The following is a 57,671-nucleotide window of genomic DNA, read 5'->3' on the forward strand; positions in this document are numbered from 1 at the left end:
CCAATTCTCCGACTTCTTTTTCAATTTTTGCGGAGCAGTTCGGACAGTCCAAGCCTTTTAATAAAAATATTCGTTTCATAATGACCTCCTTGTAATTTGTTTAGTTGCTCAATTGCTCAACTATAATGCTAAAAATATTATTTCTGCCATAGATGCTCAAATCCCTTATCAATAATCTCTTTCACATGATCATCTGCCAGAGAGTAGTAAACTATCTGCGCTTCTCTACGGAATTTTACCAAATTCGCAAGACGCAATGCCTTTAACTGGTGTGAGATTGCGGATTTCGTTACCCCCAGTAGCACAGCAAGATCACATACACACATCTCACTCTGTTCCAGAGCGTGTAAGATTTGTACTCTGGTACCATCTCCAAATAGCTTAAATAAAGATGCCAACTGGATATAATCATCTTTGGGTTGCATCTTGGATTTCACATCATTCACAATATCCTCATGAATCACATCACAATTACAAATATAAGACGGTTTAGACATACACTTACCTCGTATAATCGGAGTTGAATAGTTGTTCAACTATGATTATATTCATTTTTTGTTCTATGTCAATAAGATTAGTAAATATCTTCTTGGATTTTTGTTTTTAACTGCTTAATACTTTTGTACCGCATCAAAGAATGTGTAGATGAGTTTGAATATAAATTCAAGGACTCCGAAACAGGAAAAATTAAAAAGTTCAAGATAACAGAAAAAAGGATTGTTACTTTTAATCCCAGACTAGCCAAGAAGCAGATATATGAGATTAACTTCTCTTTTTTCTTTTCGTAAAGATTCCTCAAAGTATCTTCCTTTTTCTGATATCTATAAATGAGCAAAGTTCGTGATTTTGCAGAAAAAAAAGATACCTCGATTCCGGATGTTATATTGAAAGCGACCAAAAACTCCACAATGGCAAACAGGGCTTTGCCCTAACAAAAAAAGGCTTCACACCACGACCACCGCCGCAATGCAAAGCCTCATCACTCACTATTATATTCTTGTCACAAAATCCAGCGAGATCCACCCATTCCGCTCTTTCTCATACGCTTTCAGCAGCCCCCACTTTGATGCTCCGACACCGTCAGCCTCAGCAACAATAGTAAAACAGCCAACACCCGTATATTTTCCAACCTTCTCCTGATCCGTTCCCGGCTTCTTCCGGATATTCAGATCCGAAATCTCCACACGAACCAGATACGGACGAAACACCTCTTCCTGCTTCTTATCCACGGAACTGTACACTGCCTTTCCATTCTCATCAAACACCGAAAATCCCGGATGCTCGTCTGCACATTTCTTTGCATTGTCCAGCACCTGAAATGCTCCTGCCTGACTTCTAGCATCCTTCCAGTCTTTTCTCACCCGGTACCAGACCTTTTTCTCCACCTTCACGCCATCAAACCGTGTCAGCCCATACTTCTCAATGATGGCACAGATCTTCTGTACATAAAAACTGTCCGTTGCATAGCCGCCATCCTTAATGATCCGGACAGCCTTCCGGTAATCCTTCTCCCCGGCCAGTCCCGCATATCTCTTTTTCTTCCCATTCATTGCGCCCAGCAGATAAGCAGAATGATCCGCAATAGACTGCTCCACACAGACATACTTCCGGAAATCCGCAGTCACCGTGTACAGCTTTCCGGTTCCATCATCCTCCTGCGTCTTCTTCCGGTACTTATTGGTTCCATCCCAGATACTTCCATTCCAAGTATTCCCAGACAACACGCACTTCATCCCAAAACAGTTATTTGCCTTCTGCGCCAGTTCCGTCCTGCCATAACCCGATTCCAGAATAAACTGCGCCGCAGACACCGAAGCCAGAATCCCACTGGTTTTCATATCCTCTGCACACAGCACTCCAATCCGCTCCGCTGCCTTCTCATCGGAAATCCCCAGAAACACAGAAGCCTGCGTCCCTTCAGCTTTCCCAGACATAGCAGCCTTCACAGCTTTCCTGAATCCATCCATCGTATAAGGCAGTCCCAGACCTTTCCACAGATGCTCCGGATCTCCATGATTTGTAGCAATTCCCCTTGCGTGTCCCTCTCTATGGGAAATCACCACACCATCTGCCAGCGGATCCAGACCAAACTTCTTACAAAGCATGGCAAACAATTCCACCGCTACTTCATACGTCCGCACTGCCGATGCCCTTGCCTTCGCCAGATCGGAGCAGGTAAAACCAGATCCGCTTGTGTACCGGATGCAGGCAGGCTCACACATCTCCACACCAATATGCGTATTATTTCCACTTCCCTTACTACCGGAGCCACAGTGCCATCCCCTGTGGTTCCATGGCAATGCCTGATACACCGTTCCATCATTTCCATCAATAAAACCATGCACACATGCACTTCCAAAAGAAGTGTGATTCCAGGAATCAAGAAAAACCTGTGCTCTCGGCTGCGGACATCCAACCGAGTGAAGCATCAGGCCTTTTACAGTAATTTTTCTCCCTGCAGTATAGCAGGGATTCTTAGTCAGAAAACTTTCAACCAGTCTCATTCCCCATCACTTCCTTTCCCTCTGTCATGCAGCTGTTCCAACACATCTTTCATCTTCTGCGGGATCGGCAGCCCCAGATGTCCTGCATTCTCCAGCAAGCTCACACCCTCATTGGAAATATAGAAAAAGATCACCGCTGTCCTCAGCACGGATCCGTTCCCGATCACAGCCACATCCAAAATATTCGCCATTCCCACCAGCAGAAAGATCAGCACCTTCCTGCAGATCCCCCGGAATCCCACCTCACTGGAAAGCGTATGGTCCGCAAAAGCACACATCACCCCGGTCAGATAATCGATCACCACAAAAGCGATCAGGGCATACAGAAGCCCGTCACAGCCTCCCATAAACCAGCCCAGCCATCCGCCTACAGCCATAAAAACCATCTGAATAAAGTTCCAAAATTCCTTCATGCCAGAATCCTCCTCCCATGAAAAAAGCAGCCTCCATTTCTGAGAACTGCCGTAAATAAGTTTTCTATCTCCATGCCTTGCGGCAGAAAGACCTACATTGTTTCCTCCGTCAGCGTATACGTGATCTTCATCGTTTTGTCCGTATTCTTCACCACCGCTGACGAAAGATTATTAATACTTGCCAGATAAGGCGTCAGAAGGTAAGCACACCTGTGCTCCTTCCCGTAACTGCCGCCCCACATAAACACAAAGTTCTTATACTGGAACAAAGGCGTTGCCATGGCTTCAAACCTTGCACTCCCCTGTGTTTTGATCACCCTGTCATCCGCCGTGATCTGGAAATCCCCTGCCACGATCATGTCACCGAGAAGCGTCATATACACCTCACAGGAACCAGCCTCCCCAAGGGATTTCAGTTTGGAAGTAAATCCCAGCGGGATCAGCGTCACATCCGCTGAATTTGCAACATTGATCTTATAAACTCCCTTCTTATCATAAGAAGGCACATACAGATACCCCTTCCTCACACAGCATTTTACATTCCGCTCCGGATAGGAACCGTCCTTTGCCCTTGTGCCCACTTCCGACAGCTTCGCCTTGGACAGTGTCCAGCTTCCCTCCGTAAAGGAATAATCCTTTTTGGAGATCCGGATCCACACCATCTTCGCATCCCCGGAAGCATTCGGCTCATTGGAAAATCCATACCAGTATCCGTCATGTCCGTCCATAAATTCCCCGTACTTCGTGTAATCCCCAAGGAACGTAAAACTTTCCGTTGTCAGTGTCTGTTCCTCCAGTACGGTATACGTGGTATCATCCAGCTTCTCATTCAGCCCGATGTTAAACACCGGGATCCGGATCTTCGTAATGGTCACACTGGAAGTCCCAAAGGTGATGGAATACAGCAGGTTCTTTTCAAAATCCAGTTCCACCGCCTCAAACAGTGTCATCTGCTTCGCCTTCGGGATATCCCCGATATCCACCTTTTTCAGAAGCAGGAACGTGCTGGCATCCCCTGCCGCACTGCCAAAAGCATTCTGCCCGCCCAGGGCACTGGTCAGTGCCACAGCTGCAATATTCCCGTTTCCCTGGCTGGGAGTGAACTCCCACGCAAACTTATATCCATTGTCCAGTTTCTTGCTCTCCGTCTGGTTCAGGCTTCCCCTCGCCACATTGGAACCGGAATTAACATTGTTGGAAGCATAAGCCACCGGCAGGTTCTTCCCCTGCTCGTAAATATGATCCGCCTTTTCTTCCAGCACTGTCGGAAACAGCAGGATCCCGCCGATCATGTTCGGGCAGATGGGAAGCAGCGTCCCGTTCCACAAAACAGAATTGTCATACTCCCCGCTGGCTTTCAGATAAATCCCCATGGGATTCAGCCCCAGAATATTGTTCACTGCCTCCGTGATCATGTTCGTCTCCTGAACTGTCTCCACCGCACCCGTATTCGTATCGGTCAGTTCAATGACCATTTCACCTTTCAACTTCATCACACACCCTCCATTTCTACCGGCCTGCAGAAACCGCTGATTCCCGCTCTCTCAGCAAAATACACTTCAAATCCTCTGTTCACCGTCTCCTTCATCTGCATGGACAGCGATTCCCGGAAACCATTCACATCCAGTCCTCCGCCAATGGCAAATCTCGTGGTATAATCTTCCACCTCAAGCTTTCCGTCCTAGGCTTCCCCTGCCGCCATTGCCTGTCCGCTGACAGAGGCAATGCAGTCTCCCACATCAACGGTCCCGCTGCCATTCTCCATCCAGAGATACACATTGAATGTATTCGTATAATTGGCAACAATCTTCTCAATGGGATAATACAGCGACAAAATATGTTTCCCTGAATGCCAGGTCTCCACCGGACAATGCTCCACGATCTCCTCGTTATTAAATTCAAAGACCACATGGCAGACCGCCTGTCCGTCTTCCTGCCACTTCACCGGCAGGCTCACATCCACAGAAACCTCCGAACCACTCCCGGTTCCGGATCCGGAATCCGAGCCACCAGCGACATCATCCGTACTCCCTGTATTCTCATCCCCGGAAGTATTTCCAACTTCATTCCCTGCCGCATCATTTTCAGAACTTCCTCATCCGATGTCTCCCCGGTTCCATCAGAACCACCCGTACCACTTCCAGTTCCACTGCCGCTTCCGCCCGGAAATGGAATCACCACAGTCCCGGAAGCCTCCGCAGACCGTTCCACCGGATCCGCAGCCACATCCACAACAACCTGTGCAAAAAACTGCATATGGTTTTCCTCAGAAGAAGCAAACTGGATACTGATCAGCTTCACCTTCGTCTGCCCGATCTCATGCGCGGAAGCATTGGTAAACATATGGATCCCGATCTTCCCGGTCTTCGCATTGTCTTCAATCTGATTCAGCAGTCCCGAAATATTCTTGTCATTTCTTGACTTTGCCTGAGCCAGCCTCGGGTTCTTCCCCACACATTTCAGGCTCTGCTTTCCCCCGATCTTCTGTCTGATGGAAGTGATGCAGGTGATCTGTCCCTCATCCGCCTGTCCTCCTGCAAATGTCAGCACATCCCCCGGATCCAGGGCAGGGTTCCCGATTGTATCCGAATCAAAAGGTACATAGTTGATCACTGACAGATCCGTCAATATATTCCTGCACAACATCTCTCTGGTCTCTGCCAGTCCAAACTGCAGAAGTGGGTTCACACCCAGATTCATGGTCAGCCCGTTATCCGGATCCAGAGCATAATACTCTGCAATCTGCGTCTGCTTGTTGGTGGAACTCACTGCCGTGTATCTGGTAATAAAATCCGAAAAACTGGAAGAAAAACGGTGTCTCTGCTCCACCTTCATCACAGGATCCTTCCCGTACTTTCTCAGTTCCAGTTTTCCCTCCCTGTTGATAATAAAGAAACCTCCCAGAACCTGTGCCACATAAAACAGCACGTCCCGGCAGGTCTCAATATCATTTTCAGTATAAACAGAAAGCGTCACCCCGCCATTCGGCATGGCATCAATCTCCGCCCTCTTATTCGCAAACTCCACTTTACACCGCTTACAGCACAAAGTAATAAAATCATAAGCAGTCCCCACAGTCTCAAATCCGTTGAAACTCTTATCAAACCGCAGCATAAAATCATACGCCTTCAGTTCCAGGCACTTCGCCAGACGGTTCGCCTCACTGACCTCAAAAACTCCCATCGGCACATCTTCCACCGAACCATCCGCCAGCACCAGATGAAACACCAGCGTCACCAGTGCATCCTCCAGCGTATACCTGTCAATATCACTCAGAAGTGTGATCCCCATCTCCGCAGCATACACCGTTCCCAGCTCAATCTCCGTACTCCCACAGCACTGCCTGGAAATATACCCGGAACCCTTCACAATCTCCTTTGCCCCGAACTCATACGTCATTCCGCCCTTGGTAACGATTGTACCCGTCCAGTAATATTTTCTTGTATTACTCCTGACTGCCCTCAGAAAAGCATCCGACACAGGATACATCCCGCCACCTCCGTTTCCGCACGAAAAAAAGCACCAGCCATTTCCATGACCAATGCTTATTTTTTACATTTCGTTTGATAATGGTAATTGTTGTTGTAATTTTCCGGTTAAGTCCATCATCTGGTAAATTGATGAATTATTAATTTTATATTTTTTAGTTTCACTTATATCAAATAACACATAATTTAAGCCTTCATTATCCAAAGAACTTTTAAAGCATAATCCATCAAACAATTTTTTTCCGTTGCTCGTCTTAATATGTTTAATGTATTCACTAATATATTGTGTTGCCAAGTATGCAGTATCACCACTGTAATTCGGACTTGAAAAATACTCCGACAAAACAGATAATATAATTGAACAATCCCACTCTTTTTGTGAACATCCCAGATCATACTGTGTTGTAAAATCAAACAAGTTTAAATCACTTTTTATCTCTATCTCAGCAATACTAACATATTGAGAAATCACTGGGCGTACTTCTAATGCCGCAGTTTTTTTATTGTCTGCAGCATATAGATAACTTATTCCTTTGGGATTAATTCTTCCAGCTCCAGCAATACCCTGTGGCGGAGCATCTGATTCCGTCTCATTATATCCCCACCATGCTTTTACACCATATTTATTTATTATTTTCTGTTCTTCAGTATCAAAAATATTTTTGATATTATTTTTCTGCACATATTCTGCCAGATTCATCAGCGCATAATTTCCATTATTTATGTCAAAATCAGGAATATGTACTGAAATGATTCTGTTAATATCATTCCTTAAAGAACTAAAATACTGCTGCTCATGATATTTATCTATCGTTCTCGCTCTAAATATTTTCGTGCCTTTTTCTAAAACTTTATGAGGAGCATCAACTAATTTATCAACTAATTTCAAAGCTTTCCCATCTGGAAAAAAACGGTTCTTCTCAGCTAATTCGTTTTCCAATTCCTCAATCCATTTTCTAACCTGCATCTCCTCTACCATCGATATTTTGTAAATTATCTTAATCCAAGGGTTATTTAACAGGTCATCCATATTCTAGCCTCCACTTCTTTTGTTTAACTATAAACATACTCTACGCAGGCGTCCCTACCTCGATCAGATTTCCATCCGGATCATAAAAACGGACTACCTTCTGTCCCCAACTGTGTGTCATAAGCCTGTTGACATAGTTTACTGACGGACACAGTCCTTCCAACCTTTCAACAAATGCCTCTATATCACGTTCTTCAAAATACAGTTCACAGGAATTATTCTGTGGAATAATCTCCTTTCCCAGAAAATCTTTCCATATCTTTTCATCCTGAAGCACAAGTCCTTCCGCCAGAATCATATTTCCGTTATTATCAAGCACCACCTCAAGGCCAAACAGATCATGATAAAATTGCCTTGACTTTTCAATATCTTTCACTACAATCAAAATATTTTTTAATCTCATTTTCCTCACCTGCAAGCCAGAATTGTCTTAATCATCACTTGTCAAATGCCATCCATTACTACTATGAACTGGATACCCGTATTCTTTACCAGCCCACTTTATTTTTCCGATGGCATTATCAAATTTATTCAACAGATTCCAGCAATAACTTCTATAATCCAAATCCAGATCTGGATTATTATAATCCTGTTGAACGTATTTTCTTGCTGTCTCAAGTTCCTTAAGACTAGCTTTATCAAACCATTTTGAACTGTATAAAGATCCTTTTTCTATTTGTTGTTTCAGTGTATTCCACACATCTGTTATTGCATCCTTATTCTTTAAACCTAATGCAGTTGTTAAGATAGCCGTTACACTAATTCCAGTTAAAAGAATCTGTGTTTTATGTTCTTTTATCCAAGCACTAAATTCCTTTTTACCAGTGATTTCTTCAATTTCAACAGTTCTTTTTTCTTTCTCCATAGTTTGTCCTCTCTGATATTTTTCCCAAAATTCAAAGTTATCTATTAAAAATCGGAGAAACCACCGGTTTGCCCTCTCTGTCAAGCAGCGGAGTCATTCCTCCTGCATTCGCAGCCGCATGAAACACATAGTTTACCCCAGTTTCCCTGTCAACCCATATTTCCATAACATTCATAGTTCCCTGTGAATAAATTCTTTCAAATCTGTCATTTTTCCCCATCAAAATATCCTCCTGATTTCGTTTTCATGACTTCATTATAACAGCTTCACGCTCCCCAGTCACCTCATATCTTTACATCTCCTTCAACATAAAACTCACCATCCACAGCCCCTTATAACTGGTATCCTTTTTCAGCTTCGCCTTATACCCTGTCACATACATCTCCGTCGTTTTCAGCCCTAGCGTCTCCGTATCAAAATACTGCACCGCAATCTTGTCTTTCTTCGCATACGTCGCCAGTTTCGCCAGCCACTTCGCCGTAACAGAAAACGACACCGGAATGCTCACAACCCCATGCCGCACCACATCCCTCTGTGTCGTCCCCGCCTCCGTCTCACCGCCAGAATCCGCTTCCACATCCTCCAGCTCCACCTCTTAAGAATCCGAAAGCGGCAGGTTCTCCCCGTCAAACACAAGATACTGAAAAAAAGCCATTCTATCTACCTCCGCTCCTCAGACTCATTCTCTGCTGTGCCGTCACGATCACCTCATCCAGCAGCTGGTTTTCCAGATAAACCGGAATCACCAGATCCCCCTGCTGTTCTTTTTGATCGCCCAGCACATCCTTCAGCGCTGCCACAATACCGGCTGTCAGATCCGCACCGCCGGACGTTCCCGTACCGGTCATCACACCACTTTCTGCCACAGCCATCTGCGGCGAAATCACCATATCCGCAGCCACACTGTTCACAGCCGCCTTTACCATGCCCCTGCTCTTCTCAATGCCCTCAGCCAGACCACTCATAAAGTCCGGCATCCAGCTCTCGAAATCCGTCAGTGGTCCTTCATCCGGCACAGAGAAATGCAGATGGGAACGGATCGTATTTGCCACATCCGTTACTGCATTGGCAACTGCACCAATACAGCTCCGGATTCCATTCACAATGCCATTGATGATATCTGCGCCCCAACGCCATCCGGCAGACGCAAGACCCGTAATATAATTCACTGCATTTCCCAGTCCGTCCCGAATCGTATTATAAATACCGGAAATCGTACTCCGGATTCCGGACCACATGGCATTAAAAGCACTGGAAACCGTATTCTTAATCCCGTTTACCACAGAAGAAATCGTATTCCTGATCCCATTCCACACGGAATTGACAGTACCCCTGATTCCATTCAGCACCGTAGAAATAATTGTCCGGATACCATTCCAGACAGTAGTGAGCACCGTCCGGATCGCATTCATCACCGTAGTAATGACTGTGCGGATCCCGTTCCATGCACTCTGCAAAAATGTCCGAATCCCGTTCACCACATTCGTAATAACAGACCTGATACCATTCCAGACAGAACCAAAAAATGCTGAAATCGCATTCCACACCGCCATAACCGTTGCCCGGATTCCATTCCACGCTCCCACAAGGAAAGTAGAAATTGCAGTGACAACCGTTGTGAACAGCGTCTTAATCCCAGCCCACAGACTGGAAAAGAAATCCCTGATGCCATTCCAGACAGCCACCGCCGTATTCCTGATCCCGTTCCATGCAGAAACCAGAAACTGGGAAACCGCCGTCCATACCTGGACAGCGACTTCCTTAATCTCATTCCACAGCCTAATCCAGAACTTCCGGAACTCCTCATTGGTATTCCAGAGATAAATAAACGCCGCCACTAAAGCTGCAATGGCAACGATCACAATAGCAATAGGGTTCGCCATCATCGTAGCACTCAGTGCTGCAAAAGCACCCTTCACCGCACTGATCGCACCGGCAAGCTTCGGTGCCCATGTCATAATCGTTCCAATGGCCGAAAGAGTCTTGCCTATGATGATCAGCACAGGTCCCAGAGCCGCAGCCAGAAGTGCAACGATCATGATCACACGTTTCACCCCGTCCGGCATGGCATTCAGCACATCCACCATCCCCTGCAGCCCGGAAACAATACTCCGCACCGCAGGCATCAGCAGATCCCCGAAAGAGATCGCCAGCTCCTGAAGCTGTGACTTCAGAATAGTCAGCTGTCCTTCCAGATTATCCTGCATGGTATCCGCCATGTTCTTTGCAGCATCCTTACAGTTATTCACTGCTCCGGACACCTTTTCAATATCCTCCGGAGCCGCATTCATCAGTGCAAGGAACCCTGACATTGCATTCTTTCCAACCAAAGCCTCCGCATTGTTCGCCTTCTCAGCTTCCGTCATTCCTGCAAAAGCTCCCCTGCATTCAGCCAGGATCGCAGACAGGCTCCTCATGGATCCGTCTGCATTCGTGGTAGCAATGGTCACATCCCCAATCGCCGCACCCGACAGCTTCACATCCCCGGTCAGGTTAGTCATGATGGAACGCATGGAAGTACCCGCCTGGGAAGCCTTGATACCTGCATTCCCCATCAGACCGATCGCTTCTGCCGTGTCCTCAACCGAGAATCCCAGTGCCCCCGCAACCGGCGCACAATACTTGAACGTCTCGCCCATCATGGACACATTCGTATTGGCATTACTGGAAGCAGCCGCCAGCACATCTGCAAAATGTCCCGAATCCGTTGCAGTCAGCCCAAAAGCCGTCAGCGCGTCCGTCACAATATCAGAAGTCGTTGCCAGATCTTCCCCTGATGCAGCAGCCAGATACATAACACCCTCAATACCGGACAGCATATCCTCCGTCTTCCATCCGGCCATAGCCATATAATTCATGGCATCCGCCGCCTCAGTCGCAGAGAACTTTGTCTTGGCCCCATCTCCCTGGCCTTATCCCGGAGGCTGTCAAAATCAGATCCCGTTGCCCCGGACACAGCCGCCACCCTGCTCATCGCAGAGTCAAAATCAGCGGCAGTTTTCACCGCCGCCGTTCCAAGCCCTGTCACCACTCCCGTCACAGGAAGCAGCTTCTGCCCAACAGAAGAAATCTTGTTTCCAACCGTCTGCAGCTTTTCACCGGTTGCCCCGATTTTCTGCAGGGCAGTCGCAGACTGGTTCGCCTGCTCTTCCAGACTCCGCAGTCTCTGTTCCGTCTCAATGATCTCCCTCTGCAGGGCATCATACTGGTCCTGGGAAATCGTTCCGTTCCGCAATGCCTCATCCGCCTGCTGCTGTGCAGTCTTCAAAGTCTCCAGCTTTTCCCTTGTTTCAGAAACCGCCTGTGCCAGCAGTCTGTGCTTCTGCGCGATCAGCTCCGTATTCCCCGGATCCAGCTTCAGAAGCTTCTCCACATCTTTCAGCTGGCTCTGCGTATTCCTAATTTCCGTATTAACCCCTTTCAGGGCAGTCTGCAATTTTGTGGTATCGCCGCCAATCTCGACAGTGATCCCCCTGATTCTGTTCCCTGCCATACGGCTCACCCCCTAAATCCCATAAAAAAAGGCACAAAAATACCCGGATCACTCCGGGCACAAAAAAAGCACCTGCCATCCCTGACAAATGCTTTCATTATCGTCTTCATTTTTTTATCAACAAAACTGGAAGTTTACAATTTCTTTATAGGATGCCTAATGACCGTTTTCCATTTTTCTGGGGCAACCTTTCTTGCATCAGACAGATATATTTCATGATGTAATCTTTCCATATTCATATCATTAACATATCCATTCTGCTCCAAATAAGCATCCATAAGTGCAACAGTTGCAGGTTCATCATCAAATGCCCCCAAGTGCATTATTTGAACACACAATCCCTCATCAATGGTCAAAAACTCTGCCGATGAACAGTCTATTTTTTTCTTTTTAGCTGCTGTTTCAACAGCCCATTCAAAATCTTTTTGATTCACAAAATCAGGCAGGCGGATAACTGAAATCCAATTAAATGAATCTTTATCTGCATAATTTACACCATGTATATTTTCCTGCCACCAGAATCCTTCAAGTGGTGGAACTACATATTCAAAAAATCCTGCAATTTTATAATCTGTCTTGTAACTCATTCTCAAAGTATATGCAACCGCATATAATACACTAATTGCCTGCTGATATGCCCCGCCTTCTTCGTTTGGATTACCCTTTCCTCTGACTGCAATATAATTTGCTTTTGGGACTGTTACAATCGCTGGTTTATTTTTAGGCATATAAAACTCTTTATATTCTTTCTTAAAATCAAAAGCCATAACTACCTCCTTAAACTTAAGTTGTTACTTTCTGCATAGCGTGTTTCCCAAAATGATAATCACCACGACATCAACCACAATGATTCCCACTGCAATATATATAAAAAATGCAGAAAGAAAGTTTTCAAACAAACCCATAATTAATATAAGAATTGCTATAATAGACATTCCAATTCCCGTTGTTCTGCATAACTTTTTTTCATCATACTTTTCCTTTTCTTCTTTTGAAGCCATATTGTATCCAGAAATAAACCAACTTCCGTGCCCAGAAAGTAAAATTATAGAAAGTACAGCAAATACCACAAAGACAGTCCATATTATCCAGTCTGGACCCGTAGCTAAATCTGCTAATTTCATATAAATGCCCTCCTTAACTTCCGATTTGAGGAAAAGCCCAAGGGACTTTAATGTCCCTTATGCTTTTCTCTTTTCTTTTGCTGTTTCAATTCAAACATTCGCTGTTCTTCCGCCTCTTTTTTCTTGCGGCTTCTCTCTTTATGCTCCTGTTTGTTCTGTTCCTGCTGTAATTTCAATACCTGCTGCGATTTTGTACCAATGCCGGTTTCCAGCATCTGCTTTTTTGCTTCTCGCTGCATCCGTTTCGGATTTCTTTTGATATCCTTTACAATAGTTTCAACAGCCGGACTGAATTTCAAACTGAAATAGTATTTTTGAATATATTCCTGTACTTCGTAATCTTTTGGTTCTGCACCAAATGTTGCCTTCGCCACAGATAGTTTACCATCTTCAATACGCTCAAATACGCCTACCCAAAATGGTTCTTCAAAATATACCGTCAGTTTTCCATTTACTTTGTCCATAAGAATCCCTCCTAAAATAAAATGAACAAAGAATGGACAACCCGGAGGGGCAGGTTACTTACCCTATTTACATAGGACGGCTGGGCTACCTACCAGCTCTAATACATTTTTAATGTACATTGCGTTTTTATCTTTGTATTTATAATCAAGCCATATGGCACGATTAACTTAATTCAGTAAATATTGATTTGATAAAACCCATTATACCCTTTCTGAATCATCCTGTCACCACATTTCATCAGATCAGAACCTGTCGAAATCCTCCTGTGTGGCAACCTTTCTCCACCCTTTGTACTCATCGTTCCTGCTCTCCACAAATATATCATTCACCATCCCGATAGTCAGCAGATCCAGATCCCGGATGGAAATCCCCAGCTGCACACACCGGAGAAGAAACAGGGGAGTTGTCATTTCACGGTCTGTTGCATGAAGTTTTTTTTAGCCTCAACATCTGTCTTAATGTTCATTCCCCACAGTTCAATCAGCTTCGGCAGAACCTGATAAATACTGAATGTATTAAATTCATCCAGCCATTCCTCCGGATTATCCGGAATAGACGGATCCGCATGCTTCGCCATCACATACGCAATGTTCTCAAACATCTCAAGGGAAAACAGATCCAGGGAAGACTTTTCCGGATCCCCGTCCCCGATACTCTTTTCCAGCACAGATAAATCCTTTTTCCCATCTCGCCAGTGAATAAGCCAGGTTCCAGGAGCTGGCAGTCTTGCCAACTCCCCCTTTAAATGATCCGCACATGATAATTCTTGCCATACTTTCTCCCCCTCTCATGCTTTCTTTCCATAACAGCCGATACTCTGCTTTGCCACATATTTTGCAGTAATTTCTTCTTTTTCATTCTGGTATCTGATTTTCAGTTTCTTAATCTCCTCATCCATAAATGCTGTTTTTGCTTCCTGCTCCTGTGCTTTATTCACATCCGGCGTGATAATCAGCTGACCATTTTCACATTTCACCTGCACATAATCCCCAAGATGAAAGCCCAGTTCTTCCAGCCACTTTCCTTTTAATGTAATCGCCGGAACTGTCTCATATTTATAACCGCTCTGTCCACAAACCTTCATATTTCTTACATTTTTCTTTGCCATAGAATTGACTCCTTTCAGACTTGACTAATAGATTTTTAGATAAAAAGAAAAAGCCGCTGACACGTTATCTTCTAACGCATCAACAGCTTCTGTCTTGCTTTGTTTCAGTGTATTATTCGGTTTTATTTAGGCTCTTTACCATCTTTAATACGGTAGTAATCATCCATATCCACGCTGAGTTTTACCGTGGTATCTGGTTTTCGTTTGCCCAAAAGGCACACAGTCTCCACATGGGCGGTGCAAGAGAACAAATCCATATATTATGGAAAGAAAACTTTTAATTTTGAAGTGTAGTAGTCACCTGGTAGAACCAGATTAACGATTATCAGCAAGGGGTGCATACAATATATACCCGATTAACGATTGCCCCTACATTCCCGAATTTAAAGTCGTTTATTTGTAGTCTCCTGGTAGTCTCACCCCCGGCGGACGCCAAATTATGCCCCAGTTTGCTCCATTATTCCGAGGATTGCGAGTAGTCATGGAGTTCTGCCGTGGCAGATGAAAAATATTTTTACCATTGTTTTATTTCTCCTTGATTTGCCCGGAAATGCCCTGTTTTGCAATGGATTTCGGGGATTTGTGAAATGTGTGTTTTAGCTGCCAGCTTGGCAAAATGGGACAATATTAAGCAAGTTATTGCGTGATCTTATCATTTCCAAGCAGAATACCAAACAGAGCATATCCCAGCATTCCAGCCTCATATCCTGTCAGTGTAAAGGGAAAATAGACATCCTTTTCTTTTACAAGTTTACAAAGCAGCCTTCCTGCAAAAATCCCACCTGCGGTCACTACGAAGAAGATAACCGGAAATATCACAGTATTTGCTTTAATACTTGCCCGATAAAAAATATAAAACAATGAGATTAGAAATGCAAAATTCATAACCAATGCCTGAAGTCCTTCAATTCCCTCTGGGTGGATCAGTTTTTTCTCTCTGCAGATCATCCCAATAATAAGCATTATGATCACGGGTAAAATTACTTGTAATAAACTTACTATTGTTCAGCCTCCCGTACCTGTTTCTCAGCATTCCACTGCTACTTTAATCACACCATCTCTCTTATTTTCGAACAATTCATATGCCTCTTCAATCCTGTTTAACGGATAGGTATGCGTAATCAGCGGTTCCGTGTTGATCTTACCTTCTGATATCAGCTTCAGAGTTTCTTCGCAATCGCAGCCATCCACTCCACCTGTTTTAAAAGTAAGATTTTTACCATACATATCTGGGAGTGGTAACATCTGCGCTTTATCATAAAGCGCAACCACTGTCACGATTGCATTTGGTCGGGCACATTCCCACGCCAGTTTAAATGTCGATTCTGCTCCGGCAACTTCAAGGACTGCATCAGCTCCACCATGCTCACTATTAGTCTTAACAAACTCTTTACAGTCTTCCGGTGAAACAGTAAACGTCTCCGGATAATGCTCATTAATAAAGCGAATACGTGTCTCGTCCTTTTCACATATAATAATCTTCGCTGGATTTTTCAGCATAACACTAAGTAAAGTACATATTCCTGTTGGACCGGCTCCAATGATCAGTACAGTATCTTCCTCTGTGATTTCAGAAATACGTGCTGCCCAATAACCAGTAGCAAGAACATCTCCTACCAGTAAAGCCTGTCTGTCCGTAACACCTTCCGGGATTTTATTCAATCCCTGATCTGCAAAAGGAACCCGGACATATTCTGCCTGTCCCCCATCGATACGACAGCCAAGTGCCCAGCCACCATTCTTGTCGGTACAATTGTTTACATATCCTTTTTTACAGAAAAAACACTCTCCGCAAAAGGTTTCTACATTTACAGTCACCCGGTCTCCCGGTTTTACATGCGTCACCTTAGAACCGACTGCCTCAACAATACCTACCATCTCATGGCCAACTGTAATTCCCGGGACTGCACGCGGAACACTTCCGTGTTTAATATGCAGGTCACTGGAACAGATGCTGGCCAGTGTCACCTTTACAATAGCATCTCGTTCATGCATGAGCACTGGTTTCGGTTTTTCCATTAGTTCAAATTTTCCCTTTGAAACATATGTATAAGTCAGCATTATTTTGCCCCCATCTATTAGAATGTATGCTAGTAAAATATCCGGTACGGAACACATCTGTTCTTATACCGGATATTTCTGATTCTATTTTGTATACACTGTTTTACCTCTTGCTATTACCTCAACAAGCTGCAGGTCCTGATCTAGGATACAAAGATCCGCATCATAGCCCTCTTCAATCTTTCCTTTTCCATTAAGGCGAAGGATTTCTGCCGGATTGGATGTTATTGTTGAAAGTGCAATTTCCAACGGGATATCCGCTTTAAACACACACTCTTTAACTTCCTTCAGAAGGCAGCTGGACTGTCCAACGCCCATTCCAAGGAATTCGCCATCACTACTGTACATCGGAAGGCTTCCCTGTCCATCAGAAGAAATTGTCATGCGGTTAGGATTTACTCCTGCATCTAACATCCGTTTGATACCATTACATACTCGTACCTCATCACAGATAGTTTCCCAATAGTCAATATCTTCATTTCCGGTAAAATCTACTGCTCCGCCTTTCAGCGCATATTCCATTGACTTGCAGAAAAGCAGCTCATTTCGATTGATATGTGTTGGCAATATTTGAGAAGCCGGTATCTCTGTCTCATCTACCACCCGTTCAATAAGATCTAAGCATCTCGGACTGTCACCAAGATGAACATTTACAATACCAGCTTTCCCGGAAAGAACACCACCAAGTCTTGTATCCGCAACGACACGTACAAATTCCTCAAAAGTCGGCTGTGAAGACCGATGATCAGAGATTGCGATTTCTCCAGTTCCAATGATTTCCTGAATCATCATAATATCTTTCACAATACTGTCAGTCAACGTACGAACCGGAATCTGATAACTGCCTGTATAACAGTATGCAGACATTCCCTGCTCATTCAATCCTTTTGTCTTTGCAACCAGTGCACATATATCACGACCGATTCCATCTGTTCCAAGGCAGCCAACAACTGTTGTTACTCCAAACTTCGTAAGTCCTTCCATAGTTGCTTCCGGAGTACGATTGGCGAATCCACCTTCGCCACCGCCTCCGAGTACATGAACATGACTATCAATGAATCCCGGAGTTAAAAGTAACCCCTCTCCATTGATCATTTCTGCCTCAGAAAGAAATCCGTCTGCGGATATAGAACCTGGATCTTTAATCTTAACAATCTTATCATTGATCATAAGTACATCTTTTTTCCCCAGATGCTGTGGAGCATAAACATCAATATTCTGAATTAATTTCATCATAAATCACTCCCAATTATCCAATGCATGTTTTAGAATCCAATTCCAACTGCAATAAGAACTGTAATGATTGCACCAATCATTAAGACACCAAGGAATTTCCACATGAATTTAATCCAGTTAGACCACTCAATCTTTGCAATTGCAAGAGATCCGATCAAACATCCGGATGTAGGAACAATCAGGTTTGTAAATGCATCACCAAGCTGGAATGCAACTACAGCTGTCTGTCGTGAAACACCTAACAGGTCTGACAGTGGAGCCATGATCGGCATTGTAATCGCAGCCTGTCCTGTTCCGGATACAACAAAGAAGTTAAATACGGACTGGAACAGATACATAAGTACTGCTGCAACCGCTCCGGAAACTCCAGACAATGCATTTGAAATATTATACATAATTGTATTGATAACTGTAGGTGTGGTCGGATCAGATCCACCAAGAACCTGCATGATACCCTGTGCCATAGCAACAACAAGTGCAGCACCAATCAGATCTTTTGCTCCATCTTTGAATGATATTGCAATATCATTCAGTTTCATATCGTTCAGTTTAAAGATAACTCCGATCACACCGGAAACAATTCCCATAATAAAGAACTGTGTAGCAATCTCCGGCATATAGTATCCTTGAGTCATAACTCCCCAAACTACCCATACTACTGTAGCAGCCAGTGTCAGAAGAACTAAAATGTGTCCAAGACCAAATGAATGTCCTTCGTCAATTCCTGTTTTTTCATTCTGCTCACGGAAATATGAATCAGTCTTATATGCGATTGAGATTGTCGGAGTCTTTTTGATCTTTGATGCATAGAACATAGTCATTCCACAGCCGAGTGCTGTAAATACTACCCACATTACCATACGGAATCCTGCTCCGGAGAATACGTCAATACCTGCAATACCCTGTGCAATACCTACAGAGAATGGATTCATCCAAGATGAACCAAAACCAATCTGTGTTGCAACATAAGTAACAAGAACTGCGATAACTGAATCATATCCAACTGCTACAAACAACGGACAAAGAATCATAGTAAACGGAAGCGCTTCTTCTCCCATCCCGAAAACTGCTCCACCAAGAGAAAACAGTACGAAAAGTATCGGAATCAGTAGTTTTTCTGCTCCCTCTGCCTTACGGATCAATCCGATCAATCCGGATTCAATCGCACCTGTACGGATCATGATGCCGAATGCACCACCTACTACCATAAGAAATGCGATAATCTCGATTGCAGAACTATTTACGATTCCGTTATACATATAGTTAAAAAATCCTGTTCCACCATCTCCACTGAAGAGTGCTACTCCTTCTGTTACTACATTTCCTGTATCATCTGTCAGATACTGGAAACTTCCGTCTTTGATTACTGTACGGGTTTTCTCAACACCATTGATCATATATGAAATATCCTGTGTTTCGTAAAATCCCTTTGGTACAAGAAATGTCATAAGTGCTGCGAAAACAACTACAAAAAAGATGATAATGTAGGTATCAGGCACTTGGAATCCCTTGTTAAAAGACTTTAACCCTTTTCCTTCGTTTTTGCTCATTTTTGAATCTCCCTCCCATTTTTCATTAAACCTGTCAATATTATTTTTCAAAAAAACTGCTCTTATTTCCTGCAGCGTCCAAGTCTGCCTTTAAAATCTTCATACCCAAAATCAGTAAGACGTTCCATGGTTTTATCGCCATGTCTCAGCCATATATCAGGCAAAGGCATTCCATTAAAGGTATTGTTCTTGCAGGTTGTATAAATGGCCATATCACCAAACATGAGAATGTCTCCATACTTCAACGGCTCTGAAAAGCTGTAATCTCCTATGATATCTCCTGACAGGCAGGTTGGTCCTCCGAGCCGGATTGTGACTGCATTTTCTCCCGGTTCATCTGCTCCAAGAAGAGGAGGACAATAAGGCATTTCCAGAACATCCGGCATATGACAGGCAGCACTTCCGTCCAAAATTGCAAGCCGGGTATCACCATTTTGCAGCACATCCAGAACAGTTGTCAAAAAAAATCCTGCATTTAAGGCCCATGCCTCTCCGGGCTCCAGATAAACATCTACTTTCCATTCTTCCTTTGCTGCGCTGATGCACTTCTCAAGCCGTGCAATATCATAGCCTGGTCTTGTAATATGATGTCCTCCTCCCAGATTCAACCATTTCATCTGAGAAATCAGATCTCCGAATTTCGTCTTTACTGCTGTAAGAGTAGTTTCCAGATCAGAAGAGTCCTGCTCACAAAGGGTGTGAAAATGAATACCATCCAATAATCCGATCAGCTCCGGATGCTTTCTCACAGCAGTCTCCCACTGTGCTCTTGTAGTACCCATGCGGCTGCCTGGGGCACAGGGATCATAAATAGCATGTCCCTCCTGGGTAGAGCATTCCGGATTGATCCGAAGCCCTGCACTTTTCCCGGCCTCCTTCACTCTTTTTCCAAAGCGAAGAAGCTGAGAAGGAGAGTTAAACACTATATGATCTGCAAAGCTAAGCAGCTCCTCAAATTCATCCTCACGATATCCGGCGCAAAATACATGTACCTCTTTTCCGGGCATCTCCTGGGCACCAAGCCTGACTTCGTACAGTCCGCTTGCTTCTGTTCCTGTCAAATATGGTTCCAAAAGATGATAGCAGTCATAATTACTGAAAGCCTTCTGTGCCAGGAGCATTTTGCAGCCTGTTCTCTTGGCAATATTCCCCATTAATTCTGCATTTTTTATAAGCGCCGCTTCGTCGAGAACATAACAAGGTGTTTTGATCTTCCGCAGCTCCGGCGGAATAATTCCGCCGGACGCTGCAAAGGGTGGTCTTGTATCTGTTCTTTCCATTAATCCACCAGCTCCGGATCATGATTTTCGCTGCGTGGAAGTCCATATTTGTCAAGTGCTTCCAGGAACGGATCCGGGTCAAATTCTTCTACTGTATACACTCCCGGGCGGATCCATTTTCCGGTAAGCATCATTAATGCTCCGCACATAGCCGGAACGCCTGTCGTATAGCTGATTGCCTGACTTCCAACCTCTTTATAACATTCCTGGTGGTCACAAACATTATAAATATAATAGGTTTTCTCTTTTCCATCCTTCACCCCGGTGAAAATGCAGCCAATATTAGTTTTTCCCTTAGTACGTGGACCCAGGCTGGCCGGATCCGGGAGAAGAGCCTTCAAAAACTGGATAGGAACGATTTCCTGTCCATTATAGTTGATCGGAGTAGTAGAAAGCATTCCCACATCCTCCAGACAGCGCATGTGATCCAGATAGCTCTGTCCGAAGGTCATAAAGAAACGGATTCTCTTTACTCCCGGAATTGTCTGGGCAAGGGACTCGATCTCCTCATGATGCAGAAGATACATATCTTTATCGCCGACCTGATCAAAATCATATTCCCGCTTGATCGCCATCGGAGGAATTTCCACCCAGTGTCCATTCTCCCAGTAGCTTCCGGGCGCACTTACCTCACGAAGATTGATTTCCGGATTAAAGTTGGTTGCAAATGCATATCCGTGGTCTCCTCCATTGCAGTCCAGAATATCAATGGTATCGATCTGGTCAAACTCATGCTTTAATGCATATGCACAATATGCCTGGGTAACACCCGGGTCAAAGCCGCAGCCAAGAAGTGCTGTAAGCCCTGCCTCTTCAAATTTCTTCCGGTATGCCCACTGCCAGGAATAATCAAAATATGCGGAAAATCCCGCTTCCTTGCAGCGTTTTTCGTAAATAGCACGCCATTTGGGATCATCCGTATCCTCCGGCTCATAGTTTGCCGTATCCATATAGTTTACACCACATGCCAGACATGCATCCATGATGGTCAGATCCTGGTACGGAAGCGCAATGTTCATTACCAGATCCGGTTTGTAACTATTGATCAGCTGGATCAGCTGGTTTACATCATCCGCATCCACCTTTGCGGTGGTAATAACTGTTTTTGTTTTTCCTTCCAGTTTCCGGGCAAGTGCATCACATTTTTCTTTTGTCCTGCTTGCTATACACAGTTCTGTAAATACAGTATCTGCCTGACAACACTTCTGAATTGCTACACTGGCTACTCCGCCGCAGCCGATTACAAGTACTCTGCTCATGTTTTTTGTCTCCTTTTTTATACTCAATTTTCGTAACTGTTTTTATTTTGCCACCGCCAGCAGCAGTTCCCTGACCACCTTACATGCTGTAGCTGTGGAAACACCGCTTGGATCCAGCATAGGTGCCAGCTCATTGACATCTGCTCCCACAATATTTAATTCTGATACCTTCCGGATAGCAGCGAGCAATTCAAGGAAGCTTACGCCTCCTGCCTCCGGTGTACCGGTTCCCGGAAATACAGATGGATCCAGACAGTCCAGATCAATGGTAAAATATACCGGAACCTGCTTCCTGGCCAATTCCTGTACGGTTTCTTCCAGGCCTTCAAAGGTAAAGGGATGAAAATCTGTATGCTCTTTTGCAAACCGGAATTCTTCTCTCTCCCCGCTTCGGATACAAAACTGATGTATCCTCCCATCTCCCAGAATATCATAGCATCTGCGGATAACACACGCATGACTTAAATGGGCACCAAGATAATCGTCTCTTAAATCTGCGTGCGCATCAAAATGAATAATATGAAGTCCCGGATATCTCCTGGCGGCAGCTCTCACAGCAGCCAGTGTCACCAGATGCTCTCCCCCCAGAAGCAGCGGCATTTTTCCCTCTTTCAGGATTTCCTCTGCACGATCCTGTATATCAGCAAGCGCCTTTTCACTGCTGCCGAAGCAAAGCTCCAGATCTCCACTGTCAAATACCCGGATATCCATAAGGTCACGATCCTGATAAGGGCTGTAGGTTTCCAGTCCAAAGCTTTCATGACGAATGGCAGAAGGACCGAACCTGGCTCCCGGACGAAAGCTTGTGGTCGAATCAAAGGGAGCTCCGTAAAGAACAATTTCTGCTTCCTCAAAGCTGCTGTCACAACCGATAAAATTTTCAATATTTGGTAAGATCATAAATCAGTCCTCCACCTCCTGAAGCATTTCCTCCAGAAAAGCCGGAAGATAAAATGCACCTTTGTGAAGCCTTGTAGTATAGTAACGGGTGCGAAGATTCAGTGAATTCCATGCCTTCGAATCCAGGTCATCCACAGGATGATATTTTTTACTTGCAAAGCCAAACAGCCAGTAGCCGGCAGCAAAGGTAGGAATATGAGCCTGGTAAACACGGCTAATCTGGAAAGTACTGGCAATTCTTTTGTGACTGCGCTGCATGGCATGCGCATCCTCGGAATAAAAAGGACTTCCCTGCTGATTAACCATGATTCCATCCGCCTTCAGCGCATTATAGCAGTTTCCGTAAAATTCACGGGTAAATAATCCCTCCGATGGGCCAAAGGGATCCGAGGAATCTACAATAATAAGATCATATTTATTCTCGCAGCGGCGTATATATTTCAACGCATTCTCATAATGAAGGTGCACTCTCCTGTCATCCAGCCTGCAGGCATTTCCCGGAAGATATGCGCGACAGGCTTCTACTACCATAGGATCCATCTCTACCAGATCAATATGGCTGACACGGTCATACCTGGTCAGTTCACGTACAACTCCGCCGTCTCCTGCTCCGATCACAAGAATATCTTTAGCTTCTTTGTGAATAGCCATAGGTACATGAGTGATCATTTCGTCATAAATAAATTCGTCACGCTCTGTGAGCATTACATTACCGTCCAGTGTGAGCACCCTGCCAAATTCCGGTGTCTCAAAAATATCAATTCTCTGATAGTCACTCTGCTTTGAATAAAGCTGACGGTTTACCCGGATACTATGCTTCACATCCGGTGTATGAAATTCCGAAAACCACATTTCCATTTTCTTTACCTCCCTGCCAGTACGTTTAAACGCAATATATCCGGATCTTCAGGGCCTGTCATATTGCATCCTTTTGCCTTGGCATATTCAATATAATCCAGGATTTCCGGAGTGATTCGTTCCCCCGGAGCCAAAATCGGGATTCCCGGAGGATAACACATTACAAACTCGCTGCATACCTTGCCTTCGGTTTCTCTGAGAGGAAGGCTGCATTTTTCTGCATAAAAAGCTTCCTGAGGACTTGTCACTACCTGAGGATCGATATATTCCTGATCCAGCAATCCTGATTTATCCTTCTGGAATCGCCTGCGGATCTCCGCAAGAGCACTTACCAGCCGCTCTATTTCCTGGGCACGATCTCCGATCGACAGATAAGCCAGAATATTTCCAATATCGCCAAATTCGATCTGAATATCATATTCATCTCTCAGTATATCGTAAACCTCGATCCCTGCAAGTCCGATATCCAGGGTATGTACACTTAATTTCGTAATGTCAAAATCAAAAACCGAATCTCCATTCACCAGCTCTTTTCCAAATGCATAATAGCCGCCAATAGCATTGATCTCTTCCCTTGCATACTCTGCCATATCTGCTACCTGATGAAAAATCTGGCGTCCTCGCTGTGCAAGATTCCGGCGCGAAATGTCAAGACTTGACATCAGAAGATAGCTGCCTGAAGTAGTCTGAGTCAGATTGATGATCTGACGGACATAACCGGCATGAACACCTGGTCCTGTAAGAAGAAGGCTGGACTGGGTCAGGCTTCCGCCGCTTTTATGCATGGATACAGACGCCATATCTGCACCAGCTGCCATTGCCGAAACCGGCAGACCTCCGCCAAAATAAAAATGAGTTCCATGTGCCTCATCTGCCAGACACAGCATTCCTGCTTCATGAGCCATGCGTACAATTGCGCGAAGATCACTGCAGATTCCATAATAGGTGGGATTGTTCACCAGCACAGCCACCGCATTTGGGTGCTCCTTAATTGCCTTTGCCACCTGTTCACGTCGCATTCCAAGAGAAATCCCAAGTCTCTGATCCACCTCCGGATTCACATAGACCGGGATTGCTCCGCACAGAACCAGCGCATTCAGCACACTTCTGTGGACATTTCGGGGAAGAATGATCTCATCTCCCCTCTTACAGGCAGTTAGCACCATAGTCTGCACTGAGCTTGTAGTTCCTCCAACCATAAGAAATGCATGCGCTGCTCCAAAGGCATCTGCTGCCAGCTCTTCCGCCTCCCGGATCACAGATACGGGATGACAGAGATTATCAAGCGGCTTCATGCTGTTTACATCCACACCTACACATTTTTGTCCCAGAAATTCAGTAAGCTCCGGATTTCCTCTTCCTCTTTTATGTCCCGGCACATCGAAGGGTACTACTCTCATACGCAGGAATTTTTCCAGAGCTTCATGAATTGGAGCATGATTCTGGTCCAGTTTAAAACGACTTCTGTTCATTGCTTCTCCATTTCCAGTTCCTTTATCCGCACAAAAAAAGCAGGCCGATACAAAACCGTAAACCTGCTTAGATCATTCTTCCTGATTTTATTTTCATCGCATATAAATATGAGAATCCCCATATTTACATGAGATCAGAATCCGGATGATATATGTCAGAGTCTATATAGCAATCATACTTTTACTACTCTTATTGACCGTTTCACAAGTCTGCGCAACAGGCGCATGACGGTTATCAAAGGAACCAACTTATAAAATTTGAGCTTCTAACTCAATCAATAAGGCAACCAAAGTTACCATCAGCGGCAGTGGACCCGGCTGTCCGTATGGCCTTGACCCCAAAATGGGGTGGTCCAAAATAATTGCTTTGAAAAGACTCTTTCTTGTCCTTCAAAATCTTCATAATCATAGCATATCTGAAAATTCATGTCAACTATCAAAATCGTTTAGATACTTATAGTATGAACCATTTATAATAATGTCAGAAGGATATTCTTTTCTTGAATCCCTTATATTTTCATGCTAATATATATAATTAGGTCAAAAACTACAAAATACAAAATGGAGGAAATATGAATCAAAAAAGTACATCTGCTCCCATAGCAGAAAACAAAATGGGGACCATGCCCGTAGGAAGGCTTGTACTAAACATGTCTCTGCCAATGATGATCTCCATGCTGGTGCAGGCATTGTACAATATTGTAGACAGTGTTTTCGTTGCCATGCTTTCCGAAAATGCTCTGACGGCAGTTTCCATGGCTTTTCCACTGCAGACACTTCTGATCGCAGTAGGTGCAGGTACCGGTGTGGGTATGAACGCACTGCTTTCCAAATCCCTTGGAGAAAAGAATTTTGAAAAAGCTGATCGGACAGCCAGCAATGCTGCTTTCCTGTATGGCTTAAGCTATCTGGTTTTCCTGATCCTTGGATTTACAGTAGTAAAACCATTTTATGCCAGCCAGGTACATAACGCAGACCCTGAGATCCTTAAATTTGGGATTGAATATCTGAGCACAGTTATGATATTCTCCTTTGGTCTGCTTGGACAGTTTTTCTTTGAACGTCTGCTCACATCCACAGGAAAAACCATATTCAGCATGACTTCTCAGCTGTGCGGTGCCATCACCAACATCATCCTTGACCCGATCCTGATCTTTGGTCTGTTCGGTGCTCCGAAAATGGGTGTTACCGGAGCTGCTGTAGCTACTGTGATCGGACAGTGTGTAGCCTGCATCGTTGCCGGAATCTGCAACCATAAATTTAATCATGAAGTCCGGCTCAGCTTCAGGGGCTTCCGTCCTGACCTTAAGATCATCGGCCATATTTATGCAGTAGGTATTCCATCGATCATCATGCAGTCCATCAGTTCTATCATGACCTACTGCATGAATCTGATCCTGGTACAGTTCACAGTCACTGCAACTGCAGTATTTGGTGTTTACTTCAAATTACAGAGTTTTTTCTTCATGCCTGTATTTGGACTTAACAACGGCATTACACCGATCATTGCCTATAATTATGGTGCACGCCACAGAAAGCGTATGCTTAAAACTGTCAAAGTCAGCATGTTCATCGCATTCTGTTTTACATTCATTGGTTTTCTTGCCTTTGAATTTATTCCGAAAACACTGCTGGGGCTGTTCAGTGCTTCCGAAGATATGCTTACCATCGGAATCCCTGCACTTCGTATCATAGGAATCCACTATCTGATCGCATGGTTCTGTATCATTGCGGGAACTGTATTCCAGGCACTCGGAAAAGCTGTATTCAGTATGATCGTATCTATCATGCGTCAGCTGTTTGTCCTGGTACCTGCTGCTTATATCCTTGCTTCCATCGGCGGACTTCACGCAGTATGGTGGTCTTTCCCCATTGCGGAGATCATTTCTCTGATCGTGTCCGTAACTTTCCTGGTTGTCATAAACAGAACGATCATTCAAAAAATTCCGGAAGCCTAAGGACATCAAAGCTTCCCATTCCAATTTATACAAAAAGAAGACAGAAGATTTCCTTTTTCTCTTCAGGATATCTTCTGTCTTTTTTATTGTTATTTATAGATCCGGTAGCCATCCCTTCCGGAGCGTTTTACCTGATAAAGGGCAAAATCTGCTTTTTGATACAGTTCCATAAAGGTATCTCCATCCTGTGGTGCAAAAGCAATTCCTGCACTAAAAGTAAATGTATGCTCTCCCATGCCTTCCATACGGATCTCCCTGAGCTTTTCATGAAGTTTTTTTATTCTGCTCTCCATATTTTTCCGGGAACCGATATTACAGAGCAGGATCACAAACTCATCCCCGCCGATACGCCCGATCACATCCTGTTCCCAGAACTGCTCTTTAAGAAAACCTCCCAGCATCTTTAATACATTATCTCCCATGACATGTCCGTAAACATCATTCACTTCTTTAAAATGATCCATATCCAGGATCAAAAAGCCATGAAAGCCTTCCGGAGCTTTTTCTCTCAGAATAGCATCGATCACCTTCTGCGTATTCTCTCTGTTATAAACGCCTGTAAGCGCATCCTTCTGGGCAGAACGTACCAATTCCGCTTTCTCCTGATTATTTCTTACAACAATATACAGGAGCAGGAGCAGCACCAGAATACAGAAGCTTCCCATAAATAGGATTTCATAACCAGAAATGAATTCATAAGCCTGCTGTGCACTTTTTACAGGAATTGCATAACAGATCATCCAGTCATTGTATCCAAGAGGCATATATGCCAGATACCGGTCCTCTTCTTTTCTCTCTTTGAGACTAAACTTCACCAGACCACTTTCGCCAACTTTAAAATCTTCCTGAATATCCTGAAGAGTATTCTTTCCTTTGAGATTTTTTTCTCCGTAATATTTAAAAAGATTGATTCCATATATGATCTCCGTACCAGACGCCGAACCACTGTCAAAGGCAATGATCTCTCCATCACTTGTAGCCAGAAGACTGTTTCCCGCTCCATCAAAAAGATCATTAAAAAGCATATGGCTCAGCGCTGTAACATTACAGGATCCGCCCAACACACCGATCACTTTATGGTCTTTGTATACCGGCACACCTAAAACCACCCGCACCTTATGGTCCACACTGCTTTCCAGGGGATTGCTGATGGTCTGCGCTCCACTGATAGCCTCCTGAAAATATCTGCGATGAGAAACATTCTTGGTTACTCCATTGTCGTAGTATGCATCTCCATTCTTATCAATAAGAGCAGCCCTCTCCAGGTCTGTCTTTTCATAAATAGATATCAGTTGTTCTTTATTTTCTTCTGAAAAAAGTTCTTCTGATTTTCCCATTGCAGAGGCAATCTCATTCAGATATTGATAATTAATATCCAGTATCGTCCGCAAATGTTCACTTTGTCTCTGCACATTTATCTTCAATGTATTCTGAGAATTCACCTGTACAGCCCTCTGCACACACTCGAAAAAAATAAGAATCCCTGCTATAACCGCCAAGATAAAAACGCCGGTTGCCATAACATAATTTTTTAATTCAAAGTGATTCTTTTTCATACGTTTTCTCCTGATCTAACCTTTTTTGTCCTGCATTTTTATTTTACCATGATTTTTGTTTTTTCTCTATAACTTTGTTTTTTCTCTATAACAAAAAATCTCCTGTGATTATCTGGTTTTCAGAAAAACCTTCTGTTCAGATGGAATATTTTTGTTGCATTATTCTGAATATTCCTGTATAATTAGCGCAATAATCAAAACTTAAGAGCGTAATGTACAAGGGCGTACAGCACATGTTTCCTGTGTCTGTGCGCCCTTGTGCTATTTCTGCAGTCCTGCAGAAATTTCGCTTTGAGAAAGGGAGGAGATTTCTATGATGAATGCAATCGGAAATGTGATAAACCAGATCGACAGTCTGGTGTGGGGCTGGTGGATGATCATTTTACTTCTGGGCACCCATATTTTCATGACCATCCGTACCGGTGTGATCCAGCGTAAGATCGGTACCGCCATTCGCCTGTCTGTCACCAAAGATACCAATGCGGAAGGTGAAGTCAGCCAGTTTGGCGCCCTGACAACAGCCCTTGCTTCCACTATTGGAACCGGAAATATCATCGGTGTCGGTACTGCCATTGCTCTTGGCGGTCCCGGTGCAGTCCTCTGGTGCTGGCTTACCGGTGTCTTCGGAATCGCCACCAAATACAGTGAGTCTCTCATCGCTGTAAAATACCGCGTCAAAACCAAAGACGGCCGTATGCAGGGTGGTGCTATGTATGCCCTGGAGCGCGGATTAAATATGCGCTGGCTTGGTCTGATCTTTGCCTTTTTCGGTGGCTTTGCTTCCTTTGGAATCGGATGTGCTACCCAGGTCAATGCCATTGCAACGGTATGTAATGAGAACCTTCATATTCCGCCGGCAGCGATCGGCATTGCTGTGGCAGTTCTTACTGCTTTTGTTATTTTTGGCGGGATCAAATCCATCGCCAATGTATGTGAGCGTCTTGTTCCGTTTATGGCATTTTTCTATGTGATTGGATGTATCATCATCCTGGGGATCAATTTCGATTTTATCATTCCCGCAGTAAAAACCATCTGCAAATTTGCTTTTACCCCTGGTGCTGCTGCAGGAGGTCTTGTAGGACGTGGTATCATGATGGCCATGCAGTATGGAATCGCAAGAGGACTTTTTTCCAATGAATCCGGTATGGGTTCTGCCCCCATCGCCGCTGCTGCCGCACAGACAAGAAATCCGGTTCGTCAGGCTCTCGTTTCCAGCACCGGTACATTCTGGGATACCGTTGTGGTATGTCTGATGACCGGTCTTGTTCTGGTAACCAGTATTATGAAAAATCCTTCGATCGACATGGGAAATATCACTGATGGCGGTGTTCTTACTACACTGGCTTTTCAGCAGATCCCGGTTCTTGGTCCTGTGATCCTTGTAGTGGGTATCATTTCCTTCGCATATTCTACAGTCCTTGGATGGGCATATTATGGCGAGCGGTGCGTGGAGTATTTTTCCGGCAAAAAGGGACTCATCCCCTATCGTGTGCTGTACATTGCGGTAGCTGCCATCTCCCCTGTTATTTCTCTGAACCTGGTATGGACCGTAGCGGATATCCTGAATGCACTGATGGCTATTCCAAACCTGATCGCAGTATTACTGCTTTCCAGTGTGATCGTAAAAGAGACTAAAAAATATATTAACGATCTGGATGCACGGGATGACACACCGGTGGAAGTGATCGATAAATAAAAAAACGATAAATATAAGCATTTTATATAACAAAGTTACAGCTCCGACTACTTCTCATATTACAAAGCAGTCGGAGCTGTCCGTTTACAAATGTCTTCTTCACTTTTTTATAATACATCCTGCGCTTTCATCTCTTCGGACACAGCAAGATATTCTTTGCTGTTTTCCACGATACCAAGCTTCTCTTCCCAGGTAAGGTTTCGTTTGATCCTGGCCGGACTTCCCATTACCAGGGAGCCATCCGGGATCACCGTATTTTTAGTCACAAGGCTTCCGGCTCCTATGATACAGTCGTTTCCGATCTTTGCACCATCCAGGATCACGGCTCCCATTCCGATCAATGTCCGGTCTCCGATGGTACATCCATGGATCACCGCATTATGTCCCACAGTAACGTTGTTTCCGATATGGACCGGCATGTTGTGGCTCACATGAATGGTACAGTTTTCCTGGATATTTGTTTCTTCTCCGATCACTACCGGCGCATCATCTCCGCGGATCACCGCATAATATAATACACAGCTGTCACGGCCGATCGTTACATTTCCAAGGATCACAGACTGCTTTGCGATCCTGGCACCTTTTGCGATCTTTACATTTTTATAATTCATTTTTCCTCCTGAATCTGCTTTCCCTGTACAGGATTCTGCCATATGATATTTCTGATCATGGGTTCTATACGCAACAGCAATTCCTTTTTAACCCATATTATATTTCGTCCGGATCACAATATCTGTATACTGGTATTCCTTTTCCGGTGCCTTGCTGTCAAAGAGAAGCTGGAACAAAATAATCACCGGAGAATGTCCCTGTACAGCCGCATCCTGACCGATAAGGAAATTGATCGTCCCCTCTTTCAGCCATTTCAGATTTTCTTCCAGGAAATCATTGGCGATCACATGCATGGTTTTATCCTTTCCAAGCTTCTGCAAGGTCTGGCAGACACCCTTTACACCATGACCCGTAATATAGATCCCGGTCAGCTCCGGATAAAGCTCCAGAAATTCTTCCACGATCTTGGATGCCACCCATTCGTCATCATAAGAATACCTTATATCCACGATCTCGATTCCCGGAAAGCTTTCTTTAATCTCTGTCGTAAATCCTTTCTGCCTGCTGATCAGACCAGGATTGGCAACCTGTCCGGAAATTATGGCAACCTGCCCGTTTCCGCCTGTCATCTCCCACATCAGGCCTGCTGCCGTACGACCGGCCTGAAAGGTATCCTGTCCCACAAAGCATAACCTTTTTGTATCTTCCAGATCCGCATTAAAGGTAACTATCGGAATTCCATACTCTTCCTGATACTGATCGATCCTCGCTCTCAAAAGCTGATCCTCTGATGGAGTCAGTGCGATTCCATTAAACCCCTTTTCCCGGAGTTCTTCCATTGCAGCCATTACTTTTTCCGGTTCCACGCCTTCGATTTCATAGATCTTTACTGTTCCGCCAAAGCTCTCCACTTCTTCTTTTGCTTCCAGGACTCCCTTTAAAACCTGCTGCATAAAAGGAGTCTCCATATACTGAAGGATCACACCGATACGGATTTTCCTCTTTGCCATGGCAAGGGCACGACCGGCACGGCTGGGCTGATATCCCATCTCCCGGGCGATCCTTTTGATCCTTTCCTCTACTTCCGGGCGGATACGGCCTCTGTTGTTCAGTGCCCTGTCCACAGTGCCTCTTGAAACTCCTGCTGCTTCCGCAATCTGTTGTAATGTTACTGCCATATTTTACCCTCCAAAACCTCTCCTGTGTGCTTTGTGTTCACGCGCACGCTCTTTTGTCCCATTATACACATTTACACTTTCTCAGGCAATCCCTGATTTCATTATTTTTATAATTTTCCTTTACGATCAGACAGGACCGGCATAAACAGGTGCATTCCCTCAGCCAAAAATGCTTCCGAAAAAATCTCCGGAAGCATTTTTATCATTGCAAAACAGATCCCTTTGTCAGTCCAGAAGCTCCTGTACCATCTCGGGGGTAAAGGTTACAGCCTTCACATGATCCACCTCAATCTGATACAGGGCATTGGCCGCAATATGCTCCGCAGCCTGCTCCAGATCACGGATTCCTGTGGTATCTTCAAATTTCTTAATTACTGCGTCCAGCGCCTCATCCGTTACGATACATTCTTCCTGTTTCAGGCTCATACGTTTCAGAACCTTGGGAAGCGCAAATCTGGAAAAGATGATCTTCTTTTCCTCCGGTGTGTAATCCGGAATATCGATCACTGCAAAACGTGACATCAGAGGTGCGCTGATCTGTGCCTTATCATTGGCTGTGGCAATAGGATAGACACCAACTGTCGGAACCATACATTCCATATAGTTATCTGTAAAACCAAGGTTATCCAGCAGTGTCAGAAGCACGTCTGCCGGATTTCCGTTTCCTTTACCTGATGCAGCCTTGTCAAGCTCATTGATGATAAATACCAGATTGGATTCTCCTGCCATGGAAAAAGCCTCCATGATGATTCCAGGCTTGGCATTTGCATAAACACGAGAGCTTCCTGTAAGCTGTTCCGGATCATTGATCGAACTCATATCCAGGGTTGTCCACGGCATTTTCAGGATTCTTGCAACTGCATAAGCGATCTGAGATTTACCGGTACCTGCCGGTCCTACAAGAAGCAGTCCGTAAGCAGGAAGTGTATGAGTACGGTTAATCTGAATGATCGTCTCAATGATCCTCTGTTTTACACGCTCCATTCCATAAAGCTCCTCATCCAGGATACGGCGTGCTTCCTTCGGATCAATAGACTCAAAATAATTATGCTTCCACTGAATATTCATCATGATGGAAAGTGCTCTCTGGGCATGGCGTCTTTCCTCCTGAGAAACCTCATGAGAACGGGCAACTGCCAGATTCCTTCTTGCCCAGAGACGGATATTATCCGGCATAGTCTTTCCGGCACAGTTCATAAAGTCGGTGATACTCTGAATACTGGTAAGCTTCATATCGTCACCGTCTTCTTCCTCCTCATCGTTCTCATTTTCTTCTGCCGGCGCACTGCTTGCAAACAGACGCTCGATCATAAACTGAAGAAATCCGTCCTCAGCAGAAAGCTTGGTGCCTCCGCCAAAAGCGATCTCGCGGATTTTGTAAACAGCATATCCTTCTTCTGTATTCTGTCCTGAAAGACGGATGTTGATATGATTTTCTCCGAGCCATTTGATCAGGCTTGTAAAACGGGAATCGATCTTCAGGATGTCTGCCGGAAAAACACCGTCCTCTTCCTTAAACTCAAATGCAGTCTGCTTCGCAGGATTGGAAAAATATCCGCAAGAATGATGTTTCCACTCTCTTTTGCCGTTATCCAGGATCAGCACCGGTTTCTCCGGTGTGGCTTTTGTTTCATTGGAACGAAACGTTGTATATGTGCACTGGCTTTTTGTCTCTTTTTTATCTGCCGGTGCTGCGCTGAAATCAAAAACTGGCATATTTTTTACTCCTCTTTCTCTGAAAAATATCTTCATTCAGTTTATCATGGATTAGAAATCTCAACAACTGCTGATATGGTTTTTTATACATTTTTTATTCATTTTTTGTATTCGTCATTTTCCCGTAAGTTGTTTAAACAGTTCCACAGTTTGCTGATTGACACTGCCTGTAAACTATGTTATCGTGCAATCATGTCTGCTTTCATTTTTTACAAAAGCTGACACAGTTACCATGTATGTGATCTACTGTTTTTCACGTCATTGTAATTGTATTTTTTGGGAGGAGGAAATGAGAAATCAACTTTCACAGCGGGATGATTTTTATCCACAGATCGTTAAGCTTGTCATCCCCATCATCATTCAAAATCTGCTAAGTGCAGCGGTCAATTCCGCCGATGTTATCATGCTGAACTTTGTAGGTCAGTCATCCATCTCCGCAGTATCCCTGGCAGCGAATTATTCCAATGTCCTGTTTATGGTTTATTACGGTCTTGGTACGGGAGCCACCCTGCTTTGTGCCCAGTATTATGGAAAGGGAGATTACAAAGCCATTCAGATCATCGAGGGAATCGCTCTTCGTTTTTCCATGATCATCTCTGTTCTCGTGGCACTCGTTGCATTTACCATGCCACAGATGATGATGAAACTGTTCACCAACGATCCGGAGCTTCTGGCCATTGGTTCTTCCTATATCCGCATTATGGGTATCACCTATATCTGCTGGGGTATGACGGAGGTTTATCTGGCTGTTCTTCGAAGCATTGGACGGGTGACTACCAGCATGGCGATGAATATGCTGGCCTTTGGACTGAATATTCTTTTGAATGCGACTTTTATCTTCGGATTGTTCGGAGCACCCAAGCTTGGTGCTACCGGTGTGGCTATTGCTACTGCACTTTCCAGAATGATCGAGCTGATCGCCTGTTTTATTGTTTCTGCTTTCAGCAAAAATGTCCGACTGGATCTCCGATGTATGTTCACAAAAAACAAACTGCTGTTCAGTGATTTCGTGCGGCTTTCCCTGCCGGCTCTTGGCAATGATATTTCCTGGAGTATTGGTTTTTCCATGTACTCTGTGATCCTGGGGCATCTTGGTACGGATGCGGTTGCTACCAATTCTCTGGTTGTAGTAGTCCGTAATATCGGCTCTGTTTTCTGTTTCGGTATTGCCAGTGCAGGAGGTATCCTTCTAGGCAATGTTATGGGGCAGGGCGATCTGGAACGTTCCAGGCGTTATGCTTCCAAAACACTGAAGCTTACTGTTATTGCAGGTTTTTTGGGCGGACTTATCGTTCTTGCCATCACACCGTTCGTAATGAGATTTGCGTCCCTGACACCCACTGCCATGCATTATCTGAAATATATGCTTCTGATCAACAGCTATTATATTATGGGGTCTGCCGTAAATACAACCCTGATCGCCGGTGTGTTCCGGGCAGGTGGTGATACAAAGTTTGGTCTGATCTGTGATACCATTGATATGTGGGTATATGCAGTACCCCTTGGATTCTTCGCTGCTTTTGTACTGAAGCTGCCGGTTATGTGGGTGTATTTTCTGCTCTGTACGGATGAATTTGTGAAGTGGCCATGGGTGATCAAAAGGTATCTTAGTGGGAAGTGGGCTAAGAATATTACCCGCGAGAATATATTTGAAAATAAATAGAATACCGAAACATTTTAGACGGCTGGAATCTGCGTTATTTTTCAAAAATTCGCTGTTTGAGCGAAGAAAGTCTCGGACTTTTGGAAAATAACTTTAGCAGGTTCCAGCCGTTCGTTACTCAACTACCGCTGCAGTCCTTCTATCACCATCTCCGTCAGACGCACAACACTTCCCTGTACCTCCCGGATCTCTTTCTCCGAAATACCATCCTTATGAAATCCCCCGGTGCAAACCACTCTCTTTCCCAGCTCTTTCGAAACCTTCTCCGCCATCCACCGGCAGATCACCTCGTCCTTATGTCCCGGAAAATTCAAAACTGAAGAAGTCGCACTCACAGAACCATCCCCTGTCAGAGACACTCTCGGTTCCGTCTGCACCACACATCCCAGATGAGGTCTCTCTCCGCCTTTCAGACAGATAAGCACATCCTCTCCGACAAATGCAGCACTGACCTCCAGCTTACAGCCTGCAGTCTCCACACACTCTTTTACAATCCATTCCATCTGCGATACTCCTTTGCTTCGATCCCAAACGGTTCCAAAAGCTTTGCCGCAATATGATACACCATATCATCAATGCTCTCCGGTTTATGATAAAACGTCAGCATCGGCGGAATGATCCGTACTCCCGGAAGCATGGATAGCTCATAAAGATTTCGGAGATGAATCCCGCTTAACGGTGTTTCTCTGGCTGCCAGCACCAGTGTTCTCTGTTCCTTGACCGTCACATCTGCCGCACGCAGAATAAGATTATCCGCATAGCCACTGTGGATCCCCGCGATCGTCTTCATGCTGCAGGGCACGATCAGCATCCCCTCTGTTTTGAAAGAACCACTGGCCGGTTTTGCCCCGATCTCTCCCGGTGCACATACATGATCTGCCAATCGTTTCACATCCTCCGGTTCCAGCTCCGTCTCCTGGCGAAGAGTCAGCTCTGCACTGGAGCTCATGATCAGATAAGACTCAAAATCCGGATTCTCCCGGATGATCTCCAGACATTTTACAAGGAGCGGCAGGCCGCTTGCACCTGTCGCACCAACTATAATTCTCTTTTTCATTTTTTCAGCCATTTCTCCGGATCCAGTTCCATAAAACGGGCTCTGTGAAAATCTTCCTTCAGATCATAAGGCACCGTACAGTCAAAAATAGTCTTGCATGCAATTCCATGATCACGGATACTTGGAGAAAATGCAGGATCATTGGACGGATCAAGAGGATGACAACGGACACCCGGAATGGTGATCACATCCACATCCCCCTGGAATCTCGTATTCATCGCCCAAAGTACGTCATTCATATCAAAACAATCCACATCTTCATCTACCAGAAATACATTTTTCAGCTCACTAAAGGCAGAAAATGCAAGAAGTGCAGCCTGACGCTGTCTTCCCTCATCACTTTGAGAAAGCTTTTTAAACTGAAGGACAGCCATATACTTTCCACCTCCGGCACTGTTGCAGTATACGTTCTGAAGTCTTCCAGGCATTGCTTTTTCCACCATGCCATAGATGCTGGCCTCTGTAGGGATTCCCGCCATGGATACGTGCTCCTCACTTGGCCCGATACAGGTCTGCATAATCGGATTTTCACGATGTGTCACTGCTGTAACCTTGATCAGCCAGCACTGATCACTTGCAGGCCCTGTATATCCCGGAAACTCCGGCATGGCGTATCCGGTATTGCTGTTCTGATCTTCCTTTACACGCACACCCGGGATCACTTCTCCCTCGATCACGTATTCCGCATTGGCGATGGCACGCTCGTTAACGGTTAAACATTTACAGAGTTCCACCGGCTCTTTGCGCAGTGCACCGGCTACAGACAGCTCATCATACCCCAGTGGTGTTGTAGGCGGCTCAAAACAGGAACCGATCTCAATAGCAGGATCAACTCCGATACTGATAGAAATCGGCAGCCTTTGTCCCAGCTCCTCAGCACGCTCTGCCATTGCTCCGATATGTCTGGCACCAGGTGTAAAGAAAATGGAAAGCTCATCTTTTCCCTGAATGCAGAGACGGTGAATGGTCACATCGTGAACTCCAGTATCCGGGTGTGTGGCGTAGCACATGCCAAGTGTGATATACGGGCCCGCATCATCCGGTGTGTTCGTTGGCGCAGGAACCAGCTTATAGAGGTCAAAATCCGGATCTGCTGCCTTATGCACCACCTGCTGACACGGTGCATCGCCTTCAAGATCGACCGGTGGAATTGGATTCTCCACGCTTTTGCAGAGCATCTTTCCAAGATTTTCCGGCTGAGTGTCAAGTAAAGCAGCAACTCTTTTTCTGCTTGCCAGAAGACCGATAGCTACCCTTGCATCCGGGTGTCCTTTTATACGATTAAAGATCATGGCAGGTCCTTCCTTTGTGGGACGCTTCACCGTTCCACCGGCTCCTACATAACGATATACCCCTGCAAGCTCTGCCATCGGATCAACTTCCACCTCTGTTTCGATCAGCTGATCTGGCATCTGCTCCAGAAGTGCCAGAGCACTTCTCAGATCTCTTACTTTTTCTGCCATAAAAAACCTCCTGCGTTATCTTTATATTACTGTTCACTCCGTTCTCAGTAACATCTTTATTTTCTTATGTTATTTTATCTCTTTTTTACATGGTGAATCAATTCTTTCTATGATATAATTGTTTCCAATATGGAATGATTCGTCACTATTTTCTAAAAGGCAGGTGTTACCATGACTCTTGAACAGATCGACTATTTTATCTGTGCAGCTCAATCCCGGACTTTTTTTGATGCTGCAGAAGCTATGCATATCTCCCAGTCCTCCCTTTCCAAGCAGATCATGAAACTGGAAAAAGAACTGGAGCTTACCTTATGGGACCGCAGCAAGCGTACTGCTGTGCTTACTCCTGAAGGAGAGTTTTTTTACAAAGAAGCACTTAAGATTTCCAGACAGTATCATCGTTCTCTGGAAGCAGTGTACCATTTTAAGGACAGTAAGCTCCAAGCACTTCATATTGGAACACTTCCTTTTCTTTCTCAGTACCATCTTACTTCTGTGATACACAGTTTTTGTGATACACACCCGGAGCTTTCTTTTTCTCTGAAGGAGGTAGAAGACGAAGAACTTCTTTCCGGTCTTGAAAAAGGCTTTTTTAATCTGATCTTTGTACGAAAACACATGATAAACCCGGAGCTCTATACTTTTCATGCTCTCACAGCAGACCGTCTGGTTGCTGTTTTTCCTGAAGCTCATCCCTCTGCATCCAAAAAATCGGTCTCTCTTTCCGAACTGAAAAAAGAATCTTTTATCCTGATGCCTCCGCACACCTCCATTTACCGTTTCTGTATGCAAAGTTTTCATAATGCAGGGATCCACCCTCAGCTTCTGCGTACTGCCCGTGCAGAATCTATTGTCAGCGCAGTGGAAATTGGCGAAGGGATCAGCCTTCTTACAGAAAGCAGCTTTCAGTTCTTTCGTCAGCCTTCGCTTGTTGCTGTCCCGGTTAATGGACTGAAAAAGCTATCTGTTGGAATTGCCCATAAAAAAAATATGGCTCTCACAACCTCTGCAAAATGTTTTCTGCAGTTTGTGAAAAGCCATATGTAAGGTGTTTTTTCTATAATCCAAGCATCATTCCCACACCATGTACCGCAAACGCAACGATCCATGCAGTGGCACACTGTACTGCTACAATACCAGCGGCAGCTCTTACAGTTCCCATCTCCCGACGCACAGTTGCAATAGCTGCAACGCAGGGTGTATAGAGCAAGGTAAAGATCAAAAATACGTAAGCAGTAAACGGTGTAAATAAAGTCTGAAGCAACGCCGTATTTCCGCCCAGAAGGACTGTCAGCGTAGACACAACACTCTCTTTTGCCATAAAGCCCGTGATCAATGCAGTGGATACTCTCCAGTCACCAAAGCCCAGCGGAGCAAAAAGTGGTGCCACGATGCTTCCGATCTTTGCCAGAAGGCTCTGATCTGTGCTGGTAACAAGGTTAAGACCTGCATCAAAGTTCTGCAGGAACCACACGATCAGCGTTGCCGCAAAAATAATTGTAAACGCTTTCTGGATAAAGTCCTTCGCCTTTTCCCAGATCAGCTGTCCTACACTTTTTGCAGAAGGAAGCCGGTAATTGGGAAGCTCCATGACAAACGGAACCGGCTCTCCCTTATATTTCGTCTTTTTCAGAATCAGCGCATACAGGATCCCGCAGAGAATTCCTGCAAAATAAAGGCTGATCATCACAACTCCTCTCCACTGCTTCGGGAAAAATGCACTGGTGAGAAGTCCGTAGATCGGAAGCTTGGCACTGCAGCTCATAAACGGAGTAATCAGGATCGTCATTTTCCGGTCACGTTCACTGGATAATGTTCTGGTTGCCATAATGGCCGGCACCGAACAGCCGAATCCGATCAGCATCGGCACAAAGCTTCTTCCGGAAAGTCCGATCTTTCGAAGGAGCTTGTCCATAACAAAGGCTACACGAGCCATATATCCGGTATCTTCCAGGATTGACAGGAAGAAAAACAAAGTAACGATCGTAGGAAGAAATCCGATCACGCTTCCGATACCGCTTAAAATTCCATCCACAACCAGTGACTGCAGTACTGAGCTGACACCTGCCACCTCCAGTCCCCTGCCAATAAGTGCAATTACCCAGTTCACGACCATAGTCATTCCGTCCGAAAGCCAGGCTCCCAGATAATTAAACGTCATCACAAATACAATTGCCATAATTCCCACAAAACAGGGAATTGCTGTATATTTTCCGGTAAGGATACGATCTATGGCGACACTTCGTTTATGCTCACGGCTTTCTGCCGGTTTTACCACAGTTTTCTCACAAAGCTTTTCAATAAAATTGAAGCGCATGTTCGCAAGAGCTGCCTCACGGTCCAGACCGCCATCCTTCTCCATAACATGTACCAGCCCATCAAGAACCTTTTTTTCACCTTCAGGCAAAGCCAGACGTTTTTCGATCAGAGAATCTTTCTCTACGATCTTCGTAGCTGCAAAACGTACAGGAAGTCCTGTTTTTTTTGCATAGGGTTCGATCAGATGAACGGCTGCATGGATACATCTGTGAAGTGCGCCTACCGGATCCTTCGGTGACTGATTGTCAGTACAGAAATCAATTCTTCCCGGTGCTTCTCTGTATCTTGCAACATGGACTGCATGATCGATCAGCTCATCAATTCCTTCATTCTTCGCTGCTGAAATAGGTACAACCGGAATTCCTAAAATCTCCTCCAGCTCATTGATCCGAACAGAGCCTCCATTTGCCCTTACCTCATCCATCATATTTAAGGCCAGCACCATTGGGATTCCAAGCTCCATCAGCTGCATGGTAAGATAAAGATTTCTCTCAATATTGGAAGCATCTACAATATTAATGATTCCTGTCGGCTTCTCATTCAGCAGAAAATCTCTTGTTACAATCTCCTCGCTGGAATACGGGGAAAGTGAATAGATTCCAGGAAGATCCGTTACCGTTGCCTCCGGATGCCTCCGGATGCTTCCTTCTTTCTTGTCAACAGTTACACCCGGAAAGTTACCAACATGCTGATTGGAACCTGTCAGCTGATTAAAAAGAGTTGTCTTTCCACAGTTCTGATTACCTGCCAGTGCAAACGTGATCGGTTCCCCTTTGGGAATCGTATCACCGATCCGGTTCTTACGATAATCTCGAGCCTTTCCAAGTTCTCCCACACCAGGATGAGCAATCGGCTGATGCCGTTCATTTTCTTTCTTCGTTTCCGTCATGGATTCGATTGATACGATCTCAATCTTTGCAGCTTCCGCCAGCCGCAATGTCAGCTCATATCCGCGCAGCACAAGCTGTACCGGATCTCCCATAGGAGCTGTTTTACGAAGAGACACTTCTGTCCCCGGTGTAAGCCCCATATCCAGAAGATGATGTCTCAGCTCCCCCTCGCCACGAACACTGATGATTCTGCCACATTCTCCAGTCTTTAATTTGTCCAGTGTCATATTGTCACCTCATCATAAGTACAATTTACATGGTCAATACATATATCTGTATTATCCACTGGTACATCGTTTCGTAAATAACTATATCAATCGGATTCACAGACAAGTGAATGGTATAGTTATTTCAAAAACGATGCACTAATATAAATGTAACACAATTTAAGTTATTTGACAATAACTGATTAATCTGATAAGTTTCGTACAAATAATACCAATTCAAAAGTTATTTATCATTAACATTTATATTTTTTCTCACTTTAGCACAATTCCTGTTTGATAAACAAACACCTTCATATTTTTTGCAGACATACAATAACATCCATGTATATTCCCGCAATAAAAAAGCGCAAACGACATATTATCTGTCGTCTGCGCCTTTTTATTGCAAGAACCGCTTCGGTGAATCCTTACTCACCAATTAACCAATTGTACATTTCCTCATACTGACGTGCGGAATTGTTCCAGGAAAAATCTGCAGCCATCGCGCGATCTACCATTTTATTCCATTCACGTTTCTTGTCATAATATACACTCTCTGCATAACGGATCGTAGCAAGCATTTCATGTGCATTGTAATTTACGAAGGAGAATCCTGTTCCGGTTCCCTCGAATTCATTGTACGGGACAACTGTATCCTTCAGACCACCGGTCTCTCTGACGATCGGAAGAGTTCCATAACGAAGGCTCATCAGCTGGCTTAAGCCACATGGCTCAAACAGTGACGGCATCAGAAATGCGTCAGATGCTGCATAAATTCTGTGAGACATTGCCTCATCATAGTAGATCTGTGCAGATACCTTGCCATGATACTTCCAGTCAAAATGACGGAACATATTCTCATAACGTTCCTCACCGGTACCAAGAGCAACGATCTGAACCGCATCCTGACACAGTTCGTCCATGATATAAGCGATCAGATCAAATCCCTTCTGATCTGTCAGGCGGGATACAATACCGATCATCATAGCTTTCGGATCCTGCTCAAGTCCAAGATCTTTCTGAAGCTGGATCTTGTTCTTGATCTTCTCCTTGCGGAAGTTCTTTGCATTGTAGTTCTTGGTGATATTCGGATCTGTCTCCGGATTGAATTCATTGTAATCAATACCATTTACAATACCACGCAGGCTGTTGGCTCTCGCATTGAGAAGTCCGTCCAGCTTCTCACCATAAAACGGTGTCTTGATCTCTTCTGCATAGGTATTACTTACTGTGGTAATGGCATCTGCAAATACCATACCGCCCTTCAGGAAGTTTGCGTCCTTGTATGCTTCCAGTTTATCCGGCGCAAAGTAGTAATCAGAAAGGCCTGTGATATCCTTAACAGTCTTAACATCCCATACACCCTGAAATTTCAGGTTATGTATTGTCATAACAGTCTTGATTCCACGGAAGAATTCATTCTCCTGGAAAGAATCGTGAAGGTAAACCGGAACAAGTCCTGTCTGCCAGTCATGACAGTGGATGATATCCGGTCTGAATCCGATCACCGGAAGAACCGATAACACAGCTTTGGAAAAGAAAGCAAATTTCTCAAGATCCCATGGTGCACTGTCATATGGTTTCGGACCGCTGAAATAATATTCATTGTCAATGAAGTAAAACTGGATCCCGTCATACTGCATCTGCATAATGCCTACATAGCAGTTCTTAAATCCCAGATCCATATAAAAATGGGTCACATACTCCATTTTGTCTTTCCATTCCTGTTTCATGCAGGCATATTTCGGTAAGATCACGCGTATATCAAAATATTTTTTGTCAAAGCACTTAGGCAGTGAGCCGGCAACATCAGCGAGTCCTCCTGTTTTGATAAAAGGTACTGCTTCTGATGTAGCAAACAGAATTTTTTTCATCTGTATTCCCCTCCCTGGGTACACCCGTTTTTATTTATGATTATACTCCAAAATTCATCTAATTTAAAGACCGATTTTTATATTCTAGTCTGATTTTATCTGCGATCAGTGCTATAAATTCAGAATTCGTGGGTTTCCCTTTTCCGGTGCTTACAGTATATCCAAACAATTCATCAATGGTATCCATCTTTCCCCGGCTCCATGCCACCTCGATCGCATGTCGGATCGCCCGCTCCACTCTGCTCGGTGTTGTCTGATGGCGTTTCGCAATGGTTGGATATAATACCTTGGTAATGGAATTGAGCATTTCCATGTCATTGACAGACAAAATGATCGCATCCCTTAAATACTGATACCCCTTGATGTGTGCCGGAACTCCGATCTCATGAATGATATTCGTCACATCGGTTTCCAGATTCCTCTCCGGCTGAGGCTTTTTGGTTTCTGTGATACCTGGCCTTGCAATCTCCCGCACTCTCCTGTCCCCAATCTTCCGAATATGTTTGATCCGGTTTAAAAGTGTAGTGTTGTCAAAAGGCTTCAAAACATAATAGTCTGCTCCAAGACTGAATGCATCCTCTGTAATCCTCTCCTGTCCAATTGCAGATAATACGATAAACACTGGAACTTTTTTGACATTTGCGTTATGGGAAAATTTCTCCATAACGGAAAGGCCGTCCATCTTCGGCATAATGATGTCGAGAATCACCACATCCGGCTCCTTATCTTTGATTATGTTACAGATTTCTTCTCCGTTGTGTGCTTTTCCGACCAGTTCAAGGTCTTTATCTTCTTCGATCATCTGACCGAGCATGTCTGTCATTTTCGCGTTATCATCAGCAATTGCAACATTTAATTTGTCCATGAGGACCCTCCTAACTTCTATCTCCTTGGGTTTCCAGACATACCCCCTGTCACCATGGCAGTAACCGACACTGTTAGCTGCCTGCGCTTTCCCCTTGCTGGCGACAAAATTATTATAGTGGAAATCCTGTAGTAAAATCAAGATAAAAGTAGTTATTTTATCACACTTTCGTACGATATTTTTCGACATTTTTTCTCTTATATATCACAAAATTCACTAAAATGCAGGTATTTCCATCTGTATCCGGCATTTTTCCCCATATAAAAAAGAGGCACTTTTCCCGGACTTTTTCCATGTTTTTGTGCCTCTTTCCTCAACTGCAGATTATGCATTGCCTGTCATATTTTCAATAAAAATCCCATATCCGCCGGTAGAATCCTGCACAAATACATGAGTCACAGCACCAAAGAGTTTTCCGTTCTGAAGCACAGGACTTCCAGACATTCCCTGAACGATCCCACCTGTTTTTTCCAGGAGTTCTTTATCTGTGATCTGGATCACAAAGCTCTTATTAGAATCCTCATGGTTCATATCGATCCTGGTGATCTCTGCGGCATATTCTTTTACTTCGCCGTCTGTGCAGCAGAGAACAGATGCGGGTCCAATTTTCAGATCCTGTTTGTAACCTACAGGAATCTTCTTCAGATCCAGATTTTTCACCTGGTCAGCATCCACAGTTCCAAAAATGCCGTTTTTACTGTTTTCGGAAATCTCACCCAGGATATTGTCAGCTTCGTATCGGATCAGACCAGATAGTTCTCCGGGATTTCCTTTTTCTCCTTTCCGGATCCCCAGGATCTGGGCGTTGTAAAGATTTCCATCTGCGATACTTAAAAGTTCGCCGGTATCCACATCGCTGATCCCGTGACCAAGAGCACCGAACCCTCCATTTTCGTCCACATAAGTCAGGGTTCCGATTCCCTGTGTATCGTCCCTCACCCAGATGCCAAGCTTGTATTTTCCTTTCTCATCTTTCACCGGCGTCAGGGACAGGGGAATCGTCTCTTTTCCCCGGCGGACCTTCAGTGTTACAGATTCTCCGCAAAGATCTGCAAGATCCTCCAGAAGATCCTGCTTGCACTGGATCCGGTTCTGATCAAAAGCCACAATATAATCTCCCGGCTTTACAATGTCCCGGGCCGGTTCTTCCATCTCACCACTTTCCGAAAGGATCTCGCCTGTATCAATGATCAGAACTCCTTTCGTCTGCATATAAATACCTACTGCATCTCCGCTTGCATATACTTCTTTTGCAGTTATATTTTTTACCTTCACATCCTTAAAAGGGATCACTCCCAAGAGTCTGCAGTGCAACTTATAGCTGTCTTTTCCTGAAACGGTGATCGCATCATCAAAGCTGATAAAAGGGCGTTTAAGAAGATTGGCTACTTCCCGGCTGTCCTCATGATCCACCAGAATCTGATCCGGGATTTTTCTGTCCAGAAGCCGGTAGCCCAGCCATCCCATCAGAATCAGATCCAGCGCAAGAAATACAAGGAGCCAACATCGGTATTTTCTTTTTCTGTTCATCTTACGTCACATCCTTTGTAATTTTCTGATACAAGCAAATCCCCACCCACTGCTTATTGCTTTTCGCAACTGAAGCAGGGGACTGACTTGATTCGGTTAAAAAAGAGGACCGACCTTTCGGCCGTCCTCTCTTAGTATGTAACGTATAAATTATTTCAGTCTTGTATTTTTTTGTTGCTGTGCCAATTCCTTCATCTCTCTTGCATTTCCAAGAACAGCCGGCGTGATCTGGGCACCGCCCAGAAGTCTGGCAAGCTCACGAACAGATTTCTCTCCTTCCAGAGGATGGATCTGGGTGATGGTTTCTGTTCCTTCTACATGTTTCTCAATCTCAAAATGGGTATCTGCCATTGCTGCGATCTGTGGAAGATGTGTGATACAAAGCACCTGCCTGTGCTGTCCGATCACTGCCATTTTTTCAGAGACCTTCTGTGCAGTACGCCCACTGATCCCTGTATCGATCTCATCAAAGATCAGTGTATCGATCTGATCTTTATCTGCAAGGATCGCTTTGATGGCAAGCATGATCCTGGAAAGCTCACCACCGGATACGATCTGTCCCAGCGGTTTTCTGCTCTCACCTGGATTTGTGGAAATCTCATATTCCACCGCATCATAACCATTATCTGTATAATTTTTTCTGCGGTCAAAACGGATAGAAAAATCCACATCCTCAAAATTCAGTTCCTTCAATCCTTCGATAATCTTTTCATCCAGCTGCTTACTGTATTCTTTCCGTATCTCTGAAAGTTCATGCGAAGCTTCCTCAAGAATCTTTTCTGCCTGCATAAGTTTTTCTTTCAGTAACCGGAAATTTTCTTCGAATCTTTGAAGTTTTTCTAATTTTTCCTGCTGTTCCTTCTGATAGGACAAAATTTCATGGATCGTCTGTCCATACTTTGCCTTCAGACTATTGATCAGATCCAGTCTTTTTTCTGTTTCGAAAAAAGTTTCTTCGTCAAAAGTCAAACTATCCATATAAGAGGACAGATCACGGCAGAAGTCACTGAGAAGTGAATCGATTTCCACAAGAGCTTCCTGTAAAGGTGCAAGATCCTTATCGTAATCTGCAATTCTTGAAAACTCTTTCAGGGCATTTCCGGTCATATCTGCGGCGCCCTGTTCATATCCGGTCATCCCACGAACCATTTGTGCTGTTTCCATGATCCTTCTGGCATTGCTCAGCTTCCGGTAGCGGTCCTCCAGTGTTTCGTCCTCTCCTGGAATAAGAGCTGCCTCCTCAATCTCATTGATCTCAAATTCCAGAAAGGCTTTTTCACGGTTGCGCTGTTCCTCATCCATATCCAGTGCTTTCAGCTGATCCACACAGTCCCGATACTCCTGATAAGCTTTCCGGACCTTCTCCCTGGCAGGAAGGATCTGTTCCTTTCCATATACATCCAAAATAGCCAGCTGGCGGTCTCCATAAAGAAGTGACTGATGCTCATGCTGTCCGTGAATGTCCAGAAGACAGGCTGCTGCTGCTTTCATCTGGCTGACAGTACTTGTCTCTCCGTTGATCTTGTTGATACTTCTGCCGTCCATGATCTTGCGGGACATCAGCACCTGTCCGTCTTCCGGATAGATGTCAAGCGCCGCAAGGGACTCTCTGGCTTTCGTGTTTTCAACCTGAAACAGCAACTCTACCAGGGCATAGGAAGCATTTTCACGAATCATGCTTCTGGAAGTTTTTCCACCCAGGATGAGCTGTATAGATCCTAACAGAATGGATTTTCCGGCTCCGGTCTCACCAGTTAAGATATTTAAGCCTGGTCCGAATTCCACCTCTGATTCCTCTATCAGTGCAAGATTTTTTACATGCAGATGTACTAACATTGATTTCCTTTCTGGCATAAAGCATTTACATATTCTGTCATTTTATTTTCCTCTGGATAAGATCCCGCCAAGCTTCTGAACTACACCCGGTGCCTGTTCAGAGGTTTTCACCACACACATAATGGTATCATCTCCGGCAATACATCCCAGGATTTCCGGCCATTTCATGGCATCAAGAGCTGCTGCTGCCGCCATGGCCATTCCCGGAATTGTTTTTACCACTACGATATTCTGTCCGATGTTCATAGCGATCACTGCATCTTTCAGAACTCTGGAATATTTATCACTTAACACATCCGGTGTATGTTCTTCCAGGATCGCATATCTGGACTTTCCGTTGCTGCCTGCAACCTTTGTCATTTTCAGAGCACGGATATCTCTGGATACGGTAGCCTGCGTAACCTTAAAACCGGCCTCATTCAGTCTTGCCGCAAGTTCTTCCTGTGTATCGATCTCGTACTGACGGATCAGTTCGATAATTTTTTCATGTCTTGCTACTTTCAAAATTGAACCTCCTGCATCAGCTGTTACTCATTTTCTGTCTCAGAACCTCCACAAAGCTCAGATGGTTCAGCTTGAGGATTTTTGTCCTGACTGTGGCTTTCCGGATCACGATCCGATCACCGGTGACCATGGATATCTGGGTATCCCCGTCGAAAGAGGCCACCGCTTTCTCAATAGTATTATGTCTTCCCTCACCGATCTCTACTGTAACTGCCTCTTCCCCGGAAAGAATGATACTTCGGGTGTTCATGGTATGGGGAGCGATGGGGGTCATGATCATCATACTGGCACTGGGAGAAACCACGGGACCTCCCGCTGACAGACTATATCCGGTAGAACCGGTCGGCGTGGAAATGATGATACCATCTGCATTGTATGAATTCATATATGCATCATTAACATAATTCTTGAAACGGATCACACGGAGATGTCCTTCTCTTCCGATCACAATATCATTTAATGCGATATCTTTTCCAATAAGTTCCTCTCCACGATAGATCTTTCCTTCCAGCATCATACGATCTTCCAGCTCATAGTCATCTGACAGAAGCCGATCCAGAGCCGGATACACGGAATTTTTATCCACCTCGGCAAGAAATCCCAGAGTTCCCAGATTGATTCCAAGAAGAGGGATATCCAGATGCACCACATCCCTTGCAGCCTGCAGAAGTGTTCCATCTCCCCCCAGTACAATAATGCACTGTGTATCCTGCGGAATCCCATCCGGGTCCGTATAATGATACGGTCCTTCCATTTTTTCGGTGATCTTCTGCACATGACACCTGGCACCATGCTTCTCCAGATAGGCAATGATCCTATTAGAAAATGTCAGTTCCGGATCCTTGGCACTGTTTGGAATTATATAAAATCTGTCCATATTGCTTCAGTCCTTTCCAAACATCAGTCCAGCTGTCCGTGGGCTTCCTTTACCACATCCTCTACGGATACGTCAAGACTCACAGGTACTTCTGTTCCTTCCGGATGTTTTTTCAGATGAAGGAGATATTCAATATTTCCCTCAGGTCCCTTGATGGGAGAAAAGGAAAGATGACAGGGCTCCATAGAAATACTCATGGCATAATCTCTGACTTTCTCAATGACTTCTTCATGGACCTTCGGATCACGGACAACACCTTTTTTTCCGACTTTTTCTCTGCCGGCCTCAAACTGAGGTTTGATGAGACATACGATCTCTCCGTCCTCTGTGAGAAGGTTTCTTACAGGAAGAAGCACTTTTGTAAGGGAGATAAAAGAAACATCGATCGAAGAAAATGCTGCCGGACCTTCCAGATCTTCCGGTACCACATAGCGGATATTTGTCTTTTCCATACACACAACTCTCGGATCATTTCTGAGTTTCCAGTCCAGCTGTCCATATCCCACATCAATGGAATAGACTTTGACCGCTCCGTTCTGAAGCATACAGTCTGTAAAGCCGCCGGTGGATGCGCCTACATCCATGCACACCTTATCCTTCAGCGTCACGCCAAAATTTTTCATGGCTTTTTCCAGCTTCAGTCCGCCTCTGCTGACATAAGGAAGAGTCTTTCCTCTTACCTCCAGCTTGACAGTCTCAGCAAACATGGAGCCAGCCTTGTCTTCCTTCTGACCGTTGACATATACTTCCCCGGCCATGATATACGCTTTTGCTTTTTCGCGTGACGGTGCAAGTCCCTGTTCCACCATCATGATATCCAGTCTTTTTTTCATATTATCCTCCAACAGCCCGGCTCTTTATGTGCCGGGCTGTAAAATGCCTCACAGCTTCGTATTCTTCTGCAAAGGCTATGTCCTTTATTTTCTGTTATTCACAAGATTTTCCCAGCTCTGTTCTACCGCATCCAGGATTCCCTGTACATTTAAACCTATTTTCATTCGCTGGCGGTCCACCGTTCCATGCTCAATAAAATGATCCGGTATTGCCAGTGGAAGAACTCTTACTTCCGGATGACAGGCTTCCATATAAGCAGATACATGTTCTCCGAACCCACCGCTTTTTACATTCTCCTCCACAGTGACCAAAAGACTGTGGTTCTGCGAAAGCCGATCAAGAAGCTCTGTATCCAGAGGCTTTACAAAACGGACATTGACAAACGTAGCTCCTGCTATTTTGTGATCTCTTATCTCTTCACAGACCTTCTGACAGACAGAAACCATGCTGCCAACCCCGAGAACTGCAATCTCACTACCTGGAGTGATCACTTCACTTCTGCCCTTCTTAAGTGGCTCATGACATTCTTCCATATCGGTACATGCCGATCCTTTCGGATATCGGATCGCACAGGGACCATCCAGCTCTTCTACTGCAAATTTCAACATCTCCTCAAGCTCTTTTCCATTCTTGGGAGCCATAACTGTCATATTGGGAATCATGGACAGATAGGATAAATCAAAGCATCCATGATGTGTTTCACCATCTGCTCCGACAAATCCTGCCCTGTCAATGGCAAAGATCACATGAAGATCCTGCATACATACATCGTGAAGGATCTGATCGATCCCTCTCTGCAGGAACGAAGAATATACCGCAAAAACCGGGATCATTCCCCCAAGTGCCATGCCTGCCGCAAAGGTTACTGCATGTTCTTCCGCAATACCCACATCAAAAAAACGCTCCGGGAATTTCTTCCGGAATCGGTTCAGCCCGGTTCCATCTGGCATAGCAGCTGTAATAGCAACTACTTTTTTGTTCTTCTCTGCCAAAGAACATATTGCACCGGAAAAATAATCTGTATATGTCGGCGCTGTTTTTGCTACAAGGGGTCTGCCACTCTGGATGTCAAAAGGACCTGTTCCGTGAAAACGCTCCGGATGGGAAGATGCCGGTCCATAACCTCTGCCTTTTTCTGTAAGGGCATGGACAACAACCGGTCCCTCCACTCTCTTTGCCTCATTAAAAAGCTTCATCATCTGGCGCATATTATGGCCATCTACCGGTCCCAGATAAGTCAGCCCCATATTTTCAAAAAGCATTCCGGGAATGATCAGCTGCTTGATGCTGCTCTTGGTCTTTCGGACCGTATCTACCACGGCGGTTCCAACATGGGGAATCTTTTTGAGTGTTTTTGTCACGCCGATCTTCATTCCTGTATAAGTCTCAGCTGTACGCAGAGCGCTTAAATAGGTGGACATTCCTCCTACGTTCTTGGAAATAGACATGTTATTATCATTGATGATAATAATAAAATTAGTCTTCAGCTCAGCCGCATTGTTCAATGCTTCATAAGCCATCCCACCGGTAAGCGCACCATCTCCGATCACGGAAACCACATGGTATTTCTCTCCCATCAGGTCTCTGGCACGGACATAGCCAAGTCCTGCGGAAATGGAATTGGAACTGTGTCCGGTATCAAACGAATCACAGTCACTTTCATTCCTTTTTGGAAAACCGCTTAACCCTCCTTCTTTACGAAGATCCTTAAAGCCGTCTTTTCTTCCTGTAAGGATTTTATGTGTATAAGCCTGATGTCCCACATCCCAGATCAGCTTATCCTGTGGAAGATCAAGCACATTATGCAGAGCAAGAGTCAGCTCCACCACACCCAGATTGGATGCCAGATGGCCACCTGTCTCACTTACACTCTGGATCAAAAAGCTCCTGATTTCCTCGGCAAGGCGCGGAAAATCCTCCAATGAAACTTTATGAATATCATTTGGCTTTTTAATTTTTTCCAGAATCATTTGTACCCTTCCTTTGTTCTTTCTATTTCCTGCGGCTGACAAGACTTTCCACAAGAAGATCCAGAAATCCGTTCTTCCTGTCAAGGTCGTCTAAAAGTTCTACCGCATGGTCAGAAAGTTCTTTAACCCTGCTGGCTGCTGCCGGGGCTCCAACAAGGCTTACATAGGTAACCTTGTTGTTTTTTTCATCACTGTGGATCGGTTTTCCCAGTTCCTCCTGGGTACTGGTCACATCAAGGATATCATCCTGGATCTGAAAAGCCAGCCCGATGTTTTCTGCAGCCTGCTCCACAACCTTAAGTTCTTTCTCAGATGCCCCTGCCAGCACAGCACCGGTCATCATGGAAGCCTCGATCAATGCGGAGGTCTTGTTTTTGTAAATATAATCCAGCATCTTGTGTTCCAGAGGTTTCCCATCATTCTCCACATCAACACTCTGTCCACCAAGCATACCGTTGATGCCGGTCTTATCTGCAATAATCCGCATAGCGGCTATCACACGGTCTTTATCCTCGGTCAGATCAAAGGCGGAAAGCATCACTTCATAAGCTCTGTTAAGGAGTGCCACACCGCTTAAAACGCCCATGGCCTCTCCGTATACTTTATGTGTGGTCAGCCTTCCCCTTCGGTAATCATCGTTATCCAGTGCAGGGAGATCATCATGGATCAACGAATGTGTATGGATCATCTCCATAGCCGCCATAAAAGGCTCACAAAGCTTATCCTTTCCTCCAAACAGCTCGTAGGTTTCCCTGATCAGGATCGGGCGGAGTCTCTTTCCACCTGCCGTCATACTGTAATTCATGGCCTCTGCCATGGTTTTTGCAAAACCGGATTCTTCCGGAAGATATTCCCGGATCACATGTTCTGCTTCTTCTGTTCTTCTTTTCAGTTCTTCTTTAAAATTCACGAAATGTCCCATCCTCATTCATCTGAAGCATCTTTTTTTCTACAGTATCCAGTCTTCCGTTCAGATCCTTTAGGAGCTCCATTCCCTGTCTGTAGAGGCGGAAAGACTCCTCAAGAGGTGTTTCTTTATCCTCCAGCTTCCGGGCAAGCAGATCAAGCTCCCCAAAAGTATCTTCTATGGATTTCTCTTCTTTCTTTGCTTCTGCCATTATCGCTCTTCCTTCCTGATGCGATCCGCAACTGCTTCTATGACTCCATCGGTTACTGCAATGGAGATCCTGTCACCTTTTTTTATCTGACTGATCTCTGTCACCGCATGTCCGCCTAAGTCGGACACAAATGCATATCCTCCATTTAGTTTTCTTAATGGAGAAAGTCCCTCAAACCGCTGGATCCATATTGCCAGTTCATGTCTTTTCTCTGTAAGCTTTTGTTCCATGGAAGAACGCAGGCATTCCTCCAGCTCCGATGCATACTGACGTTTTTCACGTAACATGGACTCCGGGCTCAGATACTGGAATCTGTTCTCATAGGCCTTAAGTTTTGCGGCAAAAAGTTCTGTCTTACTGTTCATGGCACGCTGCAGACGGTCTCCGTACATATGAAAGCTCTCCAGAACACTGCGAAAATCATCCACTGCCAGCTCTGCTGCAGCAGATGGTGTAGGTGCCCGCAGATCTGCTACAAAATCCGCAATGGTAAAATCCGTCTCATGTCCCACTGCCGAGATCACCGGTGTCCTGCACTCAAAAATAGCACGGGCAACGCTCTCCTCGTTAAAGGCCCAGAGATCTTCAATAGAGCCACCTCCACGGCCGACGATGATCACGTCCACCCCTGCTTCATCCAGCATCCGGATTCCCTTTACGATACTCTGCGCCGCTCCCTCTCCCTGCACAAGTGCCGGATAAAGGATCACCTGCAGATATGGATTCCTTCTGCCTGCAATATTGCGGATATCCTGTACTGCTGCACCAGTAGGTGCTGTCACCACGCCAAGGGTATGAATAAAATGAGGAATGGGCTGCTTATATTCCTGTGCAAACATCCCCATATCCTCAAGTTCCTGTTTCAGTGCCAGATACCGTTCATAGAGGGCACCAGCACCTTCCAGTGTGATCTCTTTTGCATAAAGCTGATAACGCCCGTCTCTCTCATATACGTCTACAATTCCGCCTGCAACTACCTTATCCCCGTCCTTCATGCGAAAAGCAAGACCTCTGCGGTGTCCCGCAAACATCACACAGCTTAATGTGCCTGTTTCATCCTTCAGGGAAAAATAAATATGTCCGCTGGTATGGTATTTACAGTTGGATACCTCTCCCTTTACATAGACTTTCCGGAGAAAGTAATCCTGGGTAAACATATTTTTGACATAATGGTTTACCTGACCGACAGAATAGACGTTTCTCATGCGTTCTCTTCCGGGGCTTCTGCTGCCTTCTCTTCTGTGTCAGCAGTCTCCTCCTCGTTTTTCTTCTCATCCTTCTCAGATGCGATCTTACCCAGTACTCCATTTACAAAGGAGCCGGAAGCATCTCCGCCAAATCTTTTGGCAAGTTCTACCGCTTCGTTGATAGCTACTCCTGTCGGTACGTCTGCATCATATTCCATCTCATATACTGCCAGACGAAGTGCCGCAAGATCCACACGGCTCATACGCTTTGTCTTCCATCCACGGCTTGCACTGTTCAGCTGTGCATCGATCTCTTCCAGATGTTCTTTCACATGTGCGTACTTCTTCTTCATATATTCCTGGTCCTGTTCTGAAAGTTCTCCAAGACCTTCAAAATAAAGAGAGAGCTGTTCTGTCATCTCTTCTTCTGAATTAAACTCTGTCATAAACATAAGTTTAAATACATGTTCTCTCTGTTCTCTTCTTCTCATAATTTCCTCCTAAGACGGAAAAAAGGAAAGGTTTACTTTCCTTTTTCGTTCTCCATATCCACGCTGGCAATATGAATATTTACATCTGCAACCTCAAGTCCTGTCATATTCTCAATAGCGGATTTAACCTTCTCCTGAACCTTCTTGCTTGTCTCAAGAATGTTTCTGCCATACTCGATATTCAGTGACAGATCCACGGTAACGACTCCTTCCAGAATGGTTACTCTCACGCCCTTGGACAGATTCTTCTTTCCAAGTTTACTTACCAGCTCATTGGTGATATTTCCTGCCATGGAAGCAACTCCATCCACATCTGTTGCTGCAAGTCCTGCAACGATCGCAACAACTTCATCTGCAATGTGAACTTCACCGATTCCGCCCAAATCCTGTATCTTATATGTTGTTCTTTTTTCTGCCATGGGAAACCCTCCTACGGATATAATATTTTTGTTCGTAATTTTATACTATTATATCAAAAAAAGTTATGAAATAAAAGGGCTTATTTACTGAATTCTGTCAGTACCAGATCAGGGTTTCTGTCCTCAACCATGCCAACACTCCATGCATTGACAAAGAGCAGCAACGGATTTCCCTTAAGGTCTGTGACTTTCTTCATATCAGAAGTTCCCACGATCTTGTCTACTTTTACAGTCTCCTTATTGGCAATCCAGCGGATATGCTCATATGGAAGTGTTTCCAGGCGGATATCTACATTATACTCATTCTCCAGACGGTATTTCAGGACATCAAATTGCAGGATACCTACAACACCCACAATGATCTCTTCCATACCGGTGTTAAACTCCTGGAATATCTGGATTGCACCTTCCTGAGCGATCTGGTTGATACCTTTTACAAACTGTTTTCTCTTCATGGTATCGATCTGACGCACACGTGCGAAATGCTCCGGCGCGAAGGTCGGGATCCCCTCAAAGGCAAATTTCTTTCCAGGTGCGCAGATGGTATCTCCAATAGAAAAAATACCCGGGTCAAAGACACCGATGATATCACCTGCATACGCCTCCTCCACAACATGACGGGATTCTGCCATCATCTGCTGCGGCTGAAGAAGTCGCATCTTCTTGTCTCCCTGCACATGATAAACCTCTTTGGTCGCATCAAACTTGCCTGAACAGATCCTCATAAATGCGATACGGTCTCTGTGAGCCTTGTTCATATTCGCCTGAATCTTAAATACAAAGGCTGAAAAATCATCACTCATAGGATCTACCGGTCCGCAGTCTGCAGTTCTCGGAAGCGGAGAAGTGGTCATCTTCAGGAAATGCTCCAGAAATGTTTCCACACCAAAGTTGGTAAGAGCAGAACCGAAAAATACCGGTGTCAGCTGTCCTTTGCTGACCTCTTCCTGAGAAAACTCCGCGCTTGCACCATCCAGAAGCTCGATTTCTTCCATCAGCTGCTCTTTCTGCTCAGGATCCATGACCTCATCTGCACGGGGATCATTAATATCAATCTCTTCTATCACACCTTCCTTGGTGCCCTTCTGTGTATCGGAAAAGGTAAGGATCTTCTTTGTATTACGATCAAACACACCCCGGAATTTCTTACCGGAACCGATTGGCCAGTTGATCGGACAGGTTGCAATACCAAGCTCTTTTTCGATCTCATCCAAAAGATCAAAAGTATCGTTGGCATCTCTGTCCATCTTATTGATAAAAGTAAAGATCGGAATGTGTCTCATAACACAGACCTTGAAAAGCTTACGGGTCTGTGCCTCAACACCCTTGGATCCATCGATGACCATAACTGCTGAATCCGCAGCCATCAATGTACGGTAGGTATCCTCGGAGAAATCCTGATGTCCAGGTGTATCCAGAATGTTTATACAATATCCGTCATAATGGAACTGAAGAACGGATGAAGTAACGGAAATACCCCTTTCCTTCTCGATCTCCATCCAGTCTGATACTGCATGGCGGGCCGTAGCCTTACCCTTTACACTTCCGGCCAGATTGATGGCCCCTCCATACAGCAGAAATTTTTCTGTTAATGTTGTTTTACCAGCATCCGGATGAGAGATGATGGCAAATGTTCTTCTTTTTTCTATTTCTTTCGTATACTTCGACACGTGAGCCTCCTGTATATTCTCTGATATCTCTATTTTACTATAACCTTTCCTATTCTAGTATAGACAAGGCTTTGCTGTCAAGGCAATTCAGTCGTAAATTCCCTCTGTATCAATAGTCTGATCGTTCTGGATATCTGCAGCCGTCTCTGCGTCCTCAGATGTTTGATCCGCCGGATCGCTTTCCACAGATGCAGCGGTATCCTGCACCTCCTCACCTGTACTTTCCGCATTATCCTCTGCACCTCCCGTATTTTTTTCAGCTTCATCTGCAGTATTTATGACATCCGATGCATTTTTACTTTGACTCAGAGGCGTGATCACAATGCTCTCTGCTGCCACACCGGTTTTCCTCTTTACAATATCCTCGATCTGTGCACGTTTTGCATCCTCCAGATCTGCATCCGGCACCACAACATCCGCAGTTTCACCCGTTAGATTTACGATCACATTTTCAAAGCCCTTCGCCTCCAGAAGAAGCTCTGCAGCCGCCTCTTTTTCTGTAAGATCTGTCATGGAAACCATTGTGTTAATAGCATTCTGTTTTTCCTCTTCGCTGATGTCTTTATTACTGATGATCGCCTGCAGGTCCGCTTTGTTCTGGGAACGCACCTGCTCCCTGCTGACTTTTGCCTGTGCTGCAAAATCCGAAGCACCGGTAAGTACGGCCTCGCCCGGGGATGCGGTATCCATCACCTCCGACTGGGTTGTGCCATCTGCCCCGTTCTCATCCAGAAGGGCTGTTTCATCGGTCAGGTCATAATCCACGTCATCCAGGATACTGCTGCTGTCTGTACTCGTCTCCTTATCCTTAAATCCCAGATCCACATCTGCGAAATTCAGATATCCGGCCACAGCAATGAGAATGGCCAGCGAGGTGATGATTACCTGATTTTTCTTCATGATCTTTTTCACTTCTACTCTCCTCATTTCATTTTCATTATTCTAATTTTATTAGCGTCGATCTGAAATAATGCCATAATTGCCTGCTGAATATTCTGGACTGTCACTGCGCTGCCTGCTCCCTGGGCCGCCACCAGCACACCGGTAACTTCATTTTTGCTGCTTATGGAAAAGTTTTCCGTATTTCCCTCATCCCCGGTCATAATGATCACTTCCACTTCTCCGACTCCTTCCAC

The 57,671-nt window shown here is 44.8% G+C and carries 53 protein-coding genes and 4 pseudogenes (1 of these 57 running past the window's edge); 4 read left to right on the forward strand and 53 right to left on the reverse strand.

Annotated features, from left to right (window positions below):
* The 29 genes and pseudogenes from LI091_RS18730 to LI091_RS06060 all read right to left on the reverse strand — a co-directional run.
* Positions 1-79: pseudogene (locus LI091_RS18730) on the reverse strand (heavy metal transporter); the annotation flags it as partial.
* 58 nt (positions 80-137) lie between these two features.
* Positions 138-497 (reverse strand): ArsR/SmtB family transcription factor, encoded by a 360-nt coding sequence (locus LI091_RS05925; RefSeq protein ID WP_021650476.1) that lies wholly within the window; start codon positions 495-497, stop codon positions 138-140.
* A 492-nt stretch (positions 498-989) separates the two neighbouring features.
* Positions 990-2,504 (reverse strand): glucosaminidase domain-containing protein, encoded by a 1,515-nt coding sequence (locus tag LI091_RS05930; protein ID WP_110102350.1) that lies wholly within the window; start codon positions 2,502-2,504, stop codon positions 990-992.
* Entirely contained in the window at positions 2,501-2,917 is a 417-nt protein-coding gene (locus LI091_RS05935; RefSeq protein WP_021650473.1) for a phage holin family protein, read from the reverse strand. The genes LI091_RS05930 and LI091_RS05935 overlap by 4 nt, the downstream gene beginning before the upstream one ends.
* Positions 2,918-3,009: 92 nt before the next feature.
* Positions 3,010-4,410, reverse strand: a complete 1,401-nt coding sequence (locus LI091_RS05940; RefSeq protein WP_173746325.1) for a hypothetical protein — start codon at positions 4,408-4,410, stop codon at positions 3,010-3,012.
* Positions 4,410-4,583: a hypothetical protein gene (locus LI091_RS05945; protein ID WP_244094845.1), complete on the reverse strand. Its 174-nt coding sequence runs from the start codon at positions 4,581-4,583 to the stop codon at positions 4,410-4,412. Before LI091_RS05945 ends, LI091_RS05940 begins: the two co-directional genes overlap by 1 nt.
* A 15-nt stretch (positions 4,584-4,598) precedes the next feature.
* Positions 4,599-4,880: a hypothetical protein gene (locus LI091_RS05950; RefSeq protein ID WP_244094844.1), complete on the reverse strand. Its 282-nt coding sequence runs from the start codon at positions 4,878-4,880 to the stop codon at positions 4,599-4,601.
* On the reverse strand, positions 4,871-6,406 hold the full coding sequence (locus tag LI091_RS05955) for a hypothetical protein (RefSeq protein ID WP_244094843.1): 1,536 nt from the start codon (positions 6,404-6,406) through the stop codon (positions 4,871-4,873). Before LI091_RS05955 ends, LI091_RS05950 begins: the two co-directional genes overlap by 10 nt.
* A gap of 63 nt (positions 6,407-6,469) precedes the next feature.
* Positions 6,470-7,435 (reverse strand): RES family NAD+ phosphorylase, encoded by a 966-nt coding sequence (locus LI091_RS05960; RefSeq protein ID WP_173733894.1) that lies wholly within the window; start codon positions 7,433-7,435, stop codon positions 6,470-6,472.
* Between the two features lie 40 nt (positions 7,436-7,475).
* Positions 7,476-7,838 (reverse strand): VOC family protein, encoded by a 363-nt coding sequence (locus LI091_RS05965; protein ID WP_195273602.1) that lies wholly within the window; start codon positions 7,836-7,838, stop codon positions 7,476-7,478.
* A 27-nt stretch (positions 7,839-7,865) separates the two neighbouring features.
* The gene (locus LI091_RS05970; RefSeq protein WP_173733892.1) at positions 7,866-8,300 is read right to left on the reverse strand and encodes a hypothetical protein; all 435 of its coding nucleotides are present in this window, start codon (positions 8,298-8,300) and stop codon (positions 7,866-7,868) included.
* Positions 8,301-8,337: 37 nt separating this feature from the next.
* Entirely contained in the window at positions 8,338-8,520 is a 183-nt protein-coding gene (locus LI091_RS05975) for a DUF6440 family protein (RefSeq protein WP_173733891.1), read from the reverse strand.
* A 72-nt stretch (positions 8,521-8,592) separates the two neighbouring features.
* Positions 8,593-8,955, reverse strand: a pseudogene (locus LI091_RS05980) (hypothetical protein).
* Position 8,956: 1 nt separating this feature from the next.
* Positions 8,957-11,793, reverse strand: a pseudogene (locus LI091_RS05985) (phage tail tape measure protein).
* Between the two features lie 134 nt (positions 11,794-11,927).
* Positions 11,928-12,560, reverse strand: coding sequence for a GyrI-like domain-containing protein (locus tag LI091_RS05990; protein WP_005608572.1), 633 nt, complete (start codon positions 12,558-12,560; stop codon positions 11,928-11,930).
* A gap of 24 nt (positions 12,561-12,584) precedes the next feature.
* Positions 12,585-12,917 carry a DUF3784 domain-containing protein gene (locus LI091_RS05995; protein ID WP_005608571.1) on the reverse strand — a complete coding sequence of 111 codons (333 nt, stop codon included), beginning with the start codon at positions 12,915-12,917 and terminating at the stop codon, positions 12,585-12,587.
* 47 nt (positions 12,918-12,964) lie between these two features.
* Entirely contained in the window at positions 12,965-13,381 is a 417-nt protein-coding gene (locus LI091_RS06000; protein ID WP_173733890.1) for a YjdF family protein, read from the reverse strand.
* Positions 13,382-13,624: 243 nt separating this feature from the next.
* On the reverse strand, positions 13,625-13,792 hold the full coding sequence (locus LI091_RS06005; RefSeq protein WP_173733889.1) for a hypothetical protein: 168 nt from the start codon (positions 13,790-13,792) through the stop codon (positions 13,625-13,627).
* The gene (locus tag LI091_RS06010; protein ID WP_244094820.1) at positions 13,789-14,115 is read right to left on the reverse strand and encodes a hypothetical protein; all 327 of its coding nucleotides are present in this window, start codon (positions 14,113-14,115) and stop codon (positions 13,789-13,791) included. The genes LI091_RS06005 and LI091_RS06010 overlap by 4 nt, the downstream gene beginning before the upstream one ends.
* Positions 14,116-14,169: 54 nt before the next feature.
* Entirely contained in the window at positions 14,170-14,490 is a 321-nt protein-coding gene (locus LI091_RS06015; protein WP_173733888.1) for a SymE family type I addiction module toxin, read from the reverse strand.
* Between the two features lie 636 nt (positions 14,491-15,126).
* Positions 15,127-15,453: a hypothetical protein gene (locus tag LI091_RS06020; RefSeq protein ID WP_265190933.1), complete on the reverse strand. Its 327-nt coding sequence runs from the start codon at positions 15,451-15,453 to the stop codon at positions 15,127-15,129.
* Positions 15,454-15,516: 63 nt separating this feature from the next.
* On the reverse strand, positions 15,517-16,551 hold the full coding sequence (locus tag LI091_RS06025) for an alcohol dehydrogenase (RefSeq protein ID WP_265190934.1): 1,035 nt from the start codon (positions 16,549-16,551) through the stop codon (positions 15,517-15,519).
* A gap of 84 nt (positions 16,552-16,635) precedes the next feature.
* Positions 16,636-17,784, reverse strand: a complete 1,149-nt coding sequence (gene iadA / locus LI091_RS06030; RefSeq protein WP_265190952.1) for a beta-aspartyl-peptidase — start codon at positions 17,782-17,784, stop codon at positions 16,636-16,638.
* Between the two features lie 32 nt (positions 17,785-17,816).
* Positions 17,817-19,337, reverse strand: a complete 1,521-nt coding sequence (gene yfcC, locus LI091_RS06035; RefSeq protein ID WP_021650661.1) for a putative basic amino acid antiporter YfcC — start codon at positions 19,335-19,337, stop codon at positions 17,817-17,819.
* Positions 19,338-19,399: 62 nt separating this feature from the next.
* A complete protein-coding gene (locus tag LI091_RS06040) occupies positions 19,400-20,617 on the reverse strand; it encodes a carboxynorspermidine decarboxylase (RefSeq protein WP_265190935.1) in 1,218 nt (405 codons plus the stop codon).
* Entirely contained in the window at positions 20,617-21,876 is a 1,260-nt protein-coding gene (locus LI091_RS06045) for a saccharopine dehydrogenase family protein (protein WP_022426348.1), read from the reverse strand. The genes LI091_RS06040 and LI091_RS06045 overlap by 1 nt, the downstream gene beginning before the upstream one ends.
* Before the next feature lie 42 nt (positions 21,877-21,918).
* The gene (gene speB / locus LI091_RS06050; protein ID WP_265190936.1) at positions 21,919-22,776 is read right to left on the reverse strand and encodes an agmatinase; all 858 of its coding nucleotides are present in this window, start codon (positions 22,774-22,776) and stop codon (positions 21,919-21,921) included.
* A 3-nt stretch (positions 22,777-22,779) separates the two neighbouring features.
* Entirely contained in the window at positions 22,780-23,634 is an 855-nt protein-coding gene (speE, locus tag LI091_RS06055) for a polyamine aminopropyltransferase (protein WP_015524485.1), read from the reverse strand.
* 5 nt (positions 23,635-23,639) lie between these two features.
* Positions 23,640-25,106, reverse strand: coding sequence for an aminotransferase class I/II-fold pyridoxal phosphate-dependent enzyme (locus tag LI091_RS06060; protein WP_015524484.1), 1,467 nt, complete (start codon positions 25,104-25,106; stop codon positions 23,640-23,642).
* Positions 25,107-25,678: 572 nt separating this feature from the next.
* Here LI091_RS06060 and LI091_RS06065 point away from each other — a divergent pair.
* Positions 25,679-27,064, forward strand: coding sequence for an MATE family efflux transporter (locus tag LI091_RS06065; RefSeq protein WP_173722881.1), 1,386 nt, complete (start codon positions 25,679-25,681; stop codon positions 27,062-27,064).
* Between the two features lie 89 nt (positions 27,065-27,153).
* Here the strand turns inward: LI091_RS06065 and LI091_RS06070 are convergent, their stop codons facing one another.
* Positions 27,154-28,620, reverse strand: a complete 1,467-nt coding sequence (locus LI091_RS06070; RefSeq protein ID WP_129974440.1) for a sensor domain-containing diguanylate cyclase — start codon at positions 28,618-28,620, stop codon at positions 27,154-27,156.
* 316 nt (positions 28,621-28,936) lie between these two features.
* On the opposite strand from LI091_RS06070, the gene LI091_RS06075 reads away from it, so the two are divergent.
* Entirely contained in the window at positions 28,937-30,316 is a 1,380-nt protein-coding gene (locus LI091_RS06075; protein ID WP_418443756.1) for an alanine/glycine:cation symporter family protein, read from the forward strand.
* A 107-nt stretch (positions 30,317-30,423) separates the two neighbouring features.
* On the opposite strand, the gene LI091_RS06080 is transcribed toward LI091_RS06075, so the two are convergent.
* From LI091_RS06080 to LI091_RS06090, 3 genes are all read right to left on the reverse strand, one after another.
* A complete protein-coding gene (locus LI091_RS06080; RefSeq protein ID WP_215638391.1) occupies positions 30,424-30,927 on the reverse strand; it encodes a gamma carbonic anhydrase family protein in 504 nt (167 codons plus the stop codon).
* Positions 30,928-31,014: 87 nt separating this feature from the next.
* Positions 31,015-32,046 carry a LacI family DNA-binding transcriptional regulator gene (locus tag LI091_RS06085; RefSeq protein ID WP_021650674.1) on the reverse strand — a complete coding sequence of 344 codons (1,032 nt, stop codon included), beginning with the start codon at positions 32,044-32,046 and terminating at the stop codon, positions 31,015-31,017.
* Between the two features lie 225 nt (positions 32,047-32,271).
* On the reverse strand, positions 32,272-33,762 hold the full coding sequence (locus LI091_RS06090; RefSeq protein WP_265190937.1) for an AAA family ATPase: 1,491 nt from the start codon (positions 33,760-33,762) through the stop codon (positions 32,272-32,274).
* Positions 33,763-34,051: 289 nt separating this feature from the next.
* Between LI091_RS06090 and LI091_RS06095 the strand changes: the two genes are divergently transcribed.
* Positions 34,052-35,425 (forward strand): MATE family efflux transporter, encoded by a 1,374-nt coding sequence (locus LI091_RS06095; protein ID WP_265190938.1) that lies wholly within the window; start codon positions 34,052-34,054, stop codon positions 35,423-35,425.
* A gap of 122 nt (positions 35,426-35,547) precedes the next feature.
* Here the strand turns inward: LI091_RS06095 and LI091_RS06100 are convergent, their stop codons facing one another.
* Genes LI091_RS06100 through LI091_RS06110 form a run of 3 tightly spaced genes read right to left on the reverse strand, consistent with a single transcriptional unit; the run spans position 35,548 to position 37,945 of the window.
* Positions 35,548-35,928 carry a prenylated flavin chaperone LpdD gene (locus tag LI091_RS06100; protein WP_110102993.1) on the reverse strand — a complete coding sequence of 127 codons (381 nt, stop codon included), beginning with the start codon at positions 35,926-35,928 and terminating at the stop codon, positions 35,548-35,550.
* Entirely contained in the window at positions 35,913-36,482 is a 570-nt protein-coding gene (locus tag LI091_RS06105) for a UbiX family flavin prenyltransferase (protein WP_044960990.1), read from the reverse strand. Before LI091_RS06105 ends, LI091_RS06100 begins: the two co-directional genes overlap by 16 nt.
* Positions 36,479-37,945, reverse strand: coding sequence for a UbiD family decarboxylase (locus tag LI091_RS06110; protein WP_138277313.1), 1,467 nt, complete (start codon positions 37,943-37,945; stop codon positions 36,479-36,481). The genes LI091_RS06105 and LI091_RS06110 overlap by 4 nt, the downstream gene beginning before the upstream one ends.
* A gap of 171 nt (positions 37,946-38,116) precedes the next feature.
* Between LI091_RS06110 and LI091_RS06115 the strand changes: the two genes are divergently transcribed.
* Positions 38,117-38,992, forward strand: coding sequence for a LysR family transcriptional regulator (locus LI091_RS06115; protein ID WP_173740208.1), 876 nt, complete (start codon positions 38,117-38,119; stop codon positions 38,990-38,992).
* Positions 38,993-39,002: 10 nt separating this feature from the next.
* Here the strand turns inward: LI091_RS06115 and feoB are convergent, their stop codons facing one another.
* The 17 genes and pseudogenes from feoB to LI091_RS06200 form a co-directional block, all read right to left on the reverse strand.
* A complete protein-coding gene (gene feoB, locus LI091_RS06120; RefSeq protein ID WP_195273610.1) occupies positions 39,003-41,381 on the reverse strand; it encodes a ferrous iron transport protein B in 2,379 nt (792 codons plus the stop codon).
* Positions 41,382-41,788: 407 nt separating this feature from the next.
* Positions 41,789-43,234: a glycogen synthase GlgA gene (gene glgA / locus LI091_RS06125; protein ID WP_015524465.1), complete on the reverse strand. Its 1,446-nt coding sequence runs from the start codon at positions 43,232-43,234 to the stop codon at positions 41,789-41,791.
* A 58-nt stretch (positions 43,235-43,292) separates the two neighbouring features.
* Positions 43,293-44,099 carry a sporulation transcription factor Spo0A gene (gene spo0A, locus LI091_RS06130; RefSeq protein ID WP_015524464.1) on the reverse strand — a complete coding sequence of 269 codons (807 nt, stop codon included), beginning with the start codon at positions 44,097-44,099 and terminating at the stop codon, positions 43,293-43,295.
* A 324-nt stretch (positions 44,100-44,423) separates the two neighbouring features.
* Positions 44,424-45,629, reverse strand: a complete 1,206-nt coding sequence (spoIVB, locus tag LI091_RS06135; protein ID WP_110102998.1) for a SpoIVB peptidase — start codon at positions 45,627-45,629, stop codon at positions 44,424-44,426.
* A 150-nt stretch (positions 45,630-45,779) separates the two neighbouring features.
* Entirely contained in the window at positions 45,780-47,465 is a 1,686-nt protein-coding gene (gene recN, locus LI091_RS06140; protein ID WP_195273612.1) for a DNA repair protein RecN, read from the reverse strand.
* A gap of 42 nt (positions 47,466-47,507) precedes the next feature.
* A complete protein-coding gene (gene argR, locus LI091_RS06145) occupies positions 47,508-47,969 on the reverse strand; it encodes an arginine repressor (protein ID WP_021650687.1) in 462 nt (153 codons plus the stop codon).
* 16 nt (positions 47,970-47,985) lie between these two features.
* Positions 47,986-48,846 carry an NAD(+)/NADH kinase gene (locus tag LI091_RS06150; RefSeq protein ID WP_015524460.1) on the reverse strand — a complete coding sequence of 287 codons (861 nt, stop codon included), beginning with the start codon at positions 48,844-48,846 and terminating at the stop codon, positions 47,986-47,988.
* 23 nt (positions 48,847-48,869) lie between these two features.
* Positions 48,870-49,679: a TlyA family RNA methyltransferase gene (locus tag LI091_RS06155; RefSeq protein ID WP_173741011.1), complete on the reverse strand. Its 810-nt coding sequence runs from the start codon at positions 49,677-49,679 to the stop codon at positions 48,870-48,872.
* A gap of 84 nt (positions 49,680-49,763) precedes the next feature.
* Positions 49,764-51,650, reverse strand: coding sequence for a 1-deoxy-D-xylulose-5-phosphate synthase (gene dxs, locus LI091_RS06160; protein WP_265190939.1), 1,887 nt, complete (start codon positions 51,648-51,650; stop codon positions 49,764-49,766).
* Positions 51,651-51,672: 22 nt separating this feature from the next.
* A complete protein-coding gene (locus LI091_RS06165; protein ID WP_044960972.1) occupies positions 51,673-52,560 on the reverse strand; it encodes a polyprenyl synthetase family protein in 888 nt (295 codons plus the stop codon).
* Entirely contained in the window at positions 52,550-52,768 is a 219-nt protein-coding gene (xseB, locus tag LI091_RS06170) for an exodeoxyribonuclease VII small subunit (RefSeq protein ID WP_021650691.1), read from the reverse strand. The genes LI091_RS06165 and xseB overlap by 11 nt, the downstream gene beginning before the upstream one ends.
* Complete coding sequence (xseA, locus tag LI091_RS06175; protein WP_059085482.1) at positions 52,768-53,973, reverse strand: exodeoxyribonuclease VII large subunit; 1,206 nt, start codon at positions 53,971-53,973, stop codon at positions 52,768-52,770. The genes xseB and xseA overlap by 1 nt, the downstream gene beginning before the upstream one ends.
* Positions 53,970-54,446 carry a transcription antitermination factor NusB gene (gene nusB, locus LI091_RS06180; RefSeq protein ID WP_015524454.1) on the reverse strand — a complete coding sequence of 159 codons (477 nt, stop codon included), beginning with the start codon at positions 54,444-54,446 and terminating at the stop codon, positions 53,970-53,972. Before nusB ends, xseA begins: the two co-directional genes overlap by 4 nt.
* A 32-nt stretch (positions 54,447-54,478) precedes the next feature.
* Positions 54,479-54,865 carry an Asp23/Gls24 family envelope stress response protein gene (locus LI091_RS06185; RefSeq protein WP_015524453.1) on the reverse strand — a complete coding sequence of 129 codons (387 nt, stop codon included), beginning with the start codon at positions 54,863-54,865 and terminating at the stop codon, positions 54,479-54,481.
* An 80-nt stretch (positions 54,866-54,945) separates the two neighbouring features.
* Entirely contained in the window at positions 54,946-56,535 is a 1,590-nt protein-coding gene (locus LI091_RS06190; RefSeq protein ID WP_022426368.1) for a peptide chain release factor 3, read from the reverse strand.
* Between the two features lie 306 nt (positions 56,536-56,841).
* Positions 56,842-57,447: pseudogene (locus LI091_RS06195) on the reverse strand (SpoIIIAH-like family protein); the annotation flags it as partial.
* 11 nt (positions 57,448-57,458) lie between these two features.
* On the reverse strand, positions 57,459-57,671 hold the 3' portion of the coding sequence (locus LI091_RS06200) for a stage III sporulation protein AG (RefSeq protein ID WP_021650696.1). 102 nt of this gene lie beyond the right edge of the window; the window shows 213 of its 315 coding nt (coding positions 103-315); the start codon falls outside the window, past its right edge; its stop codon occupies positions 57,459-57,461.

This window comes from Blautia sp. MSK20_18 (assembly GCF_020553125.1).
GTDB classification, from domain to species: Bacteria; Bacillota; Clostridia; order Lachnospirales; family Lachnospiraceae; genus Blautia_A; species Blautia_A fusiformis.

Coding starts and splice junctions, on each gene's coding strand:
- LI091_RS05930 (WP_110102350.1), bottom strand. CDS start 2,504: ATGAGACTGGTTGAAAGTTTTCTGACTAAGAATCCCTGCTATACTGCA.
- LI091_RS05925 (WP_021650476.1), bottom strand. CDS start 497: ATGTCTAAACCGTCTTATATTTGTAATTGTGATGTGATTCATGAGGAT.
- LI091_RS05990 (WP_005608572.1), bottom strand. CDS start 12,560: ATGGCTTTTGATTTTAAGAAAGAATATAAAGAGTTTTATATGCCTAAA.
- spoIVB (WP_110102998.1), bottom strand. CDS start 45,629: ATGAACAGAAAAAGAAAATACCGATGTTGGCTCCTTGTATTTCTTGCG.
- LI091_RS05940 (WP_173746325.1), bottom strand. CDS start 4,410: ATGAAGTTGAAAGGTGAAATGGTCATTGAACTGACCGATACGAATACG.
- LI091_RS06100 (WP_110102993.1), bottom strand. CDS start 35,928: ATGGAATGGATTGTAAAAGAGTGTGTGGAGACTGCAGGCTGTAAGCTG.
- LI091_RS06060 (WP_015524484.1), bottom strand. CDS start 25,106: ATGAACAGAAGTCGTTTTAAACTGGACCAGAATCATGCTCCAATTCAT.
- LI091_RS06095 (WP_265190938.1), top strand. CDS start 34,052: ATGAGAAATCAACTTTCACAGCGGGATGATTTTTATCCACAGATCGTT.
- LI091_RS05935 (WP_021650473.1), bottom strand. CDS start 2,917: ATGAAGGAATTTTGGAACTTTATTCAGATGGTTTTTATGGCTGTAGGC.
- LI091_RS06070 (WP_129974440.1), bottom strand. CDS start 28,620: ATGAAAAAGAATCACTTTGAATTAAAAAATTATGTTATGGCAACCGGC.
- LI091_RS06000 (WP_173733890.1), bottom strand. CDS start 13,381: ATGGACAAAGTAAATGGAAAACTGACGGTATATTTTGAAGAACCATTT.
- LI091_RS06040 (WP_265190935.1), bottom strand. CDS start 20,617: ATGGAAAGAACAGATACAAGACCACCCTTTGCAGCGTCCGGCGGAATT.
- feoB (WP_195273610.1), bottom strand. CDS start 41,381: ATGACACTGGACAAATTAAAGACTGGAGAATGTGGCAGAATCATCAGT.
- LI091_RS05970 (WP_173733892.1), bottom strand. CDS start 8,300: ATGGAGAAAGAAAAAAGAACTGTTGAAATTGAAGAAATCACTGGTAAA.
- LI091_RS05955 (WP_244094843.1), bottom strand. CDS start 6,406: ATGTATCCTGTGTCGGATGCTTTTCTGAGGGCAGTCAGGAGTAATACA.
- LI091_RS06105 (WP_044960990.1), bottom strand. CDS start 36,482: ATGAAAAAGAGAATTATAGTTGGTGCGACAGGTGCAAGCGGCCTGCCG.
- LI091_RS06155 (WP_173741011.1), bottom strand. CDS start 49,679: ATGAAAAAAAGACTGGATATCATGATGGTGGAACAGGGACTTGCACCG.
- LI091_RS06025 (WP_265190934.1), bottom strand. CDS start 16,551: ATGCTGACTTATACATATGTTTCAAAGGGAAAATTTGAACTAATGGAA.
- LI091_RS06020 (WP_265190933.1), bottom strand. CDS start 15,453: ATGCTTATTATTGGGATGATCTGCAGAGAGAAAAAACTGATCCACCCA.
- LI091_RS06090 (WP_265190937.1), bottom strand. CDS start 33,762: ATGCCAGTTTTTGATTTCAGCGCAGCACCGGCAGATAAAAAAGAGACA.
- LI091_RS06075 (WP_418443756.1), top strand. CDS start 28,937: ATGAATGCAATCGGAAATGTGATAAACCAGATCGACAGTCTGGTGTGG.
- LI091_RS06085 (WP_021650674.1), bottom strand. CDS start 32,046: ATGGCAGTAACATTACAACAGATTGCGGAAGCAGCAGGAGTTTCAAGA.
- recN (WP_195273612.1), bottom strand. CDS start 47,465: ATGTTAGTACATCTGCATGTAAAAAATCTTGCACTGATAGAGGAATCA.
- LI091_RS06150 (WP_015524460.1), bottom strand. CDS start 48,846: ATGGACAGATTTTATATAATTCCAAACAGTGCCAAGGATCCGGAACTG.
- LI091_RS06005 (WP_173733889.1), bottom strand. CDS start 13,792: ATGACAACTCCCCTGTTTCTTCTCCGGTGTGTGCAGCTGGGGATTTCC.
- dxs (WP_265190939.1), bottom strand. CDS start 51,650: ATGATTCTGGAAAAAATTAAAAAGCCAAATGATATTCATAAAGTTTCA.
- yfcC (WP_021650661.1), bottom strand. CDS start 19,337: ATGAGCAAAAACGAAGGAAAAGGGTTAAAGTCTTTTAACAAGGGATTC.
- xseA (WP_059085482.1), bottom strand. CDS start 53,973: ATGAGAAACGTCTATTCTGTCGGTCAGGTAAACCATTATGTCAAAAAT.
- LI091_RS05995 (WP_005608571.1), bottom strand. CDS start 12,917: ATGAAATTAGCAGATTTAGCTACGGGTCCAGACTGGATAATATGGACT.
- LI091_RS05965 (WP_195273602.1), bottom strand. CDS start 7,838: ATGAGATTAAAAAATATTTTGATTGTAGTGAAAGATATTGAAAAGTCA.
- LI091_RS05960 (WP_173733894.1), bottom strand. CDS start 7,435: ATGGATGACCTGTTAAATAACCCTTGGATTAAGATAATTTACAAAATA.
- spo0A (WP_015524464.1), bottom strand. CDS start 44,099: ATGGACAAATTAAATGTTGCAATTGCTGATGATAACGCGAAAATGACA.
- speB (WP_265190936.1), bottom strand. CDS start 22,776: ATGATCTTACCAAATATTGAAAATTTTATCGGTTGTGACAGCAGCTTT.
- LI091_RS06115 (WP_173740208.1), top strand. CDS start 38,117: ATGACTCTTGAACAGATCGACTATTTTATCTGTGCAGCTCAATCCCGG.
- LI091_RS06185 (WP_015524453.1), bottom strand. CDS start 54,865: ATGGCAGAAAAAAGAACAACATATAAGATACAGGATTTGGGCGGAATC.
- glgA (WP_015524465.1), bottom strand. CDS start 43,234: ATGAAAAAAATTCTGTTTGCTACATCAGAAGCAGTACCTTTTATCAAA.
- nusB (WP_015524454.1), bottom strand. CDS start 54,446: ATGAGAAGAAGAGAACAGAGAGAACATGTATTTAAACTTATGTTTATG.
- LI091_RS06065 (WP_173722881.1), top strand. CDS start 25,679: ATGAATCAAAAAAGTACATCTGCTCCCATAGCAGAAAACAAAATGGGG.
- iadA (WP_265190952.1), bottom strand. CDS start 17,784: ATGAAATTAATTCAGAATATTGATGTTTATGCTCCACAGCATCTGGGG.
- LI091_RS05975 (WP_173733891.1), bottom strand. CDS start 8,520: ATGGGGAAAAATGACAGATTTGAAAGAATTTATTCACAGGGAACTATG.
- speE (WP_015524485.1), bottom strand. CDS start 23,634: ATGGAAATGTGGTTTTCGGAATTTCATACACCGGATGTGAAGCATAGT.
- LI091_RS06045 (WP_022426348.1), bottom strand. CDS start 21,876: ATGAGCAGAGTACTTGTAATCGGCTGCGGCGGAGTAGCCAGTGTAGCA.
- LI091_RS06110 (WP_138277313.1), bottom strand. CDS start 37,945: ATGGCAGAAAAAGTAAGAGATCTGAGAAGTGCTCTGGCACTTCTGGAG.
- LI091_RS06080 (WP_215638391.1), bottom strand. CDS start 30,927: ATGAATTATAAAAATGTAAAGATCGCAAAAGGTGCCAGGATCGCAAAG.
- xseB (WP_021650691.1), bottom strand. CDS start 52,768: ATGGCAGAAGCAAAGAAAGAAGAGAAATCCATAGAAGATACTTTTGGG.
- LI091_RS06015 (WP_173733888.1), bottom strand. CDS start 14,490: ATGGCAAAGAAAAATGTAAGAAATATGAAGGTTTGTGGACAGAGCGGT.